The 57671-nt window shown below is 35.6% G+C and carries 55 protein-coding genes and 1 tRNA gene (2 of these 56 running past the window's edge); 32 read left to right on the top strand and 24 right to left on the bottom strand.

Annotated elements, in window-relative coordinates; all coding sequences use genetic code 11:
• Positions 1-69: the 5' end (the start) of a glycosyltransferase family 4 protein gene (locus G9H60_RS01540; RefSeq protein ID WP_223142351.1), read on the bottom strand. Its footprint begins 1014 nt before the window's first position; the window shows 69 of its 1083 coding nt (coding positions 1-69); it begins with the start codon at positions 67-69; its stop codon lies beyond the left edge, outside the window.
• 89 nt (positions 70-158) lie between these two features.
• Here G9H60_RS01540 and pheA point away from each other — a divergent pair, with 89 nt between their 5' ends.
• Positions 159-1238, top strand: coding sequence for a prephenate dehydratase (gene pheA / locus G9H60_RS01545; protein ID WP_223142352.1), 1080 nt, complete (start codon positions 159-161; stop codon positions 1236-1238).
• On the opposite strand, the gene G9H60_RS01550 is transcribed toward pheA, so the two are convergent.
• Genes G9H60_RS01550 through G9H60_RS01585 form a run of 8 tightly spaced genes read right to left on the bottom strand, consistent with a single transcriptional unit; the run spans position 1212 to position 7026 of the window.
• Positions 1212-2159, bottom strand: coding sequence for a bifunctional riboflavin kinase/FAD synthetase (locus G9H60_RS01550; protein WP_223142353.1), 948 nt, complete (start codon positions 2157-2159; stop codon positions 1212-1214). The genes pheA and G9H60_RS01550 overlap by 27 nt on opposite strands.
• Positions 2143-2832 (bottom strand): tRNA pseudouridine(55) synthase TruB, encoded by a 690-nt coding sequence (truB, locus tag G9H60_RS01555; RefSeq protein WP_223142354.1) that lies wholly within the window; start codon positions 2830-2832, stop codon positions 2143-2145. The genes G9H60_RS01550 and truB overlap by 17 nt, the downstream gene beginning before the upstream one ends.
• A complete protein-coding gene (locus G9H60_RS01560; protein WP_223142355.1) occupies positions 2820-3608 on the bottom strand; it encodes an undecaprenyl-diphosphate phosphatase in 789 nt (262 codons plus the stop codon). The genes truB and G9H60_RS01560 overlap by 13 nt, the downstream gene beginning before the upstream one ends.
• Positions 3608-3820 (bottom strand): DUF3098 domain-containing protein, encoded by a 213-nt coding sequence (locus G9H60_RS01565; protein ID WP_223142356.1) that lies wholly within the window; start codon positions 3818-3820, stop codon positions 3608-3610. Before G9H60_RS01565 ends, G9H60_RS01560 begins: the two co-directional genes overlap by 1 nt.
• A 1-nt stretch (position 3821) precedes the next feature.
• Positions 3822-4706 (bottom strand): cell division protein FtsX, encoded by an 885-nt coding sequence (locus G9H60_RS01570; RefSeq protein WP_223142357.1) that lies wholly within the window; start codon positions 4704-4706, stop codon positions 3822-3824.
• Positions 4703-5293: a bifunctional nuclease family protein gene (locus tag G9H60_RS01575; protein ID WP_223142358.1), complete on the bottom strand. Its 591-nt coding sequence runs from the start codon at positions 5291-5293 to the stop codon at positions 4703-4705. Before G9H60_RS01575 ends, G9H60_RS01570 begins: the two co-directional genes overlap by 4 nt.
• A 43-nt stretch (positions 5294-5336) precedes the next feature.
• Entirely contained in the window at positions 5337-6293 is a 957-nt protein-coding gene (locus G9H60_RS01580) for an electron transfer flavoprotein subunit alpha/FixB family protein (RefSeq protein WP_223142359.1), read from the bottom strand.
• Between the two features lies 1 nt (position 6294).
• A complete protein-coding gene (locus tag G9H60_RS01585; RefSeq protein ID WP_223142360.1) occupies positions 6295-7026 on the bottom strand; it encodes an electron transfer flavoprotein subunit beta/FixA family protein in 732 nt (243 codons plus the stop codon).
• 56 nt (positions 7027-7082) lie between these two features.
• Here G9H60_RS01585 and G9H60_RS01590 point away from each other — a divergent pair, with 56 nt between their 5' ends.
• Positions 7083-7391: a tetratricopeptide repeat protein gene (locus tag G9H60_RS01590; protein ID WP_223142361.1), complete on the top strand. Its 309-nt coding sequence runs from the start codon at positions 7083-7085 to the stop codon at positions 7389-7391.
• Here G9H60_RS01590 and G9H60_RS01595 read toward each other — a convergent pair.
• Entirely contained in the window at positions 7388-9268 is a 1881-nt protein-coding gene (locus tag G9H60_RS01595) for a DNA topoisomerase IV subunit B (RefSeq protein WP_394369767.1), read from the bottom strand. The two genes, G9H60_RS01590 and G9H60_RS01595, sit on opposite strands and share 4 nt — an antisense overlap.
• 122 nt (positions 9269-9390) lie before the next feature.
• Here G9H60_RS01595 and G9H60_RS01600 point away from each other — a divergent pair, with 122 nt between their 5' ends.
• Genes G9H60_RS01600 through G9H60_RS01625 form a run of 6 tightly spaced genes read left to right on the top strand, consistent with a single transcriptional unit; the run spans position 9391 to position 18194 of the window.
• Positions 9391-12003, top strand: coding sequence for an SLBB domain-containing protein (locus G9H60_RS01600; protein ID WP_223142362.1), 2613 nt, complete (start codon positions 9391-9393; stop codon positions 12001-12003).
• Positions 12004-12007: 4 nt separating this feature from the next.
• Positions 12008-13066, top strand: a complete 1059-nt coding sequence (locus G9H60_RS01605) for a hypothetical protein (protein ID WP_223142363.1) — start codon at positions 12008-12010, stop codon at positions 13064-13066.
• Positions 13067-13071: 5 nt separating this feature from the next.
• Positions 13072-13875 carry an ABC transporter permease gene (locus G9H60_RS01610; protein ID WP_223142364.1) on the top strand — a complete coding sequence of 268 codons (804 nt, stop codon included), beginning with the start codon at positions 13072-13074 and terminating at the stop codon, positions 13873-13875.
• Positions 13876-13880: 5 nt separating this feature from the next.
• Complete coding sequence (locus G9H60_RS01615) at positions 13881-15101, top strand: ABC transporter ATP-binding protein (protein ID WP_223142365.1); 1221 nt, start codon at positions 13881-13883, stop codon at positions 15099-15101.
• A gap of 2 nt (positions 15102-15103) precedes the next feature.
• Entirely contained in the window at positions 15104-16174 is a 1071-nt protein-coding gene (locus tag G9H60_RS01620) for a DegT/DnrJ/EryC1/StrS family aminotransferase (RefSeq protein ID WP_223142366.1), read from the top strand.
• Positions 16175-16181: 7 nt separating this feature from the next.
• Complete coding sequence (locus tag G9H60_RS01625) at positions 16182-18194, top strand: hypothetical protein (protein WP_223142367.1); 2013 nt, start codon at positions 16182-16184, stop codon at positions 18192-18194.
• Here G9H60_RS01625 and G9H60_RS01630 read toward each other — a convergent pair.
• Complete coding sequence (locus G9H60_RS01630) at positions 18191-19462, bottom strand: asparagine synthetase B (protein ID WP_223142368.1); 1272 nt, start codon at positions 19460-19462, stop codon at positions 18191-18193. The two genes, G9H60_RS01625 and G9H60_RS01630, sit on opposite strands and share 4 nt — an antisense overlap.
• Before the next feature lie 65 nt (positions 19463-19527).
• Here G9H60_RS01630 and G9H60_RS01635 point away from each other — a divergent pair, with 65 nt between their 5' ends.
• A complete protein-coding gene (locus tag G9H60_RS01635) occupies positions 19528-20766 on the top strand; it encodes an ABC transporter permease (RefSeq protein WP_223142369.1) in 1239 nt (412 codons plus the stop codon).
• Positions 20767-20837: 71 nt separating this feature from the next.
• Positions 20838-20921 (top strand) — tRNA-Leu (locus G9H60_RS01640).
• Positions 20922-20955: 34 nt separating this feature from the next.
• On the opposite strand, the gene G9H60_RS01645 is transcribed toward G9H60_RS01640, so the two are convergent.
• Positions 20956-22431, bottom strand: coding sequence for a xylulokinase (locus tag G9H60_RS01645; RefSeq protein ID WP_223142370.1), 1476 nt, complete (start codon positions 22429-22431; stop codon positions 20956-20958).
• A 14-nt stretch (positions 22432-22445) separates the two neighbouring features.
• On the opposite strand from G9H60_RS01645, the gene G9H60_RS01650 reads away from it, so the two are divergent.
• The gene (locus G9H60_RS01650; RefSeq protein WP_223142371.1) at positions 22446-23195 is read left to right on the top strand and encodes an ATP-binding cassette domain-containing protein; all 750 of its coding nucleotides are present in this window, start codon (positions 22446-22448) and stop codon (positions 23193-23195) included.
• Here the strand turns inward: G9H60_RS01650 and G9H60_RS01655 are convergent.
• Both G9H60_RS01655 and G9H60_RS01660 read right to left on the bottom strand, forming a co-directional pair.
• Positions 23181-23954 carry a TatD family hydrolase gene (locus G9H60_RS01655; RefSeq protein WP_223142372.1) on the bottom strand — a complete coding sequence of 258 codons (774 nt, stop codon included), beginning with the start codon at positions 23952-23954 and terminating at the stop codon, positions 23181-23183. The two genes, G9H60_RS01650 and G9H60_RS01655, sit on opposite strands and share 15 nt — an antisense overlap.
• Positions 23951-24580: a polysaccharide deacetylase family protein gene (locus G9H60_RS01660; protein WP_223142373.1), complete on the bottom strand. Its 630-nt coding sequence runs from the start codon at positions 24578-24580 to the stop codon at positions 23951-23953. The genes G9H60_RS01655 and G9H60_RS01660 overlap by 4 nt, the downstream gene beginning before the upstream one ends.
• 20 nt (positions 24581-24600) lie before the next feature.
• On the opposite strand from G9H60_RS01660, the gene ruvC reads away from it, so the two are divergent.
• Positions 24601-25173 carry a crossover junction endodeoxyribonuclease RuvC gene (gene ruvC / locus G9H60_RS01665; RefSeq protein ID WP_223142374.1) on the top strand — a complete coding sequence of 191 codons (573 nt, stop codon included), beginning with the start codon at positions 24601-24603 and terminating at the stop codon, positions 25171-25173.
• Here the strand turns inward: ruvC and G9H60_RS01670 are convergent.
• Positions 25166-27115 (bottom strand): thioredoxin domain-containing protein, encoded by a 1950-nt coding sequence (locus G9H60_RS01670; protein ID WP_223142375.1) that lies wholly within the window; start codon positions 27113-27115, stop codon positions 25166-25168. The genes ruvC and G9H60_RS01670 overlap by 8 nt on opposite strands.
• A gap of 40 nt (positions 27116-27155) precedes the next feature.
• On the opposite strand from G9H60_RS01670, the gene G9H60_RS01675 reads away from it, so the two are divergent.
• The 4 genes from G9H60_RS01675 to G9H60_RS01690 are packed head-to-tail and all read left to right on the top strand — an operon-like array spanning position 27156 to position 33343.
• Complete coding sequence (locus G9H60_RS01675) at positions 27156-28715, top strand: NAD(P)/FAD-dependent oxidoreductase (RefSeq protein ID WP_223142376.1); 1560 nt, start codon at positions 27156-27158, stop codon at positions 28713-28715.
• 9 nt (positions 28716-28724) lie between these two features.
• Entirely contained in the window at positions 28725-29300 is a 576-nt protein-coding gene (locus G9H60_RS01680; protein ID WP_223142377.1) for an NUDIX hydrolase, read from the top strand.
• Positions 29301-29309: 9 nt separating this feature from the next.
• A complete protein-coding gene (locus tag G9H60_RS01685) occupies positions 29310-32027 on the top strand; it encodes a DNA gyrase/topoisomerase IV subunit A (RefSeq protein WP_223142378.1) in 2718 nt (905 codons plus the stop codon).
• Positions 32028-32029: 2 nt separating this feature from the next.
• Positions 32030-33343, top strand: a complete 1314-nt coding sequence (locus G9H60_RS01690) for an MFS transporter (protein ID WP_223142379.1) — start codon at positions 32030-32032, stop codon at positions 33341-33343.
• On the opposite strand, the gene G9H60_RS01695 is transcribed toward G9H60_RS01690, so the two are convergent.
• A complete protein-coding gene (locus tag G9H60_RS01695) occupies positions 33330-34250 on the bottom strand; it encodes a hydrogen peroxide-inducible genes activator (protein WP_223142380.1) in 921 nt (306 codons plus the stop codon). The two genes, G9H60_RS01690 and G9H60_RS01695, sit on opposite strands and share 14 nt — an antisense overlap.
• Positions 34251-34365: 115 nt before the next feature.
• On the opposite strand from G9H60_RS01695, the gene G9H60_RS01700 reads away from it, so the two are divergent.
• Together G9H60_RS01700 and G9H60_RS01705 are read left to right on the top strand one after the other, a co-directional pair.
• Positions 34366-34914 carry a peroxiredoxin gene (locus G9H60_RS01700; RefSeq protein WP_166374045.1) on the top strand — a complete coding sequence of 183 codons (549 nt, stop codon included), beginning with the start codon at positions 34366-34368 and terminating at the stop codon, positions 34912-34914.
• 46 nt (positions 34915-34960) lie between these two features.
• Positions 34961-35533 (top strand): carboxymuconolactone decarboxylase family protein, encoded by a 573-nt coding sequence (locus G9H60_RS01705; protein ID WP_223142381.1) that lies wholly within the window; start codon positions 34961-34963, stop codon positions 35531-35533.
• Positions 35534-35540: 7 nt separating this feature from the next.
• On the opposite strand, the gene G9H60_RS01710 is transcribed toward G9H60_RS01705, so the two are convergent.
• The 5 genes from G9H60_RS01710 to rpe are packed head-to-tail and all read right to left on the bottom strand — an operon-like array spanning position 35541 to position 41499.
• Complete coding sequence (locus tag G9H60_RS01710; protein WP_223142382.1) at positions 35541-36932, bottom strand: protoporphyrinogen/coproporphyrinogen oxidase; 1392 nt, start codon at positions 36930-36932, stop codon at positions 35541-35543.
• On the bottom strand, positions 36929-37678 hold the full coding sequence (locus tag G9H60_RS01715; protein ID WP_223142383.1) for a glycosyltransferase family 2 protein: 750 nt from the start codon (positions 37676-37678) through the stop codon (positions 36929-36931). The genes G9H60_RS01710 and G9H60_RS01715 overlap by 4 nt, the downstream gene beginning before the upstream one ends.
• A gap of 1 nt (position 37679) precedes the next feature.
• The gene (locus G9H60_RS01720; protein ID WP_223142384.1) at positions 37680-38804 is read right to left on the bottom strand and encodes an acyltransferase family protein; all 1125 of its coding nucleotides are present in this window, start codon (positions 38802-38804) and stop codon (positions 37680-37682) included.
• Positions 38804-40831, bottom strand: a complete 2028-nt coding sequence (locus G9H60_RS01725) for an OmpA family protein (protein WP_223142385.1) — start codon at positions 40829-40831, stop codon at positions 38804-38806. The genes G9H60_RS01720 and G9H60_RS01725 overlap by 1 nt, the downstream gene beginning before the upstream one ends.
• A gap of 5 nt (positions 40832-40836) precedes the next feature.
• The gene (gene rpe / locus G9H60_RS01730; protein WP_223142386.1) at positions 40837-41499 is read right to left on the bottom strand and encodes a ribulose-phosphate 3-epimerase; all 663 of its coding nucleotides are present in this window, start codon (positions 41497-41499) and stop codon (positions 40837-40839) included.
• Positions 41500-41580: 81 nt separating this feature from the next.
• Here rpe and ligA point away from each other — a divergent pair, with 81 nt between their 5' ends.
• The 4 genes from ligA to G9H60_RS01750 are packed head-to-tail and all read left to right on the top strand — an operon-like array spanning position 41581 to position 45215.
• Positions 41581-43581 (top strand): NAD-dependent DNA ligase LigA, encoded by a 2001-nt coding sequence (gene ligA, locus G9H60_RS01735; RefSeq protein ID WP_223142387.1) that lies wholly within the window; start codon positions 41581-41583, stop codon positions 43579-43581.
• Between the two features lie 3 nt (positions 43582-43584).
• The gene (gene dapA, locus G9H60_RS01740) at positions 43585-44478 is read left to right on the top strand and encodes a 4-hydroxy-tetrahydrodipicolinate synthase (protein ID WP_223142388.1); all 894 of its coding nucleotides are present in this window, start codon (positions 43585-43587) and stop codon (positions 44476-44478) included.
• Between the two features lie 4 nt (positions 44479-44482).
• Positions 44483-44785, top strand: a complete 303-nt coding sequence (locus G9H60_RS01745) for a Dabb family protein (protein WP_223142389.1) — start codon at positions 44483-44485, stop codon at positions 44783-44785.
• Complete coding sequence (locus tag G9H60_RS01750) at positions 44766-45215, top strand: hypothetical protein (RefSeq protein ID WP_223142390.1); 450 nt, start codon at positions 44766-44768, stop codon at positions 45213-45215. The genes G9H60_RS01745 and G9H60_RS01750 overlap by 20 nt, the downstream gene beginning before the upstream one ends.
• On the opposite strand, the gene G9H60_RS01755 is transcribed toward G9H60_RS01750, so the two are convergent.
• Complete coding sequence (locus G9H60_RS01755; RefSeq protein ID WP_223142391.1) at positions 45181-46617, bottom strand: alpha-L-fucosidase; 1437 nt, start codon at positions 46615-46617, stop codon at positions 45181-45183. The genes G9H60_RS01750 and G9H60_RS01755 overlap by 35 nt on opposite strands.
• Before the next feature lie 221 nt (positions 46618-46838).
• On the opposite strand from G9H60_RS01755, the gene fucP reads away from it, so the two are divergent.
• Genes fucP through G9H60_RS01805 form a run of 10 tightly spaced genes read left to right on the top strand, consistent with a single transcriptional unit; the run spans position 46839 to position 56294 of the window.
• Positions 46839-48182: an L-fucose:H+ symporter permease gene (fucP, locus tag G9H60_RS01760; protein ID WP_223142392.1), complete on the top strand. Its 1344-nt coding sequence runs from the start codon at positions 46839-46841 to the stop codon at positions 48180-48182.
• Between the two features lie 4 nt (positions 48183-48186).
• Entirely contained in the window at positions 48187-48516 is a 330-nt protein-coding gene (locus G9H60_RS01765) for an L-rhamnose mutarotase (protein WP_223142393.1), read from the top strand.
• Positions 48517-48531: 15 nt separating this feature from the next.
• Entirely contained in the window at positions 48532-50187 is a 1656-nt protein-coding gene (locus tag G9H60_RS01770; protein ID WP_223142394.1) for a UxaA family hydrolase, read from the top strand.
• 9 nt (positions 50188-50196) lie between these two features.
• A complete protein-coding gene (locus tag G9H60_RS01775) occupies positions 50197-50964 on the top strand; it encodes an SDR family NAD(P)-dependent oxidoreductase (RefSeq protein WP_223142395.1) in 768 nt (255 codons plus the stop codon).
• Between the two features lie 8 nt (positions 50965-50972).
• Complete coding sequence (locus G9H60_RS01780; protein WP_223142396.1) at positions 50973-51650, top strand: SGNH/GDSL hydrolase family protein; 678 nt, start codon at positions 50973-50975, stop codon at positions 51648-51650.
• A 19-nt stretch (positions 51651-51669) separates the two neighbouring features.
• Positions 51670-52518, top strand: a complete 849-nt coding sequence (locus tag G9H60_RS01785; protein WP_223142397.1) for a fumarylacetoacetate hydrolase family protein — start codon at positions 51670-51672, stop codon at positions 52516-52518.
• 1 nt (position 52519) lies between these two features.
• Positions 52520-53350, top strand: a complete 831-nt coding sequence (locus G9H60_RS01790) for an amidohydrolase family protein (protein WP_223142398.1) — start codon at positions 52520-52522, stop codon at positions 53348-53350.
• A complete protein-coding gene (locus G9H60_RS01795; RefSeq protein WP_223142399.1) occupies positions 53350-54132 on the top strand; it encodes an L-fucose dehydrogenase in 783 nt (260 codons plus the stop codon). Before G9H60_RS01790 ends, G9H60_RS01795 begins: the two co-directional genes overlap by 1 nt.
• A gap of 1 nt (position 54133) precedes the next feature.
• Positions 54134-55225, top strand: coding sequence for a D-TA family PLP-dependent enzyme (locus G9H60_RS01800; protein WP_223142400.1), 1092 nt, complete (start codon positions 54134-54136; stop codon positions 55223-55225).
• 1 nt (position 55226) lies between these two features.
• Positions 55227-56294, top strand: coding sequence for a dipeptidase (locus G9H60_RS01805; protein ID WP_223142401.1), 1068 nt, complete (start codon positions 55227-55229; stop codon positions 56292-56294).
• An 82-nt stretch (positions 56295-56376) separates the two neighbouring features.
• Here G9H60_RS01805 and G9H60_RS01810 read toward each other — a convergent pair whose 3' ends face one another.
• A complete protein-coding gene (locus tag G9H60_RS01810; protein ID WP_223142402.1) occupies positions 56377-57126 on the bottom strand; it encodes an SDR family NAD(P)-dependent oxidoreductase in 750 nt (249 codons plus the stop codon).
• 57 nt (positions 57127-57183) lie between these two features.
• Positions 57184-57671: the 3' portion of an IlvD/Edd family dehydratase gene (locus G9H60_RS01815; RefSeq protein WP_223142403.1), read on the bottom strand. It continues 1228 nt past the right edge of the window; only the last 488 of its 1716 coding nucleotides appear in the window; its start codon lies off the right edge, out of view — the gene reads right to left on this strand; it ends in the stop codon at positions 57184-57186.

Raw genomic sequence — 57671 nt, forward strand, 5'->3', positions numbered from 1 at the left:
AAATAAGACAATCTCTGCGCCAGTACGATGTAGATTACTAGAGAAGAATAATATTTTCTTTTTTGACATTAAACAAAATTAAAATGAGCTATTAGGAAGAAAAACTTCGACTACTGATCAAAATTAGTAATTTTGGGTTGCATTGAAAATTATCCCGAATGAAAAGCATACAACAATTAAGAGAAAACATAGATACCATTGATGATTCTATATTAAAACTGCTCGTGGAGCGAATGGAATTTGTTGAAGAAATTGGTCGATTGAAAAGAGAAAATAATACCGTTATTTATCATCCTGATAGAGAAAAGGAAATTGTTGATCGCTTGGCATCTAAATACACAGGGAAATTAAGCAAAGCAGCCATAGAAGCAATATTTTTAGAAATATTTGGCGTATCTAGAAATTTAGAACTACCGGAAATTATCTCATATTTAGGTCCAGAAGGAAGCTTTACGCATCAAGCAGCAGAAAGTAGATTCGGAGCAGTTGCAGATTATATTTCACTACCTTCCATTAAATCGGTATTTGATTCCGTAGAAACAGGTCGTGCTAAATATGGGGTTGTACCGATTGAGAATAATCAGGAGGGGATGGTGAAAGAAACAATGGATTTATTAAATGAAAGAAATTTATACATCATTTCAGAAATTATAATCCCAGTAAATTTTTGTTTAGCTTCTAAAGAAAATTCAATTCATCAAATTCAAAAAATCTATTCAAAAGATATCGCTTTCCAGCAATGTAAAGGGTTCCTTCAAGACTATTTTAATCATAAGCCTGAGGATTTCTTTGTTCAAGTAGATTCTACTTCCAAGGCAGCAAAACTGGCTGTTGAGGATACAAAAGCTGCGGCATTATGCTCTCACATAGCTGCAAAGATTTATTCCTTACCTATATTATTTGATAATATTCAAGATAGTGAAGCGAATCAAACTCGTTTCTTTATTATATCTAAAGTAGAAAACTTAAAGAAAACGGATAAAGATAAAACAAGCTTAGCCATTAAATTAAAGCATGATGATAAGCCGGGTGCGCTATTATCGCTATTGAAAGACTTTGAAGATGTACAAATTAATCTTTTAAAGATTGAATCAAGGCCTCAGAAAGACACCCATGAGTTTAAATTCTGGTTCTTTATCGATATTGAGGGTAACAAATTGGATGAGAATGTTCAGCAAATACTAACTAAAAGAAAAGATGAAATTATCTTTTTAGGAAGTTATATGAATCTTTGCTAATTGGGACTTAGCAAATTGAACATCGGATGATATTTGCGAGATTAATTCTTGAAGAGAATTAAATTTTTTCTCTTCTCGAATTTTATCAACTAAATATAACTCAACCTCTTTTCCATAGATATCTTCTTGGAAATCAAATAGATGCGTTTCTATAGAAATATAGGCATCTTGAGTTAATGTGGGTCTTTTTCCAATGTTGGTAAGCCCTGAAACAAGTTGATCATTTACTTTCAATATACTGATGTAAACCCCTAAACCCGGTATCAATTTATCCGTATCATTTAATTCAATATTGGCAGTTGGAAAACCTAATTCCCTTCCTTTATGATTTCCATGAATCACCTTACCTTGCAAGGAATATGACCTTCCAAGCATGGTATTAGCTTTGGAGATATTTCCTTGTATGACATATTCTTTAATAGTAGAAGAACTTATAATTTCTTCATCTAATTTGGCTACCTCTATAGAATATGCTTGAATCTTCGAAGAATAATGCTCATTAACAAAATCAACAGAGCCTTTTCTTTGAAAGCCAAAGTGATTGTCATAGCCTAATACTAAATCACTTATTCCAAATTTGGTTAAAAGTATATCCTCAATAAAGCTTTCAGCTGGTAAATGGGCAATATAATGATCAAACGGAATCATAAATAGGTAATCAATTCCTAATTTCTCAATCCATTCAATTTTTTCTATATCTGGACTTAATAAACTATTTTTTGAATCGTACTTGGGATTAAAATAGGAGGAAGGGTGATTGCTGAAAGAAATTACAATGGAGGCAATACCTTTCAATTTGGCAATTTTAACACATTCTGTCAATACTTTAGCATGTCCTAAATGCACTCCATCGAACATTCCAATGGTAATTACGGAATGATAGATAAAAGGTAATTCAGGAAAATTATAAAAGTATTTCATATTGTTCTGCACTAAATTTCTCAATGGATTGCGCTTTATCAAGTGAGTAATCTCCAATTTTACTCCGCACTAATTCTTTTAAATAGGCTCCTGAATTTAAGAAATATCCAAAATCTCTAACCATACTGCGAATGTAGGTTCCTTTTGAACATGAAATACTAAACTTAATTTCTGGAAATGAACTTGAGTCGATATCAAATTCGTAGACAGAGGCTTGCCTAATTTTGATTTCTACATCCTTTTCGGTTAATCCTTTTCTTGCCTGAACATATAATCGCTGTCCATTCTGTTTAATTGCTGAGTAAATAGGAGGGACCTGCTCAATATCTCCGAAAAGGGAAAGTCTTGCTTCTTCTAATAATTCAGGTGTAATATGTTCTATTGGAAATTCTGCGTCAAAATCCGTTTCCAAGTCAATAGAGGGCGTTGTTTTACCCAACACGAAAGAACCTGTATATGTCTTTGGTAAAGATTGAAAGTATTCTATCTTTTTGGTGTATTTACCAACACAAATAATCAATAAACCCGTAGCTAATGGATCAAGTGTACCTGCATGCCCAATTTTTTTGAACTTACCTAGGTTTCTAATCTTTCGAACAGCATCAAAAGAAGTCCAGGTTTTGGGCTTATCGATCAAATAAAATTTATCTTCTACGGGAGTTAATTCAACCACAAGTATATTGCTAAAAAGATACCAGCCAAAACTCGATAATATCCAAAGAATTTAAAGCCAAATTGATTCACCAAATCCACCATCCATCGAATAGTTAATAGGGCAATGATAAAACTGATAAATGCTCCCAAAAGGAGAGCCATGCTATTGGAAGGATTTAAAATGACATCTAGATCATGTCGGTAATCCAATAATTTTTTAGCACAAGCACCTAGTATGGTAGGGATTCCCAATAAAAATGAAAATTCGACGGCAGCACGATGATTTAAACCTACCAATCGCCCTCCTATGATGGAAGCTCCCGAACGAGATACTCCTGGTATCATAGCTAGACATTGATATAAACCAATTTTAATAGACTGAGGGATTGACATATTGTCAATGTTATCATGTTGATGATCTTGATCTTTGACCCAATCATCAATTTTTATTAACAATAATCCACCAACAAACCAGGATGCTGCTATAAACCAATAACCTTGAAATAATGATTCCAATAAATCATCCAATAAGACACCAAAAATGGCTGCAGGAATAAAAGAGGCAATGATGTATTTATAAACCTTAAATGATTGAAATAAACGTTTGAAATATAAAAATGGTACAGCTGCAATAGCCCCTAATTGAATAAAAACAGTGAAAAAATTTAGGTACTTGGAGGATTCTATTCCTAATAATTTTTCAGTAACTATAATGTGGGCAGTAGAAGAAATAGGTAAAAATTCACTTAATCCCTCCACAATCCCCAACACAATGGCTTCAAAAAATTGATTCATTATTTCTTTATTTTAAATAAGGAAAAAATGGGAAGAATAACTCCTATTAATACTAAAATAGGGCCTAATGTAATCCCCAAAAATCCGAAACCAAAAGGCTCTTTATCTAAGGTCATTACAAAAAAACCAATCATCATGATACATAATCCTGCTATTAAAATCATGATATCTTTTCTGTCCAAGGGAAAATTGGAATTATTCGGATTTGCCATATTAAAATAAGTTTGTGTGCTGAATCTTTAAATAACGATTCAATGAGAAATAAGTAGAAATAACACTAAATAGGGAAGAACTAATAACTGCCAACGCGAATAATTTAAATTGATTATTCACATCAAAGAACAAGAAACTCGTTTCCGGAAGACTTTGAATGAAATAATAAAATACCCCATTTGAAATTAAATAGCCAAGACCTCCGCCTAATAAACCTAAAACCAATGAATTCAATAAATATGGTTTTCTAATAAAAGCATTGGTAGATCCAAGTAATTGCATCGTCTTAATCAAAACTCGATTACTATGAATATTTAAACGAATGTAATTGGACAATTGTAGGTAGATAAATGCACTTAATAAAACAATAAATACTAAAATTATCCATCCTACATGCTTGATTTTTGATAAAAAGGAATCCAAAAATGCATTTGGATAAGTTATTTCATAAACCCCTGGGAATGCTTTTAATTCTTCGGCGATTTTTTCAAAGGATTTACCCGATTTATGCTCATCACTGATGCTTAATACGAACAGATTTTTAAATGGATTATCTTCACCTAAAAGATCTTGATAATTTTCATGACTAGACTTTAAAAAATCGGCAGCTATTTTATCTTTAGAGACAAAGGATATTTCTTTTTTTGTTCCTAAGGTCTGTATATAAGGCTTTTTGCTAAGTAGTTTATACGATTCGATTAATTGCTGACTTGTCAAAGAGTCCTCCATGTAGACATACATTTTCATCTGAGATTTAATGTCGTCACCCCATGACTTTATTCCAACAAACAATTGAAAGAATACGCAAATAATAAAGGCCAAACTAGAAATGGAGAAAATCAACAAAACGTTGGTTGAACTCGGCTTAGCTTTTGAATATTTCATTTTTGTTTATTTAATACTTCTATTTGATCTCTTAATCTGGCAGCTTCTTCATAATTCTCTTCCAAAAGTGCTTTTTGAAGCAAATCTTCTAATTCTGGCAGGGTTATGGTACTTGGTTGATAAACAGGAATATCCACAGAAAAAGACAAATCATCCTCTGCTTCTTCCTCTTCTTCATCTGGAATACAAATTGACTTCAATAAGCTTTCCTTGATATAGATGTTTTTTTGAGCCCTTAGTGCTAATGCAATGGAATCACTGGGTCTAGCATCCATTTCAATCACAGCTCCATCCTGAAAAAATTCGATTTTGGCATAAAATATGCCTTCTTTGAAATCGGTAATTAACACACGATTTAAATCCAAATTAGATTTTTCGATTACTTGAATAAATAAATCGTGTGTTAAAGGTCTACTTGTTTGAATTTGCTCCAAATAGACAGATATAGCTTGAGCTTCTTGATTTCCAATAACTATAGGAAACCTAAGGTTAGGATGATCTTCTGATTGCAATAGGAGAATAAAAGAACTTGCTCCAACCGAACTAGGAGATACAGAAACTATACTTAATTTTAAATAATCGTTCAAGGCTACATTTTAAAAAACAAATGTATCAAAAAATGGCCTAAAATTAATGGCTTTTAAGCTTATTTAACAATCGAGGAAGCACATCAAATACATCTCCAACAATTCCATAATCAGCATGTTTGAAGAATGGGGCTTCTGGGTCATTATTAATCACAACAATTTTTCTAGACCCATTTACACCTGCTAAATGTTGTATTGCACCAGAAATACCACAAGCGATATACAATTTAGGAGCAATTTTTACACCCGTTTGACCAACATGTTCGTGGTGAGGTCTCCAATTTAAATCCGAAACTGGTTTAGAACAAGCTGTTGCAGCACCAATTTCTTTTGCTAAATCTTCTACTATTCCCCAATTTGAAGGATCTTTAAATCCTCTACCCGCCCCAACGACAATAGCTGCATCTGGTAATGGAATCGAACCTGTTAATGGATGATTCTCAATCAATTTGTTTTGACTATCTATACCTAAAGTAATTTCAGATTGTGAAACGGAAGAATTACTCGTATTATTGGTAAAATCAATGGCAAAAGACTTACTAAAAGCCCCAATAAATGCATCTCCTTTAATTTCTGTTGTTAACGTAGCTTTTCCAGAAAATATTGACTTAGTAAAATGAACGGCTGAGTCAGCACTTTCTATTTTTAGTACATTCGCTATTAGAGGAAGTGACAATTTATTCGCAATAAATGAGGCAATGGTATCCATTAAAAGCGATTTCACATAAAAGAATTGACTAATTTCTTTTTGTTGAATATCAGCCAACAAAGAACTAAATACTTGACTATGATTCGCTAAATCAGGAATCTTAATGTGGGTATATTGGACTACGGAAGCATATTCTTTCAATTGCTCAGAATTGACTGGTTCAAAACCAAAGACATACATATTGTCTAAGTTATTTTTACTGAGCCAGTTAGTCGCCAATACTAATAAGCGCTGAGAACTTTCTGAGATTTGACCACTTTTACCATCAATAAATACAGCTATATTTTTCATCTTAGATCAGGTTTTCACTTTTCAAAATATCAATTAAAGATTCAGCGTTTTCAACGGGAATCATTTTTTGTAAACGTTCTGTTTCCACCACGTGAGCCGTGATTTGACTTTCAAATTTTTCCTTGCTAGGAGCAATCACAGCAATTTCTTTCGTTCTCGCCGTCATGATACCACGCATAGAAGGAATTTTCCATTCTGCAATGGGTTCTTGACAACCTAATACAGCGGGTAGGGTAGAACTTACTTTTGATTTACCTAAATCCGTTTCAATTTCTAGGATTAATTTGCCTCCATCATAATCAGCATGCATCACTGGAGAAAAATGATTAAATCCTAAACCATGAGCAACAAGTGCATGTACAATTCCACTATTGTAATCAATAGCTTCTTTTCCCATCATGATTAAATCAAAGGACTTATCATATGCATATTGAATAATCTCTTGAGCAACTTGGTAGGAATCAACGGCTACAGTATCAATTCGAACAGCACTATCTGCACCTAATGCCAAACATTTCCTAATCAATGCTTCAGAATCAGCTGTTCCAACGTGCAAAACCACCAATTCTGCCTGAGTTTGTTCTTTAATTTCAATTGCTCTGGATAAAGCATAGTCGTCATAGGGCCCAACAATAAATGTTAGTCCTTCTGAATTTATACGGGTATTTGATGAATCTAGTGTAATTTTGGATGTCGTATCGGGTACTACCGATATGCAAACTAAGATTTTCATAGGCGATTAAATAAAAATGTATGCAAGCATACTAATTTGTTTTTAAAATTACAAAAATGGAGCGTAAAGAATTTATAAAAAACGAAATAAAGCAGGAGCCAGAGAATCCTTTTAACTATTATTTATTAGCTCTTGAATTAAAGAAAGAGGGTGATGTAGATAGTTCGATAGAAACATTCAATCTGTTAGTCGTTAACTTTCCGAATTATATAGCCACGTATTATAGCTTTGCCGACTATCTATTAGAATTAGGAAAAGACGACAAAGCGAAAGAAATCTTGGATACAGGAATAGAAAGAGCAGAAGCTTCAGGTTCGACTAAAGCTCTCCATGAATTAAAACAATTATTGGAATTAAATTTTTAGTTGAGTAATACTTCTTCTAAGTCTTTCTCAATAATCAAGTTTTCGATAATGAACTTTTGTCTCTCTGGGGTATTTTTACCCATGTAGTAAGTTAACAACTGTGGGATAGTAAATTCTTTTTCCAGAATAACTGGTTCTAACTTGATGTTTTCTCCAATAAACGTACCAAATTCTTCAGGCGAAATTTCTCCTAAACCTTTAAATCGAGTAATTTCTGGTTTCGGGCTTAATTTTTCGATGGCATTGCGTCTTTCTTCGTCAGAATAACAATAAATCGTTTCTTTTTTATTTCGAACTCGAAATAAAGGTGTTTCCAAGATGTACAAGTGACCATTACGCACTAAATCAGGGAAAAACTGTAGGAAGAAAGTCAAAATTAGTAAACGAATGTGCATACCGTCAACGTCGGCATCGGTGGCAATGACAATTTTATTATAGCGAAGATTATCTAGGGTGTCTTCAATATCTAAAGCATGTTGCAGCAAGTTAAACTCCTCATTTTCGTATACGATTTTCTTAGTTAGGCCAAAGCAATTTAATGGCTTTCCACGTAAACTAAATACAGCTTGAGTCTGTACATCTCTTGATTTTGTGATCGAACCACTCGCTGAATCACCCTCTGTGATAAACAATATTGTATCATGACGTGAATCAGATTTTTCATCAGGTAAATGCACGCGACAATCTCTTAGTTTTTTATTATGAAGATTAGCCTTTTTAGCTCTTTCATTGGCTAATTTCTTTATACCTGCTATATCCTTTCTTTCTCGTTCTGATTGCAGAATTCTTTTTAAAATAGCATCAGCTGTACTGGGATTCTTATGCAAGAAATTATCTAATTCTGTTTTCACAAAGTCACCGATAAATGACCGAATGGAAGTAGAATTTGAATCTGGAGAGATGGTGGTGGAACCTAATTTTGTTTTCGTTTGGGATTCAAATACGGGCTCTTGAACACGTATGGCAATAGCACCCACAATACTCGCACGAACATCTGAAGGATCAAAGTCCTTTTTGTAAAACTCTCTTACCGTGCGCACAATAGCTTCTCTAAAAGCAGCTAGGTGAGTACCCCCTTGTGTAGTATTTTGACCATTAACAAAAGAATAATATTCTTCACCATATTGATTATTATGAGTGATCGCTAATTCAATATCATTTCCTTTCAAATGAATGATCGGATATCTATTTTCTTCAGCGTTGGTCTTTTTAGAAAGTAAATCCAATAAACCATTTTGAGAAAAATATTTCTCTCCATTAAAATTAATGGATAAACCCGCATTTAAATAGGCATAATTCCAAAATAAGGAATCAAGATATTGAGGAATGAAATGGTAATTTTTAAAAATGGTATTGTCTGGTTCAAAGCAAACATGAGTTCCGCTTTTGCCATTGGAAGCTTCAAATCCATCGGATTCTGCAGTTAATTCACCTTTACAAAATTCTGCCCATTTGGTTTGACCATCCCGGTAGGATTGAACTTTGAAATATTGCGATAGGGCATTAGTGGCTTTGGTACCGACTCCATTTAAACCTACTGACTTTTGAAATGCCCCAGAATCATATTTACCACCGGTATTTATTTTGGAAACGCAATCAATAACTTTCCCTAAAGGAATACCCCGACCAAAATCTCTGATTTCAACTTTATGATCAGAAATTTTCACCTCAATAACTTTACCATTACCCATCATGTGCTCATCAATGGAGTTATCCATGATTTCTTTGACCAACACATAAATACCGTCATCTACTGAAGAACCATCTCCTAATTTACCGATATACATACCGGGTCTTAATCGGATATGCTCTTTCCAATCTAAGGAGCGGATACTATCATCATTATAAATCGGGGGGGTACTGTTAATTTCTTCCACTAGATAATTTTTGTCAAAATTAATACGTTAAGCTCTATACTTGAAACTGCAATTAGCTTTAAAGTTAGCATTAAATCATGTTTTTTCTTTAATTTGCAGTCAAATTAGAAATAAAAGACTTTATGAACAAAAAGTTTTCTTTTGTCTTAATGGCATTCTTGTTGTTAAGTACAAAAATGATGAGTCAAACGATTCCATTCGGGGTACAAGGTCAGCTTTTAGACCGAATGAACAATAATCCTTCTAATAGTCAAAACAGAAATCAGCCTCAAAACCAAGCTAATATCGGTCGTAGAACTATTACGACAACTCCCAAACAGAAGCAAAATTACGACAGTTTGATGGCTGAACGCAAAAGAAATGCGGGGGAAATAGCCGATGAGGATACTGCTGTTTTTAATCTAAGAAAAAGAATTTTTGGATATTCCATCTTCAATAATAAAACTGGAACTTTTGAACCAAACTTAAAAATTGCCACTCCGAAATCCTATGTATTGGGGCCAGATGATGAGTTAATCATTGATATTAACGGTTATTCTGAAGAGCATTTTAATTTAACTGTAAGTCCTGATGGATACGTTAAAATCAATCGTATAGGCAATGTTTATGTGGCTGGTTTAACCATTGAAGAGGCTAAAAATAGAATCATTTCAAAGCTTTCTCAAATTTTTGTAGGTCTACGCAGAGAAGGAAGTGGACCTAGTAGTACCAATCTTTATGCATCTATTTCTTTAGGTAGCATCCGTACCGTGAATGTCACAGTACAAGGAGAAGTTTTATTCCCAGGTACTTATTCAGTTCCTTCATTAGCCAGAGTAATGAATGTGCTTTATTTAGCTGGTGGACCTAATCAAAATGGTACATATCGTGAGATTCAACTGATTCGTAATAAGAAAGTCATTGCTACCATAGATTTATATGATTTTTTAACTGCAGGTATTCAAAAAAATGATGTGAATATTCATGATCAGGATATTATTAAAGTAGGTGTATATAAAAATAGAATTGAGGTAAAAGGTAAAGTTAAACGCCCGGCATTGTTCGAAATCATGCCTCAAGAAAATTTAGCTAAAGTAATTCAAGATTTTGCAGGTGGATTTACGGAGGATGCATTTAAGGATTTGGTTAAAATCACCCGTTACACCAATCGCGAAAGAAAATTAATTGATCTTAATGCTGATTTAATGAATTCATTTACTCCTCAAACGGGTGATGTAATTCAGGTTGAATCAGTCAATCAAGACCGCTTTGAAAATAAAATTTCAATCATAGGTGAAGTATTTAGACCTGGACAATTTGCCTTAGAAGGAAGTCCTAGCTTATTGAAATTAATAGATAGAGCAGGAGGTTTAAAGGAAAATGCATTCTTGGATCGTGTATTGATTCAGCGAATTAACCCAGACTTATCCAAAACGAATTTATCTGTTAATTTGAAAGATATTTTAAATAATAAAACTAAGGATATAGCTTTAAGAAGAGAAGATAATGTTTCTATATTCTCCATTTTGGATTTAAAAGAAGGTTATACGGTGACTATTCACGGTGAAATTAATTTGAAACGTGAAAAGAAAAATGATAGCAATACTGAATCGACAACAGAAGCTAGTAAATCCGACAATACAGCTGGTAAAATAACAAGCGCACAAGAAAATAATCGTAACAATCCATTGGATAAAACAGATTCCGATTTAGTACAGATTGAAAGCGAAATTTCTGAAGATTTAAAATCGAATGAAGCTGCTAATCAATTGATTAATCGTCAATTAAAATTAACGCTTCCATTTGTTGAAAAAATGACGGTAGAAGATTTAATCCTACAAGCAGGTGGATTAAGAGAATCTGCTGCTACGGGTGTTGTAGAAATTGTCAGAAGAAAGAAAAATTTAGCCGATAATACACCGGTTAATTCTCAAATTGCAGAAATCATTCGCTTCTCGATTAGTAAAAAATTGCAGTTAGACGAAACTGCTTCGACATTTGAATTACAGCCTTATGATGAGGTCTTCATTCGTTCATCTCCTAATTATGAATTACAGCAATTCATCACAATTCAGGGACAAGTAGTTTATCCTGGAGTTTATGGTTTAGAAAAGAAAGATGAGCGTCTAAGTGAGATTATTTTACGTGCGGGTGGATTAAATAAACAAGCTTATCCGAAAGGAGCTAAGTTGATTCGTAAAATTCAATTAACTGAATTTGAGAAAAACAGAAAGGCTGAGCAGCTGAATGAAATACAAGATAACTTTACGGGTATTTCTACCCAAAGAGATCCTGCGATTGCAACTAAAACTAAGGAAACAATTGGTATTGACTTAGTTAAAGCCCTTAAAAATCCAGGGGGTGAAGATGACTTATATGTTTTAGAAGGTGATATCATCGATATTCCTAAAGAACCACAAACGGTTAAAGTATCAGGCGAAGTACTCTATCCGAATAGTGTCAAGTATTTAGATGGTAAATCATTTTATGATTTTATTTCAGAAGCAGGTGGGTTCACCTCTAGTTCTGCGAGAAAAAGAGCCTATGTTTTGTATTCAAATGGATCAGTAAAACGTACTAAATCATTCTTATTTTTACGTTTTCATCCTAGAATTGAACAAGGCGCAGAAATCATTGTTCCGAAAAAATCTAAGGTGGCAACAGGTCAACAAATTGTATCAGTGGTTTCCATTTTCACAGGAACCCTTACTAGTTTAATTGGTATTATTACCTTGATTAAAGCTACTTCAAACTAATCACATGGCAGAGTTAAGATCTGATCAATTTTCTTTTAAGCGCTTACTATTTAAGTGCTTTTTATTGATTCCTTTTTTTAAGCAGAATCGTAAAAAACTTTTAATCGGTGCGCTGGTAGGGATGGTTCTTGGAATTATCGTTGAGATTATCCGTAGTCAAAATAAAATATATAAAGCCCAAATTGTCTTCGTCATGGATTCAGAGGGATCTGCTGGGGGAGGTTTGGCAGATATTGCTAGTAGTTTAGGATTGGGAGGTTTTACGGCCAGCAATTCTTTATTCAGCGGGGAGAATTTCAAGGAACTTTTAAAGACTAAAGCTTTATTTCGAAAAGCTATGTTAACCAAAGTGAAATTTGGTGATAAAGAAGATTTATTCGCCAACTTCTTTTTGCAAAAAGCAGATTTAAAGAAACACGAATGGAGTGATTTACCAGATGATTTCTTTAATTACCGCTTTAAAATTACCGACCCAAGTAAAGCAAATGAGCAAGATAGAAATATCATGAATGCCATTTATGAATACCTAAAAGGGAATACAGTTATCAGTAATGAAAACCCAAAGTCTTCCTTTTTAACAATGACTGTTGAAACGCGCAATGATACCTTAAGTTATACTTGGTCCAAACTATATTTAAAAACAGTTACTGAATTTTACATTCAAACTAAAACTAAAAAGTCCAAAGAACTTTTAGTTATCATGGATAAAAGGGTAGATTCATTGCGTTCAGCCTTGTATTATACTCAGGGAAAGCTAGCTAACTATAATGATCAAAATCAACAGATCATTTATCAGCGAGCTAGAATTACAGCAGAAAGATTACAAATGAATACGACACAACTTCAAAGTATGTATTTTGAAGCTGTTCGAAATTTTGATAATCTAAAATTCTCGTTGATTAAAGAATCTCCCTTGTTTACAATTATATCTGATTCAGAACTTCCTACTAAAATCGAAGTCTATTTCTGGGGACCCATTACATTAGTTGCTGTAGTCATAGGTATGTTAATTACATCCTTATTGATTTATATGCGTAATGTTTACAAAGAATTAATGGCTTAGTGTACATGAATCTGATACAACAAAAACTCAAGGAGATAGGTAGTGATTGGGAGTTATTGGTCATTCTAGCCAAAAGAGACATTTCTGTTAGATACAAACAAACCATTTTAGGTTTGAGTTGGGCCATTGTCAAACCTGTGGCTACTATGTTGGTGTTTTTATTTGCCTATAAACAAGTCGCAAAAATTCAGGATATATCAGGGTATCCCATTCAATTGGTAATTTTTTCGGGAATTTTATTCTGGAACTACTTTGCCAATTCTCTTCAGGCTATAAGTAATTCTATATTAGTTAATAGTAATTTGATTTCGAAGGTTTATTTCCCTCGATTAATCATTTGTTTTTCATCCATAGCGGTTTCTTTAGTTGATTTTTTGGTTGGTCTGGCAGTCTATCTTATTTTAGCTTTAAGTCTGCATCAAGATATATCGGGCTACATATTTTTATTGCCTGTGGCTTTATTTATTACCAGCCTTTTTGCTTTAGGTTTTGGTTTGATTTTTGCATCTTTTTCGGTGAAATACCGTGATGTTCAGCAAATAATCCCATTGATCGTTCAATATGGTTTTTTTGCTACACCCATTGTATATACCACAAAACAGTTATCAGAAAAGTCGTGGTTTTTATGGTACAATATCTTAAATCCTTTAGCTGGAATGGTGGAAATGTTTCGAGCATGTCTAATTAGCCAATATGATTTATTGACTGCTCAGAACTTAAGTATCAGTGTTTTAGCTAGTGTTTTAGTATTTATACTAGGCATTATCATTTTTGACAAAAGAGAAGATTCCTTCGTGGACTATTTATAATATATATGCACATCATTGAAGTTGATTCCGTTTCTAAGAAGTATGAGCTTTCTGCCAATAAAGGGGCTGTTAGCCTTAAAAATGGTATTAAAAACTTATTGACGAAGGAAGAAAAAGAAATATTCTGGGCAGTGAATGATGTTTCATTTGCTTTGAATCGTGGAGATAAGTTGGGAATTGTGGGAAGTAATGGTGCTGGTAAGTCGACTCTATTAAAAATACTAAGTAAAATCACTAAGCCTACAACAGGAGCAATTCATGTTAGAGGCAAAGTAGCTAGTTTATTGGAAGTGGGAACAGGTTTTCATCCGGAATTAACAGGTCGTGAAAATATATTTTTAAATGGTGCCATTTTAGGTATGACAAAGCATGAAATCAAATCTCAATTTGATGAGATTGTTGATTTTGCTGGGGAACAAATTTCTCGTTTTTTAGATACACCTGTTAAACGGTATTCCTCTGGAATGTACGTTCGTTTAGGTTTTGCTATTTCGGCTCACTTAAACCCAGAAATACTGATAGTTGATGAAGTTTTGGCTGTAGGAGATGCCGATTTCCAAAAGAAATCATTAGGTAAAATGCGTGAAGTCGCAGCCAATGATAAAACTATTTTGTTTGTTAGCCATAATTTAACGGCAGTAGCCAATTTGTGTAATAAAACTTTACATCTAGAAAAGGGTAGGGTTAAACAATTTGGAGAAACAGGAGAGGTATTGTCTAATTACATGGCAGCTCTTCAAACCAATCGATTGGAACAAAGTTTTGATTCATTTGATTCAGCTCCAGGATCACAGCAAATACGCTTAAAAAGGGCTACATTAATCCCAGAATTATTAGAAGGGCAAACCTATTTAGATATTAGGAACAAAATCAATGTAAGTATTGAATTTTGGAATACAGAGCCCAATCAGCAATTGAATGTCAGTTTGCACTTATTTGCTAGCACAGGGGAATGTATTTTTAATGTTGGAACACCTCCAGGTCAATTTGGAGTAGGAGTGGTTCAAGCAACATTGGAAATTCCTGGACATTTTTTAAATGATGGTACCTACCACATTTCTTTCATGGTTGTTAAGGATAAGTCCATTGTCTTATATAACTTCGAAGAAGTATTTAACTTTGAAATTGCTGATTTCAGAGAAGATACTACTTGGTATGGTAAATGGCCAGGCTATGTTAGACCGGTATTTCCTTTCCCTATTCGTCAACTATCTGATTCTATATAATTATGCTACATGTTACCAAATCGTTCTTGCCTGATTTAAAGGAATATGTCAGCTATTTAGAACGTATTTGGGAAAGCAATCATCTAACAAATGATGGTCCTTTGCTGAGAGAATTAGAACAGAAACTTCGTGATTACTTACAAGTTGAACATGTTATTTTTGTCACGAATGGCACTATTGCCTTACAATTGGCCCTGAAAGCCCTTCAAGTCAAAGGAGAAGTAATAACTACTCCGTTTTCTTATTGTGCTACGTCCAATTCCATTCTTTGGGAAGGTTCGACTCCGATATTTGCTGATATTGATCCGCATAGTATGACGGTAGAGTCAGCACAAATTAAATCTAAATTAACTCCTAATACTCAAGCCATTCTAACTACACACGTGTATGGCAATGCAGGAGACTTAGAAAAGCAAGAAGGTTTGGCAGCTGAGAACCACATCCCACTAATTTATGACGGTGCACATGCCTTTGGTGTAAATTATAAGGGTAAATCTATTTTTAACTATGGAACCGTCAGTACATGTAGTTTCCATGCCACTAAAGTATTCCACAGTGTAGAAGGAGGTGCTGTCATGACCAATGACGCCACTTTAGCAGCTAAAATCATCGAGTTACGTAGTTTTGGGCATAAGAATGATGATTATTTTTCCGCTGGAATCAATGGGAAAAATTCTGAATTCCATGCTGCCATGGGCTTGGTTAATTTAGGTCATTTTGACGAAATACGGAATTACAGAAAATGGGCCTGTGAATTATATGATCAACTTTTACAAATTCCAGGAGAAGCCATTCAATTCAATGCTAATATTGTACGTAATTACAGTTATTACCCTGTAATGTTCCCTAATGAAGCTAGTCTTCTAAATGCTGTTTCAGCATTAAATTCAGTACAGATAAATCCGAGAAGGTATTTTTATCCCTCTTTGAACACCTTGAGTTTTGTAGACAAACAATCTTGTCCAGTATCAGAAGATATAGCGCTTCGAGTATTATGTTTGCCTTTAAGTGCCGAAATTAAAGAAGATGAAATCAGATTGATTTCGGAATTAGTGAATCAATCCTTTAATTAAACATAGCATGTATTGGATCGCATTCATTTCATTTATTTTGATGAACTACAAGGTAGCATCTAAGATATCCAATAAAAATTTAGAGGAAATTTTAATCATTGGATTTACTATTTATACTAGTAGCGTCATTCTAACAGGATATGGATTATCTACATTAGATCTCTGGAATAGCCGAATTTTATGGGCAATAGTTCCTTTTTTCATTACCTCTTTAACATATTATTTCTTTCAAAGGCCAGTATTCGCCTTTGAATTAGAGCATGTTTCTGCCTTCAAAGTCATAGGTTCTGCCATCCAAACAACCCACCAAACCTATCAAAAATTAACGGGCATTGAACGTTTTATTTTTGCCTGTTTATTTTGGTCATTTTTAGTTGTTTGTGCCCTTCAGATAACCCTAGTTTTTAATAGTCCTCCGAATGAATGGGATAGTATGACTGGACATTTGAATCGTATTCTGTATTTCTTACAGCAAGGGTCCATGTCGCATTTTATTGGAACAAATTGGAATATAGATACCTATCCTAGGAGCTTTTGCTCTTTACAAGTATATCCTTTTTTAATGAGCGGATATAATGAATATTTATTTAAACTTCCCAATGTAGGTTCTTATTGGATACTCTCTTTTGGAATATATGGAATTCTGAAAAATTTAGGGGTTAGGTTTAAAACTAGATTATTTTTAAGCATCCTTTTTTTGTTTCTACCCAATGTATTAATGCAATCCATAACAACAGAAACGGATATAGTATTAGGGGCTTATTTAAGTTCTATTGTTTATTATTTGGTTGCATATCGAAAACAAGAAAAGACAATTTACTTGTATTTAGCTGGTTTAACATTTGGTTTGGCCCTTAGTCATAAAATCACTTTTGTATTCTCCTTTATCCCTCTATTAATTTTATATGGATATTGTTATTACCCTGCCATTAAGAAAAAAGCTATTTTCGTTTTCAAACATCTTATCATAGCTCATCTTTTGGGAGCTATTTTATATGTTGCTGCTACTGGATATATTTCCAATTTCATTCATTATGGACATCCTATAGGACCACCTACAGCGACACAACATCAATCAGTAGAAAGAGCTGGTAGCCTAGGTAACCTATTCGTACAAGGCAGTAGAAATGTTCTCAGATATGGATTTGATTTGTTCAACCTGGATGGATTAAGAAACATCATGCTTGTTGAGAAATTAAATCATGCCATGAAAGCCCCCTTCCGAGCCTTTGACCAAGGTCTACAATTAGGATTAGAACGTGTTACAGAATTCACTATTATACCATTTACTTTTGATAAGCGATTTGAATTTTATAATGGTAGCCCTATCTATGGAAGTATATTCATCTTCATCATTCTTCCGAGTTTGTTTTTATTTTTTAGGAGGCCAAATTGGATGCAAGGATTATTTTTACTTGCTTTTGCCGTTCACTTTGCTACACTTGCATTTACAGCTGCCTACGATCCTTGGAAAGGGAGGTATATGATCAGTTCAGCAGTTTATTTATTTCCTCTATTGGTATATATTTCCAGTTTCATCTTTGAAAAGAAACAAGCTTGGTTAACAAATCTGATATTGGGGCTTATTGTAGTCATAATCAGCCTTTCTGCCATATTTACCTTGGGACTTAACATTCGGGCATTACCGTTTAATGCCTATGGCAAAAAGTCCATCTTAGAGTTAGACCGTGTATCGGCCTTAACGATTAACCGACCTGATATTACACCAGCCTATCAAAACTTTGAAAAATTAGTCCCAAAAAATGCTGTGGTAGCCTTAGGGACCATTAATGACGACTTTGAATATCCTTTATGGGGACCTAAATTCAGTAGAAAATTAATTCCTTTAAATCCTTTTGAACAGGGTATTCAAGCTATACCAAATAATGCTGATTATTTATTTTTCAGTAAAAGGGTATTTCAGCCACAAGCGGGGGATATACGACTAGGAACAGATACTACGCTAGTTGAAGGAGTACTCGTACGCGGAGAAGATTATTATTTAAGAAAACTACATTAGGTCTTTTGTTTCTTCTTTTTAGCCGAAGGGAACAAAATGTTATTGAGAATTAAGCGATATCCTGCTGAATTTTTATGAAGACTTAAATCAGTATGTTCTTCATTGACAAAGTGTTGATAATCCTCTGGATCGTGCCCTCCTAAAAATGCAAAAAAACCTTTTCCCACTTGTCCATACAGGTATTTCACTTCTTTTATACTTTCATTTTCTGCCAAAATGGTAACTTCAGATTTAACTGTGGAGCTGGCAAAACCTGTAGTTTGTCCCATAAATCCATGGATTACTTGTTGGTGATTTTGGGTCAACATACAGGGAATCATATCTGATTTTGCGGAAAACTCATTTAGTTCAAAAAAATCATTTTCTTCTGCAATAGGTCTTTGTGTATAATTCGGAGCAGAATCAATGGTGGAAAATTCATTTACACGATAATTGAGAATCAAGGAAAAATCTTTAAAAGCGACCGTATTCTTAAAATTTAAATTGTCGGCACTGATATTGGATGAAGTAGCATCACCATCATAAAATGCTGGGACTGCATCCATACCTAATGTAGATAGCGCAATATCAAAAGTATCGGTGGCGGTACACATAGCGAACAAATAGCCACCACCTAACATGAAGTCTTTAATCATGGATGCCACTTTACCTTTCATTTGAGAGACTTTTGCAAAACCATTCTTTTGGGCCATTTGTTGGTCTTCTTGCAATTGCAACTGGTACCAAACTTGATCTTTTTGAGTGAACATTTTGCCCATTTGTCCCGTAAAATCTTCATGATGTAAGTGAACCCAATCGTATTTAGCCAAATTACCGTCTAATACATCTTGATCATAAATAGTTTCAAAGGGAATCTCTGCGTAGGTCAATGCTAATGAAACGGCATCATCCCATGGAGAGGCTGATTTAGGAGAATAAAGGGCAATTTTAGGTACTTTTTGAAGAGTAGCTTGTTCCATATTGGAACTCTCTGAATTGACTTCAGCTAATATTTGGGAGGCTATCTGATCTGATATTATTTGGTAGGATATTCCTCTACTTAAAAGATCCTTGGAAAAGGAAGGATTGTATTCCATTAGAAATGAACCACCTTTGTAGTTTAACAGCCAAGATACTTTGGCATCTTCACCTTGCAAAACTTTATAGGTAAATCCGTAGGCTTTTAAATGGTTCGTTTGACTCTCATCCATAGGAATCAGTAGCTTATTTGCTAGCAAAGAGCTGAAAGAGGAACAAAAAATGATTAATGGAAGAATAAGCCCTTTCATTGGTTTCTTAAGACGTAATTTATCTAATAAATTGCAAGGTAAAATTTAAACGGTAGGAGAACAACATGAATCTTAAGGAAAACGTATTTGAAGGACTAAGATCGATCAAAGGAAATTTACTAAGAACGATTTTAACAGCCTTAATCATTTCACTAGGAATTACTTCTTTAGTTGGAATTTTAACAGCCATTGATGGTATTCAAAGCTCGGTGGATAATTCTTTTTCTGGATTAGGGGCTAATTCATTTGACATCCGAAACCGTCCTGCTATGCAAATTAGACGTGAGGGACAGCGCGAAAAAAGATTTAAAAATATCGATTACCGTCAAGCCACCAAATACAAAGCACTTTTTAGTTCCAAGGGAAAAGTATCCTTAAAAACCAATGTTAATTTCAATGCAATTGCTAAGCATGGTTCCAAAAAGACGAATCCTAATACGAGATTGGTAGGAATTGATGATAATTTCATGGAACTGAAGGGATATAAAGTAGGGATGGGAAGAAATTTTTCAAATCAAGAGTTTCAGCATGCTAATAATGTTTGTCTTTTAGGTGTTGATGTGATAGATCAACTTTTTGAAAAAGAAAATCCGGTGAATTCAGAAATTATAGTTTCTGGTCAAAAGTTAAAAGTTGTAGGGATTTTGGAGAAAAAAGGAAGTATGATGGGAGGGGGAGACGACAGAGTCATTATGGTACCTTTAGAAACAGGAAGAAAAATAGCCGTTGGTAGAAGCTTAACTTTTGATATCACCACATCGTCTACCAAAGTGAAAAATTTAGATGATTTCATGGAAGAAGCTAGAGGAGCCATGCGTCGTGTAAGAATGGATCCTATTGGTTCTGAAGATTCATTTTCCATTGATCGTTCCGATTCCATTGCCAAAAGCTTTGAAAACATCACTTCATCCTTAAGAATTGGAGGTTTTGTTATCGGATTTATTACTTTGTTAGGTGCTGCCATCGCCTTGATGAATATCATGATGGTATCTGTAACCGAAAGAACAAGAGAAATTGGTATTCGTAAATCTTTGGGTGCTACACCTTTTCGAATTCTTCAACAATTTCTTATTGAAGCAATTGTTATTTGTTTACTTGGAGGAATAGGAGGTATCGTTTTAGCCATTCCTATCGGAAATTTAATAGCCCAAGGAATAAGTTCAGGTAGTGCAAGCTTTATTATACCTTGGGTTTGGATGATAACTGGTATCATCGTTTGTATTTTAGTTGGCTTATTTTCAGGAATTTACCCTGCATTTAAAGCCTCGAAATTGGACCCTGTAGATGCTCTACGCTACGAATAATAAAGAAAATATTAATTGGGTACTTGATTAATCAAAGGATTTGAAGTACTTTTGTGTCGCAATTAAGAATTGCCCAGATGGCGGAATTGGTAGACGCGCTGGTCTCAAACACCCGTGGGTGCAAGCCCGTGCCGGTTCGACTCCGGCTCTGGGTACAAGCCTCCTGAATTTCAGGAGGCTTTTACTTTTTTATGCGGGCAAGTAATTTTTCCAATTAGCATATGCTTGAGCTGTTTCGTCCGCATATTTCAAATCAGGTTCTATTGTTCTTTTAATTTTTAACTTAGAGACAGCTTCTTTAGGAGAATTGAAATAACCAATACCAATACCAGCTCCTAAAGCCGCCCCCATGGCACCATCAGATTCCATCAAATCCACTGCTATTTGAGCTGCATTAACGATGCTTTGACTAAATACAGGACTTAAATACATATTAGCCAAACCAGCTTTTAATCTTTGAGGGGTAATGCCTACTTTATCCAATAATTCAATTCCATAAACTAATGAAAAGGCGATTCCTTCTTGCACGGAACGACTAATCTCTGCCGATTGATGACGATTTAAATCCAATTGCTGAAAACTAGCCCCAATGACACGATTCTGAAATATTCTCTCCGCTCCATTTCCAAAAGGCATAACAATTAATCCTTTGGAGCCAATTTCTGCCTGTGATGCTAATTCATTCATTTGTTGGTATGAACTAGTAGGGAAGAAATTTTGCTTCAACCATCGGTTCATAATGCCTGTTCCATTGATGCACATCAAAACCCCAATTCTGCGTAAGCTATCTTGGTAATTTACATGCGCAAATGAATTAACTCGATTACCTTGATCAAATTTTAACTCATCACTTACGCCATAAACGACTCCTGAAGTCCCAGCAGTAGTAGCAATTTCACCAGGTTCTAATACGCCTAAAGAAAGAGCATTATTGGGTTGATCACCTGCTTTGTATGTAACTTTTACAAAATCATTAAAACCTAGACGTTGAGCTATTTTATGTAAAATCTGACCATGATCTGAAAATACGGGTTGAATACTTGGAAATAAATCAGAAGAAAAACCAAAATAATTTAATAACTCAGTTGAAATTTGATTTTGCTTAAAATCCCAAAATATACCTTCTGATAAAGAAGATGGAGTACAAGTTAATTCCCCTGTAAGTTTTGCTCCAATATAATCACCAGGTAAAACTACGTGTTTAATTTTTTCAAATATTTCTGGTTGATTTTCTTTTACCCATGCCAATTTTGCAGCTGTAAAATTACCCGGAGAATTGAGTAAATGGCTTTGACAATATGCCTCTCCCAATACAGAAGCCGCTTTTTCACCTAAACTACCAGCTCTCGAATCACACCAAATAATGGATGGTCTTAGGACTTCCAAATTTTCATCCAAAACAACCAAACCATGCATTTGGTATGAAATTCCAATTGCATGAATGTCCAAGGGATTATATGTACCAGAAGCATTACCTTTCAAAATAGCTTGTTCAGTACAATACCACCAATGAGCGGGATCTTGCTCGGCAAAGCCAGGTTGAGGTGAATAAATTTCATTTTCTGTCTCTGGATAGGAGCAAGAAAAAAGAACTGTTTGCTTAGCAGCATCAACAATACTAACTTTAATCGAAGATGTGCCTACATCAATTCCACACAGTAGCATAAAAAGTCATTTAAATGTTAGAGATTCAAATTAATCACCACCAAGTTACAAGTCATTTTGCTTTAAACCATATACATTTTCAAGTAAAAGCAGGTGAAATATTTGCTCTCATAGGAAAAAGTGGCTCAGGGAAGAGTACCATAGCTAATATCGTGGTTGGACACACTGTTCAACCAGAGGCTTCCATTAAGATTCATGGAAAGGAATTAAATACCCAAATGGATCGTTTGATCAAAGTATTTAAGGAAGTAGGTTATGTGCCTCAAAACCTTCATTTAATGCCACACCATACGGTGGAAGAATACCTTCGTCGATTAGGTCAAAAAATGACATCCTCAGATTTAGAGAAATTCATTCAAAAAAATTTAAAACGTTTTAGATTAAAAACGGTTAAAAACACTAAAATCCAACATCTTTCTGGAGGGGAAAGGCAAAAATTAGCCTTATTGGAAGCAATCAGCAAACCTATTGAATTATTGGTCTTAGATGAACCCTTTAGTCAACTAGATACCGAACAAAAATTGGAATTTTCAGAAATTTTCAAACAGGTTGTTGAAGAAGAAAATATACCTTGCTTGTTAATCAGTCATGATTTGGTTGACATTTTAAGCTTAAGCCAACAAGTGGGTATTTTACATCAGGGCAAACTTATTTTCAAAGGAGATTGGGGGCATTTCAAAAAATCCAAAAACAAACAGGTACTTGCTTTACAACAAGCCATGTTTGCCTGGAAAGAAAAAATAGATAGTTTATTCAAAGTCTGAGTATGCTTTCAAGGCACGCGCATTTTGATTCGTAATATCTACTAATTCAAGAAGCGATATCTCTCGATAATCGGCTAATTTTTGAGCTATGAAACCAAGGTAAGCTGGACTATTGGGTTTACCTCGATATGGCACTGGGCTTAAATAGGGGGCATCTGTTTCCAAAACCAATTGTGACAGTGGAACATCTTGTATATCTTGGTGGAGATTGGCATTTTTATAAGTTAAAACACCTCCAATTCCCAAGGTATATCCTAAATCCACCAAAGTTTTGGCTTCACGAGCATCGCCAGAGAAACAGTGAATTATCCCCGTTAAATCTTTGAATTCCTTCTTTTTAAGGATAGCTAACAAATCGGCATATGCTTTTCTGCAATGCACATCAATCCATAAATGATGTTCAAGTGCCCAATGACATTGAGCTTCAAAAGCGGCAATTTGTTGTTCCTTAAAACTGACATCCCAATAGTAATCTAGGCCAATTTCACCTATGGCTAATACTTTTTTATTAGCTAATTCTTTTTCAAAAAAAGCTAATTGTAGAAGATAATCTTCCTTGACATAAGTGGGATGCAAACCAATCATGGGTTTACAAAATGAAGTATTCCCTTGATATAAATTCCATAATGCAGCCCAAGATTCTTGATCACAATTGGGTAGCCAAACCTCCTCAATACCTGCCTGTTTTATTTCAGCATAGGCATGTTCCCATTGCTGAGTAAAATGTTCATCGTATAAATGTGCGTGAGTATCAATCATAAGGCGGATAATTGAAAGCCCTTGTCGTGACAATAAGCTAAAAATTGAGGTAAAATAACTTTTAAATGAGGAAAGGCTTTTTGACTATCATGAAAAACTACAATAGATCCAGCATGTATATTTTTAAGGCAATGATCAATAATAGATGAATGAGATAAATCTGAATTATAATCACCTGTCAACAAAGACCACATATAAATGGGCCCTATTTCAGAGGATTTTTTAATTAACGCACGATTTACTCGACCATAGGGGGGTCTAAATCCAATACTAGGTATGTTTAATTCTGAGAAAACTAAATCACAAGCCATTTTATTAGCGATATAATCTTCATGAGACACTTTCCATGCATTGACATGATTCATAGTATGATTTCCAAGACTATGACCGGCTACATGAATAGATTGAGCAATTTCAGGATACTGGCGCATATTCTTTCCTATGCAAAAAAAAGTAGCTTTTGCTTGAAATTTATCTAACTCATCTAAAACAAAATTGGTAATTTCAGGACTAGGTCCATCGTCAAAAGTGAAATACACTTGATTTTCCTTCGCATCAGCTTTTTTATCCCAAATCAAACTAGGAAAAATGCTGGGTACAAAGGATGGTAAGCGATGAATGAACATAGTATTCAGATTCAATATTCATGCAAATTACGAGTTCAGGTGCAGAAAAAATAATTTTAGGGATAGACCCTGGAACACGATTTTTGGGATATGGATTATTAAAAATAGATAAAGCCAAAGTCACAGTATTACAGTACGGTGTTTTAAACCTAACTAAATACACGACACAAGGGGCAAAATTTTTAAAAATACATGAACGAATTTTGGGAATCATTGAAGAATTCTTACCTGATGAAATTGCTATAGAATCCCCATTTTTTGGTAAAAATATTCAATCCATGTTGAAATTAGGCCGTGTCCAAGGCATGGTAATGTCTTTGGCCTTCTCCAAGGGTATACCCATTGTGGAATATGAACCTAAAAAAATCAAACAATCTGTCACTGGTAACGGAAATGCGTCAAAAGAGCAAGTAGCCAAAATGGTTGAAGTGATAGCAGGTATCAAATTGGATGCTAAATTGTTTGATGCTACTGACGCGTTAGGTATTGCTATTTGCCATCACTTTCATCAAAACAATATTTCTTCTTCTGTCAAAGGCACAAAAAAAGGTTGGGGCGCCTTTGTTTCCGAAAACCCTGACCGACTTAAATAAGCTCCTTCCATTGAGTTTCTAATTCATCCCACGTGCTGACAGGTGCTAAACAATGATTTCCCACGCAAACTAAAAAATGCTTGTTTTCAGGCAAATTCTCCACAGGAATCAAAGTACTTTTTAATGCACGCAGGGAATCCATCAATCCTTGGTTTTCCACATAGGTAAGATTGAATTTGATCATTGCTTGAGGATTTTCAAACCATTGAGAATATATGCGAAGCCAGTTGGAAAAATAGGCAGGATTAGACTGTGCTTTAGACATCACAGTCTCCAACATTTGTTGAGCTCGCATGCTACATTCAACCTTGGATTGAATCAATCCTAACCATAATAAGGACTCACAAATCATGGAATTAGAAGAAGGACATACCGAATCAGTAAATTCAACTTTATCTGCAATCAATTCATTATTTTTATTCTGTGCATAAAGGTATAGAGCGAAATTATCTTCTTTTGATTCAAATAATTCCGTTGCTTTTTCCACAAGTTGATTGGCTAAATCCAGGTGTTTTTTATCAAATGATACTAAATACAATTGGATAAATGCTAAGGCTGTAGCAGCATAATCATCTAAAAATCCATCAATCGGACTTCCAGAATAAGAGGCTTGATGCAAACAAGAACCATCTGAATTCAATAAATGATTCTCAATAGCCTCTGCTAAGTACAAAGCATCTTGTTTAATTTCAGCCGAATAAAGTGCCTGGTAGGCAGCAGTCAATCCTGAAAGAACATATGCATTCCACGCCAAAATTTGTTTGGTATCCGTTTCTGGTCTAATCCGACCTTTTCTAATTCCTTTTAATAAGTCAATTTCGTTTTTAAAAGTATAATTGCGCAGCGCGTCTTTTTTAAATAGAATATTTCTTCCTCCTTCCCAATTGCCATTGGGTAAAATCTGGTAGGTTTTATAAAATTCAGGGTTGGTTGAATAGGGGATAAATTCATTTATTTCTTCAAAAGTCCAAGTATAAAACAAACCTTCTTCCCCTTCGCTGTCGGCATCAAGAGAAGCATAATAGAGCCCATTTTCAGCTAATAATTCCGACTTCAAAAAATGAATAGTTTGAAGTATTACTTCTGAAAATATAGGATTACTAGCTCTTTGAATTGCGATAGAATAGACTTCCAATAATTGTCCATTATCATATAACATTTTTTCAAAATGCGGAGCAAACCATTCTGAATCAACTGAATACCTAGAAAATCCGCCTTCTATTTGATCAAAAATACCTCCTTGAGCCATACGACTTAATTGAAGATCAGAGGCATGAAAAGCTTGTGTTTCTTTTCCTAATTTAGAAGGTACAGATTCTAAATACTTCAATAAGGATGGTAAAGGAAACTTGGGTGCTTTATTCATGCCACCAAATACAGGATCCATGTTTCCAACAATAATTTTAAGACTCAAAGGAATGATAATTGGGCTATTTTCTAAATCCACCCATTGAAATAAAGATGCATGATCGGAAATAGCCTTGGCAAAACCCTCAGCTGATTCCTCCAATTCTGCACGGTGTTCCACAAATGCATTTTGAACTGACGACAAAATATTCATCCATTTTGCTTTGGGGAAATACGTTCCTCCATAAAAAGGTTTTAGGGATGGCATTAAAAACACATTCAATGGCCAACCTCCTGATAATCCCATTTGTTGGATAGCATCCATATAAATCATATCTACATCAGGTCTTTCTTCGCGATCCACTTTGATATTAATGAAATATTTGTTCATCAAATCAGCAACTTCCTGATTCTCAAAACATTCTTTCTCCATAACATGGCACCAATGACAGGCTGCGTATCCTATACTGACCAAAATCAACTTATCCTCATCCTTTGCTTGTTGTAATGCTTCTGGACCCCATGGTTGCCAATGAACAGGATTATGTTGATGTTGCAATAAATAGGGGCTAACTTGATGTTGAAGCTTGTTCATTAAAAGAGAGGATTTTCGTAAATTCGTACAAATTTATACGATGTTAGAACTAAAAGATTTTGTAGTCAGTCCAGAAATCGCTCATTCTCCTGAATTGCTCCGAGCATTTCTAATTTCTGAATTAGGCACAAATCTATTAAATAGCTGTCAATATCGAATCGAGAAAAAATCAATCGATGCAAGAAGTCGCCAAATAAAAGTCAATCTTCGAATAGGCTTCTATGAAAAATCACATGATTTTTCTTTACAAAATCAAGCAAAATTAAATCCACTTAAACCCAATGCAAACCAAGTAATCATTGTTGGAAGCGGCCCAGCGGGTTTATTTGCAGCTATTCGACTTATTCAATTGGGAATTAAACCCGTAGTATTGGAAAGGGGTAAGGATGTTCGGGAAAGGAGAAGAGATTTAGCAGCCATAAATCGATTTAACATAGTAGATGCTGATAGTAATTATTGTTTTGGAGAAGGTGGAGCAGGTACTTATTCGGATGGAAAATTATATACAAGAAGTACCAAAAGAGGGGATATCAAATCTGTTTTAGAAACTTTTGTGGCCCATGGAGCTGATGCGAACATTTTATTTGAAGCTCATCCACATATTGGAACCAATAAACTTCCAGCCATCATTGCCTCCATGCGAGATGCCATAATTGAAGCAGGTGGGGAGGTTCATTTTCATCAACGAGTAACGGATTTCATCCTTCAAAACAATCAGATTAAAGGAGTCATTACGGCAAATAATGAAGAATTTACTGCTGACAAAATGCTATTAGCTACTGGCCATTCTGCACGTGATATTTTCGAATTATTAAGGCAAAAAAATATATTAATAGAATCTAAGGGATTTGCCATTGGCGTTCGAATTGAACATCGACAAGCCTTGATCGATACCTGCCAATACAAAACGAAACAGCGACCTGAGTATTTACCACCGGCTAGTTTTAGTTTAGTAAGTCAAACTAAATACCAAGGTTTACAAAGAGGGGTGTTTTCTTTTTGTATGTGTCCAGGAGGTTTTATTGTACCATCTGCAACAAGTCAAAATCAAGTAGTGGTAAATGGTATGTCACCATCAAGAAGAGATTCCCAATATGCAAATTCAGGTATAGTAGTCAGTTTATTAGATCAAGATTTAGCTGAATTCAAATCAGAAGGAGCCTTGGCCGGAATGTATTTGCAAGAATCTTTAGAACAAAAAGCTCATCAATTATCAGGTGAAACACAAAAGGCCATTTCACAACTGACCTTGGATTTTATTCAAAAGAAACCTAGTAAATCTTCGCATGAAACATCCTATGTCCCTGGTTTAATTCCAGGCGAAATGAGAGATTTTTTGCCAGATTTTATTGCTGAACCTTTAGCTTTAGGCTTGAGTGACTTTAACAAAAAGATTCCAAATTTTTCAAGCAATATTGGCCAAATCATAGGCTTAGAGAGCAGAACATCATCACCTGTAAAAATTCCGAGAGATCAGGAAAGTCTAGAACATCCTCAAATCAAAGGATTATATCCCTGTGGAGAAGGAGCTGGATATGCGGGTGGAATTATGTCAGCGGCATTGGATGGAATTCGCTGTGCTGAAGCTATGGCAAAATAAAAGAAAGAGATGAAAGAAATGTTTGAGCCTATTTTTAATCTTCACCAGACTTTCATGCAAATGGAGTCTGTGAAAGAAAATGCTCGACATGCTGCAGTGGTGGCCATTATCCATAAAAATGCGGTGCAGAATACCATTATATTGATTAAAAGAAATGAATATGATGGGGCACATTCTGGACAGATGGCATTTCCGGGAGGAAAGCAGGAACTATCAGATTCTGATTTAAAAGTTACAGCCATTAGGGAAGTAAAGGAAGAAATTGGGATTGATGTACCTTATGATGCCTTAAAGGCATTAGAACCCGTCTGGGTTATGGTCTCCAATTATTGGGTTCAACCATATTTTGTAGTCCTAGAAGAAAAGCAAAATTACGTTTTAGATAAACGAGAAATTAATCGTATTTTTGAAATACCTGTGTCGCATTTCCAAGATAGCTCGCAATTAAAAGCACATCAATTAAAGATTCAAAATGAGACCTATTGGGCCCCACAATTTGAATTTGAAGGAGAAGTTATTTGGGGGGCAACAGCTTTGTTTTTATACCAATTATTCCACTTAAAAATAGGGGAGTTAACACTATAGTTCGATTATATGGATGAATCATTGGATGGCAGTTTGCAAAATCAGATTGCCGTGGCAGGAATGTACGAAAATTGGTTTTTAGAATATGCCTCTTACGTAATTCTTGAGCGCGCTGTTCCAGCCGTTGCTGATGGATTAAAACCAGTTCAAAGAAGGATTCTTCATGCTTTACGTGAAATGGATGATGGTCGCTTTAATAAAGTGGCCAATGTGGTTGGGCAAACCATGCAATATCACCCACATGGGGATGCTTCCATTACGGATGCCATGGTTAACCTTGGTCAAAAAGAATTATTATTCGATTGTCAAGGTAACTGGGGTGATATGCGCACAGGAGATAGTGCGGCAGCTGCTCGTTACATCGAAGTAAGGTTATCAAAATTTGCCAATGATGTTGTTTTTAATAACCAAACAACGAAATGGCAATTGTCATACGATGGGCGTAAAAAAGAACCCATCACATTACCCATTAAATTCCCTTTACTATTAGCTCAAGGTGTTGAAGGTATTGCCGTTGGTTTAGCCACCAAAATCATGCCTCATAATTTCTGTGAAATTTTACAGGCTTCCATCGATTTATTGAATAATAAAAAGGTGGAATTGTTACCTGATTTTCTTACAGGAGGTTTATTGGATGCTTCCAATTACAATGATGGCTTACGTGGCGGAAAAATACGTATTCGAGCGAAGATTGAAGAAGCTGACAAGAAGACATTGGTAATCAAGGACATACCTTATTCCACTACAACCACTTCATTGATAGATTCAATCATCAAAGCCAATGATACAGGTAAAATCAAGATTAAAAAAGTAATTGACAATACCGCTAAGGACGTAGAAATTCAAATTCAATTAGCACCAGGTATTTCGCCAGATGTGACCATTGATGCCTTATATGCTTTTACTGATTGTGAGATTTCGATTTCACCAAATGCTTGTGTGATTATTGATGAAAAGCCTCATTTTGTAGGAATTTCTGAAATTTTGAAAGTGAGTACAAATCAAACTGTTGATTTGTTAAAACAAGAATTAGAAATCAGGAGAGCGGAACTCATGGAACGCATCCTTTTTAGTTCATTAGAAAAAATATTCATTGAAAATCGTATTTACCGAGACATTGAAGAATGTGAAACCTTTGAATCGGTAATCGAAATGGTTGATAAGGGTTTAGAGCCTTATAAGAAGGATTTTTACCGTGAAATCGTAGAAGAAGATATCCTTCGTTTATTAGAAATACGAATCAAACGTATCTCTAAATTTGATGCATTCAAGGCAGATGAAGCCATGAAACGTTTAGAAGAAGAATTGGGAGAAGTAGAGCATCACTTAGCTAATTTGATCACTTATGCCATCAATTACTTTAAAAACCTACTTCAAAAATACGGAAAGGGTAGAGAGCGTAAAACAGAAATCCAGAACTTTAACACCATTTCAGCAACGGTGGTCGCAGCAGCCAACCAAAAACTCTATGTAAATAGGGAAGATGGTTTCATCGGTTATGGATTAAAAAAAGACGAATATGTCATGGATTGCTCAGACATCGATGATATCATCGTCTTTCGTCAAAATGGAACCTGTGTGGTGACCAAAGTACAAGAGAAAGTTTTCGTAGGCAAGGATATATTATACTGTTCCGTATTTAAGAAAAATGACGACCGAAAAGTATATAATTTGGTTTATTTTGATGGTAAAAACGGAATTTCCTATGTCAAGCGATTTAAAGTGACTTCAGTTACTAGAGACCGAGAATATAAATTAGTCAGCGATAACGCTAAATCGAAAATTACCTATTTCTCTGCCAATGAAAATGGGGAGGCAGAAATCATTCAAATCAATTTAACGGCTAATTGTACAGCAAAAATTAAACAATTTGATTACGATTTTGCCAAATTGGCCATTAAAGGACGTGAATCATTGGGTAATGTGTTAACCAAATACCCTGTTAGAAAAATAGTTCAGAAATCCGCTGGGGTATCCACATTGGGTGGGGTTGATATCTGGTATGATGCCACAGTAGGTCGATTAAACCGAGATGAGCATGGCCAATTTATTGGAAATTTTGAACCCAAAGACAGTATTTTAGTCTTGTACAAATCGGGAAATTATGAATTAACTAATTTCGAATTAACCAACCGATATACAGCTGATGAGATTTTATATTTGAAAAAATATGAAGCTAACAGTATCATTTCGGCAGCCTATTTAGACGGTGCCAGTAAAAATCATTTCATTAAGCGATTCAAATTAGAAACGACAACCATCGATAAGAAATTCTTGTTTATCTCTGATCACAAGGCTTCTAGATTGATAGCGGCAACAGATAATTATGCACCCAATGTGCAGATTAAACACAAGCCAGATGGTAAAACGAATCAGGTAGAATTGTTACCCATTTCTGAATTAGGCGACGTTAGAGGTTGGAAAGCCATTGGAAATAAATTGAACTATCCCAAATTAACCGATTTACAATTCATCGACACTGAAGAAAAAGCACCGGTGCAACATGAGGAAGAAAGCCCTGTTGTAGATGGAGACGATGAGCCCGAATTTATCATTAAGAACCTAGAAGGTGATTTTGAGAACATTGAATCGGAAAGCGAGGAAAATACAGAAATAGAAAAACCAGAAGTTGAATCAAAAGAAGTAGATGATATTCCTTTTGAGATTAAGAATTTACCACCTGATCACAAAGACCTAGGAACGGGAGAACAACTAGGCCTATTTTAATTATGGAACAATCGTTGAACAATAAAAAAACCATGAATGCTTGGGCCTTTTATGATTGGGCTAATTCAGTACATTCATTAACGATTGTTTCAGCCATATTTCCCATTTATTTCCCGGTAGCTGCCATTGTAATGGGTAGTAAGCATCCTGAATTAATTGAAATAGCAGGTTTCTCTCTCCAAAACACGGTTGTTTATTCTTATATCATATCCTTTGCCTACTTGATTCTAGCTGTTTTCATGCCTTTTTTATCAGGTATTGCGGATTATACTGGAAGTAAGAAGAGTTTCATGCGTTTCTTCTGTTACTTAGGAGCATTCAGCTGTATGCTTTTGTATTTATTCACCAAAGGACACTACATCATTGGCTCTTTGGGCTTTCTATTTTCAATCATTGGATGGGGAGGAAGTTTGGTATTCTATAATTCCTTTTTACCTGAAATAGCTAGTCCAGACCGATATGACCAATTAAGTGCCAAAGGTTTTTCATTGGGTTATATAGGAAGTGTTATTTTATTACTGCAAAATTTGAGTATGATTTTAATGCCCGATTTATATGGAGGTATTTCGGTAGAAATGGCATCTAGAATTTCATTTTTAACAGTAGGGGTTTGGTGGTTTATTTTTGCCCAAATTCCATTTTATTACCTACCCAAGTCAGTTCAAAAAGAAAAAAAACATCCAAGATGGTGGCTAGGTGGTTTTAAAGAAATAAAAAAGGTGTATCATGAAATAACCCATATACCATCCATTAAAAACTTTTTAATAGGTTTTTTCTTGTATAACATGGGTTCTCAAACTGTCATGCTTTTAGGAGCTCTTTTTGGAAGTCAAGAATTACATCTACCTTCAGAGTCGCTCATCATTACCATTTTGCTTATTCAATTGGTAGCTATTCCCGGTGCCTATGTATGTGCACATTTGTCAAAAAAAATAGGCAATGTGAATGCCATACGCGTCATCATTCTATTTTGGATATTAGTTTGTTGCTCTGCTTATTTCGTCCACGAAACTTTTCATTTCTATTTATTAGCTACAGCTATAGGATTCGTCATGGGAGGAATCCAGTCGAACTCTAGAGCTACTTATGCTAAATTATGTCCTGATAATGAACATGATACAGCCTCATACTTCAGTTTTTTTGATGTTTGTGATCGAGCATCGACCGTTATAGGTACCTTTATTTTTGGTCTATTGATACAGTTAACTGGGAATATGCGCTTAGGCATTTTGGTGTTGGCCTTCGTATTTATGTTAAGCTTAATTTACATGGCCAGATTACATAAAATTAATCCTGAAGTACTTAGATCGGAATAATGTTTCTTTCATTCAATTCTCGCCATGATTCAGGAACTACCGATAAAATTTCTTCATATAAGGCATGAATGATGCCTTTTCTAGCATAGCTGGGGGAATACACCAAGGAAACCTCACGTACAGGCTTAGGAAAAGGTAAAGGGAAAACGTGCTCTTGCTTGTTGGAATCTAAAAAATCGTATAACATTTCAGGGATAATTGTCTGACCACCAGCATCCTCAGCTATTCGAACTATCGTTTCTAAACTACCTGTTTGGTAAGTAATTCTTGGACTTAATGTTTGACCCGATTTCAAGTTGCAGATTGAATTAATTTGACTACTTAAACAGTGTCCCTCTTCCAATAACCATAATTTCTCAGGTTCTACTTCTTGGCCAATTTTACCTGTAGGTAAACGTAGATTGGAATAAAGATATAATTCTTCATAATATAAATGCTTTTCAATCAATTGATCTGCCAATGGAGTAACTAAAATACCAATATCCAATTTCCCCTCTTTAATTTCCTTCACAATATTGGACGTAGTCGTTTCGGAAATATTGATGTGTAAATCAGGAAATTTCTGTTGAAAGCCCGATAAGAACCGAGGCATTAAATAGGGGGCTATCGTGGGAATAACTCCAATACTTACATTACCAGATACTTGATTACTCCAGCCTTTAGATAAGTCCTTCAATGTAGCGGTTTCTTTTAAAATTACTCGAGCTTGACGAATTATTTCCTGGCCTTGAAGTGTCGCTTTTAAAGGTTTATCCTTTCGATTAAAAAGTACCATATTTAATTCAGATTCTAGCTTTTGAATTTGCATACTTAGGCTAGGTTGTGTCACGCAACAAAAATCCGCGGCTTTTGAAAAACTTTTTAAATCATCTAAGGCAACAATATATTCTAACTGTGTGATAGTCATAATGTATAGTTTAAAACTATACAAATATAGTAAATATAGATTTGTTTGATAGGATTATCTTCACGAAATTTGCATCACAATAAATCGAACAATTTTAAACGAAACAATAAATATTATGTCTACACACATGTTAGGATTGGGAAGTAAGTTTCCAGCATTTGAGAAAAAAGCAGTAGTATCATTAGAAAAAGATAAGGAGTTTGCAACAATTACTGCAGAAGACCATAAAAAAGATGGTAAATGGATGGTGATGTTCTGGTGGCCAAAAGATTTCACTTTTGTATGTCCAACTGAAATCGCTGAATTCAACCGTCGTGCTGGTGATTTTTCTGACCGTGATGCTGTATTAATTGGTGCTTCTACTGATTCTGAGTTTGTTCATGCTGCATGGAGAAGAGATCATGATGATTTACGTGGTTTGAAATTCCCTATGTTAGCTGATACTTCTAAAAGTTTAGCTGAAGAATTAGGTATTTTGACAGAAGATGAGAAAGTAGCTTACCGTGTTACTTACATCGCTGATCAAGATGGTATCATTCGTTGGGTTTCTGCTAATGATTTATCAGTAGGACGTAACGTAGATGAGGTTTTACGTGTATTAGATGCTTTGCAAACAGATGAGCTTTGCCCATGTAACTGGAAAGCTGGGGAAGCAACCTTATAATATCAACTAAAGCCCCATTTATTTGGGGCTTTTTAACAACAAGATCATGAGTGAAACTAGAGATAATCTATTAGCCGAAATTAATTTACCTGCCACTAGTCAATTTCCTTTATTGGACCAATTAGATGCCACGGATAATCGTTATATCAAAGATTTAAAGATCAACGTTTCCAATGCATTGAAGTATGCAACATTGACAGAGAAAGAAGCCTTATTGTTGGCCTTAGCTGTTTCTGTGAATCAAAAGCATGAAATCACGATTAATTCATTGACAGAATTAGCTAAAACAAAAGGAGCTACGGATGCTGAAATCAATGAAATTCATGCATTAACCTCTTTATTGAATGCGAATAACGTTTTTTATCGTTTTAAGCATTTTGTAGGCAAAGAATTTTACAACACTGCTCCAGCCGGAATCAGAATGTCCATCATGATGAATCCTGTTTTGGGTAAGGAATTCTTTGAATTAGCGAGTTTAACTGTTTCAGCCATCAATGGCTGCGAAATGTGTGTAAAATCGCACGAACAATCAGTAATTAATCACGGCGCAACGGAAGCTCGCATCATGGATGCTATCCGCTTAACAGCGATTTTCAAAAGCCTAATCGTTTTATTGTAGGGTAAACTTATTTACCCCACATTGCATTAGCCGTGTTCGGGAAAGGAAGGGTCAATTCAGGTACTTGATGTACCATGCGATTGGCCCATTCTACTCCTTGCATCATGGAGTGATCCTGATTTGACACTTCATACTTCCAAGCTCCAAATCGACCTCTACTGTACACATCTTGTTGCTCTAAAACAGGTAAAACTTGTTTTAGAATACCATCGCGCTCAATAGAAGGTGTTGGATATCCGTATGCAGTTGAAAAATAGAATTTGGAAATAACTTGGTCTTCTGATTCAATTAGACCATCTTCTAACATTGCTTTAATGGTATCTTCCACTAAGGTAGTGCGATTTACAGGCTTCATGTCAGACTCACTTACCTCTGCCATTAATGACCATTGATTAGAAGGATCTGGAACGTTATCTGGACTATAATTGGAAAATACAGTAACACGGTAATAAGGACTATTGTCCTCTGGAAAATACATCCAACATTTTTTGGCTAATTGTTCTACTGGTTTACCTTTTAAACCAATTCCAATTACGTGCGTACTACTATGTTTTAAACCCTGCGCTGTTTCAGTCACTTCCTTTGGTAAATCTGTACATTTCTGTGTGAATATATCCAAAGGAATCGTACTCATTACTTGATCATATTCAATCTGAGTACCGTCTTCTAAGGTAATTTGGTGTCCCTGTAAATTAACTGCCTTAACAGTTGAATTCAATCGAAAATACTGTTCACCAATCAATTGACCAACAGCTTTCCAAATTGAACCTGTACCACCCGATTTTGGGAATTGGAATAGGTTGTTAGGTCCCCAAGAAAGATCATCTTTTTCGAAAATAATATTCTCTACAATTCTACCAAGATCACTTACTGCAACACGTTCACCCACCCAATTGGCATTCATCATTTCGGGAGGGTAGGCCCATACCTTGAAATTATACGGGAACATAAATACATCCGCAATTCCTTGTCCACAGGTATTTAAAATCCAATCTCTAAAATTAGCTAACTTCGTAGAAGGCCCTTTCTTATATAACTCGATTAAACCTTGCAAACATTGCCACTGCTCTTCTTTGGGTAAATACCCTAAATTATTTTGGAAAGGATAAGGGACAAAACGATCTCTAATCCAAACCCATGATTCTCTTTGATGTGTATACCAACCATCCTCACCTAAAGCCAGTTTCATCAAATCATCAAAATATTGATAATGTGAAAATTGAACGTGCCCGCCGACATCCCATGTAAAACCCTTTTCATCCACAAAACTGGTAGCTAATCCACCTACAAAGTTTTCTTTTTCGAGAACAATAAAATCAGTTATTCCTAATTCCTTTAATCGATAAGCAGCACCTAGACCAGTGGGTCCTCCACCTAGGATGACATATTTATATTTCATTTTCCTTGGGTAATTTCTTTAACTAAACTGTTTAAATGTACTCGAAAGGCTAATAATTCCTTGAAACTTTGCCAACACACTTTTAGCAATTTAAAGTGACGAATAGACACTTCTCCTGTTTCTCTTTCTCTATGAATTACCGGTATATTAAATAAATTTTGTCCTGATTTTTTAGCTAAAACAGCTAAAAAGATATTAGGAGCAAAAGGGGTACGCGCCGGTAAAGCATGTAACAACTTCTTCAAGAAACTTGTTTTGAATAAACGAAAAGGAATATTAGCATCATCAATGTATGTTCCGTAAATGAACAATAATGAGAATTTTAATATTCGAGTAATGACCAAACGGAAAGGATCATCGTGACGCACTTTGCGATATCCTAAAATGAATTCCGACTGGTTTCTTTTCTCCCAAAAATTACCAAAATCCTTCACATCAAACTGGTCATCAGAATCGGTTTGGAACACATAGGTTGGATTCATTTCAACGGCCATACGATAGCCATTCACCACTGCATTACCATGTCCACCATTTAATTGATGTTTCGCAATAAGGTTTGGATATATCCCAGAAATCTCATCTAAAATAGCCCCAGTTCGATCTTTCGAGCCATCGTTAATAATGAGTAATTTAAATTTATCTGGACTCACAAAGGTAGAAATTCCATTAATCCAATGGGCTACTACTTGCTGAATACATTCCTCTTCATTGTAGGCGGGTATTACTACCACTAATTCCAAACTCATATTATTTTAATTTATCCTTGAAACTATTTATTGGTTTCTCAATTACAAACCAGGAGATACTGGCAACAAATAGTAATAAAATTAGATTGATGAAAAATTTTGACCATATAAAATTAAGGAAATTTGTTTGAAATAGGGGCATATATTTAGAAATAGCCCACAATAAAGTATTTCCTTCTTGATGGTAATAATTATAAATAAAATTATGATACAAATATAAACCGTAGGATATCTTACCAAGGTAATCAACCCACGACAGGGATAAGAATCGACCAAAAATATGTTGCCGTTCTGATACTGCTTCGGCAATTAAAAAAAAGGAAAAAATAGCAGCTACACTACGTTCAATAACAATAAACCAGATATTATCATAGGTATATTCAGCCAAATGTGAAAACCAGAGAACTAGAAAAAAAGAAGCTAGAGTTATAGGTAGAATATACTTGATCTCACTGATGCGTTTGAATGTAGCCTGACGATAATGATAGAAATAGGCCAATAATCCCCCTAAACCAAAACTATCGATGGCACTAAAAGGATTGACATAAGACCACATCCAGGATGTCTCTTTAAAGTCGTGGCTAGTAAGCAGATAAAAAAATAGGCGAGAACAAAAGCCTAATGCAATCATCCAAGGAAATAGTTTTCCGAAGTATTTACGGGGTAGAAATAGAATAAAATAGGGGAAAATTAAATAGTACTGTTCTTCCACAGCCAATGACCACAAATGATCCCAAACACCAATCCACTGTCGGTGAATCATGATGTAAAAATCAGGCATATAAAAAACTAACCATTTCCAAACTTCAGAAAAAGGTTCAATGCCTAAATATCCTCCAATAAACAAAATAAGAAAGTAAATGGGGAAAATCCGTAAAGAACGACGTAATATAAAAGTTTTGATTTTTTTCCAAGGAGAATGGCCTTTGTCTGCCACATCATCAGCATTTTGAAATAAAATTCGGGTAATCAAAAAACCACTTAGAACAAAAAATATAACCACACCTAAATGACCTAGAGGAAAGGGGATAGTGGGGACTAACCAATGGTCCATTAAAACTAAAAATACCGCCAAAAAGCGAATACCATTTAATTGCGTGAAATATACTGCGTGTTTATCGCTCATTAATCTCCTTGAAGGGTAAACTCCACTCTACGGTTTAATTTTCTTCTTTCTTCACTCATATTACTGGCCATCGGCTTGGTTCCTCCCCATCCTTTTACTCGTACACGATTAGGACTAATCCCTTTTGAAACGATATAAGCTTTTACATTTTCAACCCGTTCTAAGGATAGTTTCATATTCTCATTCCAGTCGCCTTGGTTATCTGTATGACCTTCCAAAAGTATTTTAAAACTGGTATTATCCTTTAGTATCTTAACAATTTTATCTAATTCCTCATAGGAACTTGGAATTAATTCAGCCTTACTTTGGTCAAAGTTAATGTTAGGAATTTGATATTGTTTGTTCAACTGAATGGGAATTATCAAAAGGTTCCTTTGCAAGGTTTTAAAGCTCCGTTCTGAGGTATAATCAAACTTCTCTACTCGACAGATATAGCCATCTTTAACTACTTGCATAGTAAATGCTTTTTTAGCTGGCCACATGAAACTATAATCACCTAAATAAGGATCATAATCTACCCAAAGTGAATCTGTTCCTGCAACTGATTTGACCAAAATTTTAGCGGCTACTGCTTCCTGTGAATCCTGATTCAGCACCTGACCGGCCATTTGTATCAAAGTCAAAGGCTTTGCTTTTTCAGGTATCTTGATACGGTAAATATCTTCGGCTCCCAGCGAGTTCTCTACTGAACTAAAATAAGCGTAGTCCCCTTGAGCCGCAACAGAAAAATATCCATCCCACTGTGCTGTATTCACAATAGGACCTAGATTTTCTGGTTCCGACCAATTTAACCAAGTATCATCTAATCGGCGAGTTAAAAAGATGTCATTGTTACCATATCCCACATGACCGCTAGATGAAAAATACATCGTGACACCATCTGGAGCAATAAAGGGTGTTGATTCTGATTCTCCTGTATTAACCACCTGGCCTATATTTCTAGGTTCCGTCCAGCTATCATCATTTTTCCAAAATGAAACATAAATATCTTTGCCGCCATAAGAATCTTTCATCTCTGTGGTCATCACTAAAATCTTACCATTGGGAGCAAGGGAATATTCGGAGAACTCTGATTTATTTTTAAAATTCAAAATTTTCAATGCTTTTGGAAAACTCCAATCACCTGTTCGTAATAAAAAGGACATGGAAACACCCTTTTCCATTTGTCCATCATTCCGATACACATTGTTCAAAAGCATGGTTTTACCATTGGGAGAAATACCACAAACAGCATTATTCTCATCGTTATTGATGGGTTCAGAAAATAATTCGGCTTTTGACCAGGTTTTTGTGTCGGTTTGCCAATTGGAAACCCAGATATCTTGATTCTTATTTTTACCCATATTGGATGGATGTTTCCATCGAGTAAAATAAAGCTTTTTGCCATCTGGACTGATTACTGGACAAATTTCATTATATGGCGAATTAATATCCTTGCCTAGGTTTTCCTTAAAAGAATAAGCATTGGCATCTTTATTCAATTTCAAACTTTCTTCAATGGGTACATCTGAATCTGAAATTCCAATGGCATCGAGTTGGGAATAACCTTTAACCCGCTCAGAATTCATAGAAACCTTAATTGCTCGTAAAGGAACTGTGGCTGTTGGTAAAATGATACTCGTTACTTGAGCGGATTTAAGCGCATACCCTGGACTGAATTCCTTCAATAAAATTAATTTATTATTCTCGTCTAATCCATCAACACGGACAATAGAACCCGCACCAAAATTCTCAAAAATAGCCACTTGTTTCACTTTGGATAAACTATCAAAAGACACAATGATGTATTCTCCTGCTGGATTATCAGGCGTTAGAGATTGCCAAGCGCTGGGACTATTACTAAAAGTGGGGTATTTACTGGGTTTACCAAGAATGTGTAAAGATCGATACTCTAAACCTAAAAGCGGATCAGAATATTCACTTGAAACAGATATAACTTTATTAGCCCAGCGAACACGCTGTGCAGGCAAGCTAAAAACAAGCAAACAACAGAAAATTCCAAAAATTAAGCGGATTTTCAAATTCATGAATGTTAGTTACCTAGTTTCACCAAATTGGCAATTGTATCTATGGGATTTGGAGAAGAAAACACAAAATTACCGGCAACTAACACATTGGCACCTGCATGAATAAGATCTGGTGCATTGGAAATAGACACACCACCATCAATTTCAATTTTAAGTTTAGTTACACCTTTTGAAGCAGCTAGCTCAGCTACTTCTTTTGTCTTTTTAATGGCATTGGGGATAAATTTTTGACCACCAAATCCTGGATTTACTGACATAATCAATACCAAATTAAGATCTGAAATAATATCTTCTAATACATGTACTGGGGTAGAAGGATTTAATGCAACACCGGCTAAACAACCTAAATCCTTAATTTGTTGCACTGTTCGGTGCAAATGAGGACAAGTTTCATAATGTACAGTCAAAACTTGTGCGCCTGCTTTTGCAAAAGCTTCGAGGTATCTTTCAGGCTTTTCAATCATCAAATGTACATCCAACACCTTGTTAGCTCTTTTATTAACTGCTTCTAAAACGGGAAAACCAAAAGAAATATTGGGCACAAACATTCCATCCATGACATCTACATGTATCCACTCAGCCTGAGAGGCATTTAACATATCGATTTCGGAACCAAGTTCTGCAAAATTTGCAGCTAAAATTGAAGGGGCGATGATTAAACTTTCCATCTTGCAAAGGTATGAAAATTATTGGCTATGGTTTATTTCTTAGTGCTTTCCATTTAACTTTAGGTTGTTAAAAATTGATACATGGATGTGAAAATGAGGATGGAAGAATTAATCCATCAAATTAATCGTTACAATGAAGCCTATTACCAGCAACATGAAAGCCTCATTTCTGATCAGGAATTCGATGTATTATTAGCTGAACTCCAGAAATTAGAAAACGAAAATCCGCTATTCGCTTTACCAGATAGTCCAACCCAACGAGTAGGAGGCACCATTACAAAACAATTCAAAAGTGTAACTCATCGTTTCCCCATGCTTTCATTGGGGAATACCTATAATGAACAAGATTTAAGAGATTTTGACGAACGGGTGTCCAAGGGATTAGAAGGAGAAAGGTATGAATACATCTGTGAACTTAAATTTGACGGAGTTGCTCTATCTTTTTGGTATGAAAATGGTAAACTAATCAAGGGGGTTACGCGTGGAGATGGAACTAGGGGAGATGATATAACCAATAACGTTAAGACAATCAAAGATTTACCTCTCCGACTCAATTCTCCCATATTTCCAAAGGAATTTGAATTAAGAGGAGAAGGATACATGCCTTTATCTTCCTTTGAAACAATCAATGAACAAAAGATTAGTCGGGGAGAAGCTCCTTTAGCCAATCCAAGAAATGCGGCTTCGGGAACTTTTAAAATGCAAGATTCAGCCGAAGTAGCCAGAAGAAATATGGCTTGTTATATTTATGCCATGGTTGGAAATGAAAATCCATTTCAAACACATGAAGAAAGTATTGTAGCCTTATCTAATGCCAAATTTCCTGTTTCTCCTACTTGGAAAAAATGTCAAACGATGGATGAAGTATTAACCTACATTCACGAATGGCAGGATAAGCGACATGATTTACCCTTAAATACGGATGGAATAGTCATTAAAATCAATGATTATGCCCAACAAGAGCGATTAGGATTTACGGCCAAATCACCAAGGTGGGCCATTGCTTACAAATACCCATCTGAAATTGCAGAAACAGAAATTGAAAGTATCAGTTATCAAGTAGGTAGAACAGGAAATGTAACTCCTGTGGCTAATCTAAAACCTGTGTATTTGGCGGGAACTGTAATCAAAAGAGCCTCTGTGCATAATGCCAATGAAATGGAGCGATTGGATCTAAGAGAAAATGATACTGTATTTATAGAAAAGGGGGGTGAGATCATTCCCAAAATCACCTCAGTGAATGTCGCTAAACGAAAATTTGACTCACCAAAATTCCAGTTTCCAAACGAATGCCCAGCCTGTGGAACTCTTTTGGTGCGCCAAGAGGGCGAAGCAAACCACTATTGCCTAAATGATAAGCATTGTCCACCTCAAATCAAGGGTAAAATAGAACATTTCATCCAAAGAAAAGCCCTGAACATAGAAAACCTAGGAGTTGAAACAATCGATTTGTTAGTAGAAAAAGGCATCATACATTACTTAGCCGATTTATATGATTTACAAACAAGTCATTTTGATGGCTTGGAAGGATTTCAAAGTAAATCAATCAACAATATTTTACAATCGATTGAAAAGTCAAAAACAATTCCATTTAGACAAGTACTTTTTGGATTAGGTATTCGGCATGTGGGAGCAACGATTGCTGAAAAATTAGTCAGGCAATTTCATTCAATGGAGAACCTCGCTCAAGCGACTTTAGAAGAATTAATTGCTGTTCCTGAAATTGGTGAAAGAATAGCTAGAAGTTTAAAAGAATATTTGGATGATTCAGATAATATTCATCAAATTGAACGTTTAAGGCAGGCCGGAGTGCAGTTATCAGAAGAAATTCAAGAAATAGTTTTGGAGGGAGAAGCCTTGGTCGGAAAAAGTTTTGTAATTTCGGGAGTGTTTAAAAACTTCGAAAGAGAAGAATTAAAAGACAAAATTATTGCCAATGGAGGTAAGGTTGTATCCAGCATTTCAGCGAAACTAGATTATTTAGTAGCAGGTGAAAATATGGGACCAGCCAAATTAGAAAAGGCAAATTCATTATCCATAAAAATTATCACAGAGGATGAGTTTTTAGCTCTCCTACACTAGCTCATGCATACATTACCTAAATTTCACGGGGTAGCACCAGCCCTAATAACACCTATGCAATCCGATCGAACGATTGATTGGAAGGCTTTAGGAAACCTTGTTCAGTACGTTATTACTGGGGGAGTTGATTATTTAGTGGTACAAGGAACCACAGGTGAATCTGTAACAACCAGTGCTGATGAAAAAAAGAAAATCATAGCCACTGTTCAAGAAGCTAATTCTAAAAACCTACCCATTGTCTATGGCTTAGGTGGAAATCATACAGAAAGTTTAATTGCCCAAATTAAGCAAACTTTATTTGATGGCATTGACGCCATATTATCTGTTTGTCCATATTATAATAAACCTAGTGCACGTGGAGTCATCCAGCATTACCGTGCCGTGGCGGATGCAAGTCCGGTGCCAGTGATACTTTACAACATTCCAGGTAGGACTGGAATTAATTTATCGCCTGAAACCATTTTGACCTTAGCTGAACATCCTAATATCATAGGTGTTAAAGAAGCTTCATGTATAATTGAACAATGCATGGAAATTGCCGTGCATAAACCTGCAGATTTTCTTCTAATTTCAGGAGATGATGTTCAAGCTGTACCAATTATTTCCATAGGTGGAGTTGGAGTTATGTCTGTCATTGCCAACGCTTTTCCTCATCAATTCTCTCAAATGATTCATGCAGCATTAGCAGGAGATTTCGCTGAAGCTAGAAAATCATTAGGAAGTTTCTTAGCCATTGATCCATATTTATATGAAGAGGGAAATCCTGTAGGAGTGAAGAAGATATTAGCATTAAAAGGTATGATTCAAGCGCAAGTTAGAATGCCTTTGGCTGAAGCATCTGAGGAATTGGGAGTAAAATTGAACCGAATTATTCAACAAGAAAACTTATCTAATTAATATCATGTTTGTTCACGTAGTAAATTTTTGGTTAAAGAAAGGCCTAAGCGAAGAAGAAATTCAACAATTTGAAGCAGGCGTTTTAAGCCTAGGAAAAGTAGAAACCGTCAAAGATTTCAATGTAGGAAAACCGGCCAATACAGATCGACCTGTTATTGATCGTTCTTATGATTACTGTTTATTAACCACTTTTGGAGATGAAGCTGGTCATGATTATTATCAAACTGCTCCTATCCATTTAGAATTCATCAAAAACTGTGCTCAGTATTGGGACAGAGTATTAATTTATGACTCAGAAAGCATTTAAAGTACTAAGTTTCGGAATTGTTATATTGTTGGCTTCATGTTCAAAAAACGTAAAACCATCTACGTATTACTCTCCCAACTTTAAAGATGGGGGAGTGGATCGCCATGATGGTTTAGGATTTGAAATTCCTGTAAAATACGCCATTGATGTATTTTATTTCAATGAAAGTCCGAAGCAATCTTATGAGGTCATAGAAAGCATCAGCATTTCAGGTGAAGTTCCATTAGAAAACAATCAAACGGTCAATGGCAAAATGCTCAACCGTGGTAACCATCAAACCAAGAAACAAGAAATTTTGAGCCAATTGGTAGAAAAAGCTACCGAAATGGGGGCTAGTGCTTTGATGGACGTTAAATACCAAGTTTACAGTACACAATACGCTAATGGCTACACTTTTAGTGGTAAAGCGATTCGTTACGTGTTGAAATAATTCGATATAGGGCTACATTGGTAATCAAAGGTTGAGCTCGATATTCCTCCAAAATAATACGAATATGCTTTACCTTTCTTTCTGGGAAGGTAAGCATTCGTTTATTTCCAATGGTCTTAGCCTTAATTAGCCATTTCTCTCCATTTTCTGCCTCAATCTCTACTGAAAAGGACTTAATCCTTTGACCTAAAGCAATAGGTTCTTGCAACATCAAGGTATTAGAAAGTACTGACTGAGTAAAATTAATGTGTATAATGGGCTTGGAATCATTCACTTGTGGCGCCCAAGCACTTGAAACATCCTGATCGCTTAAATTCTTAACGGTATATGTTGAATTAAACGTTGAACTTACTTGTATCTTACTTGAACTAGGTTTCAACAAATTGAATAAACTTTTCTTTCTCAATTCTGCAAAACCCATCATAGATGCGGAATCATTGGGATGAATTAATCCACGCGTATCTACAGGAATATTCAGCAATAAATTAGCATTACGGCCAACAGAAGCCACATAAATCTTCATTAGAGAATCAGGACTTTTCACTTTATTATCTTCTTTGGGATGGTAATACCAACCCGGACGAATGGATACATCAACTTCAGGTGCTACCCAATGGCTTCCATTCTCTTGACCATTTTTATATCGATCAAACTGTGGATACCCTGGATAAATTTCGTCGCGGTTGATTGGACTCCAGGAAGTTTCATAATTGTAACCACGTTCATTGCCTACCCAACGAATATCTGGTCCATTATCAGAAAACTGAACAGCATTAGCTTGGTATTTATTGACCATCGAATGAAATAATGGCCAATCATATACCTGTTTCTTTCCATTGGGACCTTCTCCATTAGCGCCATCGTACCAAAACTCAAATATCGGACCATATTGAGTTAATAATTCCTTTTGCATTTCAGCATAAATTTTGTTGTAATCATCGGTCCCATAAGCTGGGTGAAAACGATCCCAAGGAGAAAGATAAATCCCCAATTTCAAGCCATATTCTCGGCATGCTTGTGCCAATTCTTTCACCACATCCCCTTTACCATTTTTCCAGGGCGACTTAGCCACCGAATGAGTTGTAAACTTCGAAGGATATAATGCAAAACCATCATGATGCTTTGCCGTTAAAATCAGGCCTTTCATGCCAGCAGCTTTAGCAATACGTGCCCATTGCCGACAATCTAATGCAGTGGGATTGAAATTGGAAGGCGATTCCTTTCCTTCTCCCCATTCAACATTGGTAAACGTATTCATGTTAAAATGGACAAATCCATAATATTCTAAGGCTTGCCATTGAATTTGTTTTTTTGAGGGTAAAGGAGAAATAGGGGATATTTGTTGAGAAAATGCAACAAAAAAGGAACACACATAAACTGCAGAAAGTAAAATAATACGCATGAAAGTATTTTTAAATATGAACGCGAATAACAAATCTATTGATTACTCTATTTATAATTCTGATACAATAATTAACAATCAAAAACTGAAATTCAGGATTTTTTGAATTTAGATTGAACTATTTTAACATTTAACATAAGAATAATGAGTAAAAAACTAAAATTAATAAAAAAAAGCAGGTAAATTAAAGCTGCTAAACTCTTTTAACATAAAGTCTGTGTATGGCCCTACCAATAAACTCTGAAGATCAATTAGAACTAAGTCAAAGCAAAGACAATACTAATTATTTACTTCCTTTTATTTTAGTTACTAGTTTATTTTTTCTTTGGGGCTTGGCCAATAGTTTGAATGGCACTTTGGTTAAACAATTTCAAATAGCTTTAGATTTACAACGCTGGCAAGCTAATATCGTAGAAACTGCTTTTTATATGGGTTATTTTGTCATGGCCATTCCAGCTGGAATGGTTATGAGAAAATTAGGATATAAAATGGGGATTTTAATGGGCCTAATTTTATATTCCGCTGGAGCATTTTTATTTTATCCTGCAGCCGCAGTCAGACAATATAGTTTTTTCTTAGGAGCATTATTCCTCATTGCAAGTGGAATTGCATTTTTAGAAACTGCAGCCAACCTATATGTAACCGTACTTGGAGATCCGAAAAAAGGGGATTTTCGACTAAATTTGGCACAATCGTTTAATGGAATCAGTACTATTTTAGGACCAGTAATTGGAGGAATATTCATTTTTTCTGATCGGGAATATACACGTGACATGATTCAGGCTTTACCGGCGGCAGAAGCAGAAGCCATTCGCGTAAGTCAGGCAGAATCAGTTCAGGGGCCTTATTTAATTATTGGTCTAATTGTAGCTATTGTAGCTATTTTATTCGCTGTTACTAAAATGCCTGAGGTGAAAGCTGCTGGAGAAAGCAAATCGAGTAATAGCCAAATTACCATTACTAGTTTACTTAAAAACAAGCATTTACGGCTTGGTGTCATTGCCCAATTTTGCAATATTGGAGCACAAGTTTCTCTTTGGGGAAATTTTGTTGATTTTAAATTAGACTTTGCGCGTGATTCCAATTTATGGATAGTAGAACAAATATACCAAACAACAGAAAGCATGACTGCGACTCAAATAGCCAGTTTTCATGCTTCTTTTGCCTTTATTTTATTTATGGTGGGTCGATTCATTGGTACCTATTTTATGGGTAAATATGAATCAAATCGGGTCTTGGGTGTTTATGCCGTTGGTTCGGTAATTTCCATTGTCATTGCGATGTTGGGTGGAGGAATCTTAGCAGTTATTGCATTAATGATGGTATATTTTTTCCAATCCATTATGTTTCCTACTATCTTTGCATTGGCATGTAAAGATTTGGGAGAAGGTTCAAAATTAGCCTCATCATTAATTATCATGTCCATAGTTGGAGGAGCTATTATTCCTCCTTTTACGGCATATCTATTTAAAATAGGGCCTTCATTGGCATTGGGCATTCCTTTAGTCTGCTTTGTGTTTATTGTATATTACGCGTACCAAGGATTTAAAATCCAAAAAGTCTAGAGCTATGCAACGATTTATGCTAATGCTGGACTTGAAAAATGAATCTAAACTTATTCAAACCTATGAAAACTATCATCAAAACATCCCCGCAGATATTGCGGAGAGCATTCGCGCATCTGGAATTGAATCCATGGAAATTTATCGTTTTGAAAACCGATTAGTCATGGAAATTGTCGCCCATGACAATTTCAGTTTTGAGGAAAAAAGTAACATGGACGCCTCTAACGAAAAAGTTCAAGCATGGGAACAACTCATGAGTCAATTTCAGCAAGTAATACCTGGAACTCCGGAGGGAGATAAATGGGTATTAACTAAACAAATATTTAAACTATAATTTAAAACTATTTTAATGTCCCGTTCTTATTTACAAATACACCCCTTAGATAATTTACTCGTTGCCCTAAAAGATTTAAAAGCAGGTACTACAATCCAACATCAAGGAGAAGAAATTATTTTAAAGGACGATATAGCGGCTAAACACAAATTTAGTACTGTGGATATTCCAAAGGGGGATACAGCTACCATGTATGGAGTATTAGTAGGTGTAGCTACTCAAGATATTCCTAAAGGTGGCCTAATTCATACCTTTAATTTACATCATGCTTCTCAAGATTTTTTGGGCAAGCAAAAAGAGTATACTTGGGAGGCTCCCAATGTTGACCGTTGGAAAAATCTAACATTCAAGGGTTATCAAAGACCAGATGGTCAAGTAGGAACTCAAAATTATTGGCTAGTAATCCCTCTAGTCTTTTGTGAAAATCGAAATATTGAATTGCTTAAAAATGCATTTATCAAAGGTTTAGGATTTCAAAAAAATGACCCATTTACTGATCAAGTGATTGAATTAAAAAAACAATTAGAAAGCGGTAAAGAATTAAAGGCCAATGAAATAAGAGGAACTTTTAAGGGCGAATTACTTCAGAAATCAGACTCATTTCCTAATGTTGATGGAATTAAGTTTTTACGTCATGAAAGTGGATGTGGAGAAAGCAAAGATGATTCTGATATGTTATGTGCTTTATTGGCCGGCTATTGTGTCAACCCTAATGTAGGAGGGATTTCCATATTAAGTTTAGGCTGTCAACATTCGCAAATTGAAACATTTAAAAATAGTCTGAAAGCTATAGATCCCAATTTTTCTAAACCCATACATTTCTTTGAGCAGCAGCAAGATGAAGGTAGCGGGGTTGAAAATTTATTGAGTGAAGTGATTTTAAAAACTTTTCAGGGGCTGGTTGAAATCAATAAAATAAGTAGAACAGATGCACCACTTTCTAAATTACGTTTAGGAGTTAAATGTGGCGGTTCTGATGGATTCTCAGGAATTTCTGCTAACCCAGCCATTGGACATACTGCTGACTTATTGGTGGCTTTAGGCGGTACTGTCATGATTGCTGAGTTTCCAGAATTATGTGGAGTGGAGCAAGAATTGCAAAATAGATCCATCAATGCTACAGTGGCAGATAATTTTGGAAAATTAATGCGTGAATATGCCAGTAGAGCAGAAGCTGTTGGGGCGGGATTTGATATGAATCCATCACCTGGAAACATAAAAGATGGATTAATAACCGATGCAATTAAATCAGCTGGAGCTGCTAAAAAAGCAGGTACTTCTCCTATAGTAGATGCCCTAGGTTATGGTCAATATGCCCAAAAGCATGGCTTAAATCTAGTTTGTACTCCAGGAAATGATGTTTTGGCTACCACAGGTATGGCTGGTGCTGGTGCTACAGTTCAGTTATTTACAACAGGCTTGGGTACACCAACAGGAAATCCAATCAGCCCCATGGTTAAATTGTCTACCAATACAAGATTGGCTGAAAAATTACCTGAAATCATTGATATTGATTGTGGACCCATCATTTCAGGTGAAAAAACGGTAGAAGAAATGGGCGAAGAAATATTGGATTATGTAATTCGTTTGGCATCTGGAGAGATTAATACCAAAGCCATGGAGCTTGGACAAGATGATTTCATGTTCTGGAGAAGGGGAGTATCTTTATAAATTGTACTTATGTTATTTTCATTAAAAAATAAGAAAGCTGTCATAACAGGTGGAGGTTCTGGAATCGGAAAAGCCATATCATTACTTTTCGCTCAGCAAGGTGCAGAAGTACACATGATTGATTTAGAAAATGTGAGTTCCCGACAAACTGAAAAAGAATTAACAAGTATTTCACCTCAATCTAAGTTGCATATAGTAAATATTACCCAAATAGATGAAGTTAAAAAACTAGCTTCACAATTAGGGAATGTTGACATCTTGATTAATAATGCTGGGATTGCACAAATAGGAAATATTGAAAATACCAGCTCTGAGGGATTCCAATCCATTTTTGATGTCAATGTTAAAGGGGCATTCCACTGTATGCAAGCCTTTATTCCGGGAATGTTACAACAGGGCTCAGGAGTAATTGTCAATATGGCATCGGTAGCAGCATCTGTTGGAATTCCTGATCGTTTTGGATATTCCATGACAAAAGGAGCCATTCGTTCTATGACACAATCGGTTGCCAAAGATTATGTACAACAGGGAATTAGGTGCAATTGCATCTCTCCAGGTAGAGTTCATACTCCTTTCGTAGATGGATTTATCGTTAAAAATTATCCTGACAAAAAAGAGGAAATGTTTGCCAAATTATCGGCAACACAACCTATTGGTCGCATGGCTCAACCCATAGAAATTGCTCATTTAGCCTTATATTTATGTTCAAATGAAGCATCCTTTATTACAGGATGTGATTATCCTATCGACGGTGGTTTTACCTATTTAAACAATTAAAATATCCCATGAAAAGTAAGTTATTTCTTTGCATTGCCCTTGTATTGGCTTCATTGAGTTCTTTTTCTCCAGCTAATCCCATCAAGATTGTATTCTTTGGAGATTCCATTACTCAAGCAGGAGTTTCACCTACTGGCTATATTACCCAAATGCGCAACATGCTGACTACTCAAGGCATAGCAGACAAATATGAATTGATAGGAGCAGGAATAGGTGGAAATAAAATTTATGATTTATATCTACGTCATGAAGATGATTTATTGGCCAAGAAACCCAACATTACGGTCATTTACATTGGAATAAACGATGTTTGGCATAAAACATCCTCTAGAACAGGAACAGATGCTGATAAATTTGAACGTTTTTATAATGCTTTAATTAAAAAAGTTCAAGCTGCTGGAAGTCAAGTTGTTATTTGTACACCTACAGTTATTGGTGAACGATTTGACGCAAGCAATGAAAATGATGGTGATTTAAACCGTTATTCTGAAATCATTCGTCGAATAGCGAAAAACAATAATTGTACTTTAATCGATTTGAGAAAAGCTTTTATAAGCTATGAACAGAACAATAATCCTGAAAATAAAGAATCAGGCATTCTAACTAGTGACCGGGTACATTTGAATGAAGCAGGAAATAAATTTTTGGCTGAAACGATGTGGTCAGTATTAAAAGACATCAAATAATATTCTTACAATTCAAATCATGAAATTAGTTCGTCTAGGAGACCTAAATAAAGAAAAACCTGCTGTTTTAATCGATGGAAAATACTTCGATGTTAGTGCGTATTTTCAAGATTTCAATGAAGCCTTTTTTGAAGAGGGCGGAATTGAAAAATTGGCAGATATTGTCAAAAACGAAATATTAGAAGAAATTAGTCACCCTCAAAGAATTGGTTCTTGCGTAGCCCGACCTTCAAAAATCATATGTGTAGGATTAAATTACGCTGATCATGCCAAAGAAACAGGTGCGGCTATACCAACAGAACCCATTTTATTCTTCAAAAGCACTTCGGCTTTAAGCGGCCCATATGATGATGTCATCATTCCCAAAAACTCAGTAAAGACTGATTGGGAAGTTGAATTTGCCATTGTTATTGGTAAAAAAGCATCTTATGTAAGTGAAGAAACAGCTTATGATTATGTAGCTGGATATTGTTTGCACAATGATGTATCTGAAAGAGAGTTTCAATTAGAAAGAGGTGGAAACTGGTCAAAAGGTAAAGGCTGCGATACATTTGCTCCATTAGGGCCATTTTTAGCTACTAAAGATGAAATCCAAGATGTGCATAACTTAAATATGTGGTTGGATATCAACGGAAAACGTTTTCAAACCAGCAATACCAAACAGTTGATTTTCAATGTACCTCAAATTGTTTCATACATCTCACAATTCATGACCCTACTACCTGGAGATGTCATTTCCACGGGAACGCCACATGGGGTAGGTCTTGGTTTAAATCCTCCAGTATTTTTAAAGCCTGGTGATGTTATGACCTTAGGAATGGATGGTTTAGGTGAGCAAAAACAAAAGGCCATTGCCTATTCTGCATAGTATGATTGATGCGCATCAACATTTTTGGAATTATCAACCTGAGCGAGATACTTGGATAACGGATGATATGTCCAAAATTCAAACTGATTTTTACCCCAATGAAAGTCAGGTGTTGTTTACAAAAAATGGAATCAATGGTTGTATTGCGGTACAAGCAGATTCATCGGAAGAGGAGACTCTATTTTTGTTAGCCTTGGCGGAACAAAACGACTTTATCAAAGGGGTTGTTGGTTGGACTGACCTACAGAATGATTACCTAGAAAGTCGCTTAGAATATTTTTCTCATTTCGAAAAATGTGTTGGTTTTCGACATGTCATTCAAGGAGAAAAAGACCCGCTCTTCTTTCAAAGGCCTAATTTTATTCAAGGAGTCAAACAATTAGCTGCTTTTGATTATACCTATGATATTTTAATATATCCACATCAATTAAAAGAAAGTGTAGCCTTTGCTCAAAAAGTTAATGATCAAAAATTGATTTTAGATCATTTGGCCAAACCTCCTTATAAATCGAAAGATTTGACCCAGTGGAAAAAGGATATACAAGGATATCAAGAACTTGATCATGTATCAGCTAAATTATCTGGATTAGTTACAGAAGCGGATTGGGCTAATTGGACAAAAGATGAAATCAAAGAAACGATTGAAGTCGCATTAGAGGTATTCGGCCCCAAAAGATTATTATTTGGTTCTGACTATCCGGTAGTTTTAGTGGCATCTACACTAGAAAAATGGTTGGAAGTATTTCAAGAGAGTATTTCCAGTTTATCTGCATCTGAACAAGCAGATATCAAATTGAATAATTGTTTAGCTTTTTATCAAGTAGAACTATAATGAACCTAGGACTTAAAGAAAAGGTCATCATCGTAACCGGTGGTGCCAAAGGGATTGGAGAAGGCATCAGTCAATCATTGGCTTTGGAATCAGCTATGGTGGCAATCGTGGGTAGAAATAAAGAAGATAATGAAAAGGCCATTGCTAAGATTCAAGCCACGGGTGGACAAGCATTTTCTTTTGTAGCCGAACTTAGTCGTCCCGAAGAATGTGAACGCGTGGTTAATGAAGTGTATCAATTTTTTGGGAAAATTGATGGATTGGTTAACAATGCTGGTATTAACGATGGAGTAGGTTTAGCCTCTGGAACATATGAAAAATTCATGCAGTCCTTACATTCCAATTTGATTCATTATTACTTAATGGCTAAAGCTTGCTTACCTCATTTAATTCAATCAAAAGGGGCAATTGTTAATATTGGTTCAAAGGTGGCGGAAACTGGCCAAGGTGGTACTTCTGCTTATGCCGCTGCCAATGGTGGAAGAAATGCATTAACCAGAGAATGGGCTGTCGAGTTATTAAAAGAGGGAGTTCGAGTAAATGCAGTAATTGTTGCCGAATGCTATACACCATTGTATGATAGATGGTTAAAAACTCTTCCCAATCCTGAAGAAACGCTTGCTTCCATAACTGAAAAAATCCCTTTGGGAAAAAGAATGACCACACCTGAGGAATTAGGAGATATGGTTACTTTTTTATTGTCAAAAAAATCAAGTCATACTACAGGTCAATTGATCCACGTAGACGGTGGCTATACGCATTTAGATCGTGCTTTAATATAAAATGAAGATTGATTGTACAAATATTCAAAGTCCAGGTTTATTAGTCTTTCCTGATATAGTAAAGGAAAATATTGCTTACGTTTTGAATTTAGTCAATGGAGATCCGAATCGATTGAGGCCTCATATCAAGACCCATAAAACAAAAGAGGTAAACGACTTACTACTTGCTGTCGGAATCAAAAAATTCAAATGTGCTACTATAGCTGAGGCCGAGTTATTAGCTCTTTCCATTGCTCCATCAATCTTGTTGAGCATGCAACCTACTGGGCCTAATATAGAACGATTGGCTACTTTGGTGCGAACATATCCCAAAAGCGAATTTGCTTGTTTAATCGATGATTTTCATGCTGCCCAAGTTATATCTCAGGTTTTTCTAAAACTTGGATTGACGATTCAGGTATTCATAGACATCAATGTAGGTATGAATAGAACAGGTATTGTTCCTGCTAAAACTGAAGCATTGATTCATCAAATAATAAAACTACCCGCAATTGCATTACGTGGATTACATGCCTACGACGGTCACATACGCGATTTGGATTTAGATGAAAGAAAAGCTCATGTTCAACGTGATTTCATCGAATTTAAGGCATTAGTACAGTCCATTTCTTCTGAGTATCCTGACTTAGAATTATGCGTTGGAGGCACACCTAGTTTTCTAGTTCATCACCAAAACCCAGCCTATGTATGTAGTCCAGGTACCTTTGTATTTTTTGATGCGGGATATAGCACTTTGTATCCAGAAGATAGCCTAAAACCGGCTCTTTACATCATCAGTAGAATCGTTTCGAAACCTAGTAAAACAACTATTTGCTTAGATTTGGGCCATAAATCTGTGGCAGCAGAGAACAACATTGACAATCGAGTTCGATTCATCGACCACCCTGAATTTAAATTATTGAGCCAAAGTGAAGAACACGGCATTGTGGAAGTACCTAATTCTGAACTATATGAAATTGGTCAAGAGTTTTATATGATACCTTATCATGTTTGTCCGACTGTGGCCTTGCATGCAAACTTGCAAGTAATTGAAAATGAAATATTTACTGGCATTTGGGAAGTAAAAGCTAGAAACAGAAAAATCAATATATAACATGCTATTATTTGATGCACATTTGGACCTCAGCATGAATGCTTTGGAATGGAATCGTGATTTAAGATCTTCATTACAAGATATAAATGAAAGAGAAAAAGGCATGACAGATAAGCCAGACAGAGGAAATGCTGTTATATCCTTGGATGAATTAAGAAAAGGGAATATTGGCATAGTAGTGGCTACTCAAATAGCTAGGTATGTAGATAAAAGCTCCACTTTGCCAGGTTGGCACTCGCCAGAACAAGCTTGGGCGCAAACTCAGGGACAATTAGCTTATTATAAAGCATTGGAGACACTGGGAGAATTAAGTCCTATCAGAAATTGGGAAGAATTACAAACCCATGTCGAATATTGGAATAATAGCCAAGATACCAAAAAGAAGATTGGGTATATTTTAAGTTTAGAAGGTGCTGATTCGATAATCACGGTAGATCATTTAGATATTGCCTACAATTATGGATTAAGAGCATTAGGACCAGCACATTATGGTCCAGGAAGATACGCCCAAGGAACCAATGCCATTGGAGGACTAGGAGAAGCGGGGCGAGCACTTTTAGCGAGAATGCAACAATTGGGCATCATCCTTGATGCCACACATTTATGTGATGATAGTTTTTGGGAAGCCATGGAACATTACGACGGACCCATTTGGGCAAGTCACCATAATTGTCGGGCTTTAGTTAATCATAATCGTCAATTTACGGATGAACAATTTAAAGAATTGATTCGTCGAGGTGCCGTGATTGGAATGCCTCTAGATGCATGGATGATGGTCCCTAATTGGGTTAGAGGCGTTTCCACTCCTCAAAATATGCAGGTAAGCCTGAATACGATGATTGATCATTTAGATCATATATGCCAAATCGCAGGAGATACCAATCATGTCGGTCTTGGAACAGATTTAGACGGAGGATTTGGAACAGAACAATGTCCTTATGACATTCAGTCCATCGCCGATTTACAGAAAATACCTGATTTACTCAGTAAGAGAGGCTATTCCTCCGATGACATTGAAAAGATATGTCATAAAAACTGGATTGGCTTTTTGGAGAAAAACTGGAAATAAAAGGGTATTGGTGAATGGTGAATTGTAAATGGTTAATTGTAAAATATACACCATTCATAAATTATAATTTATAATTTATAATTTATTTCGGTGGTATCCCCACTGAAGTCCAGCCACCATCAATGACTAAAAACTGACCTGTGATGTGCTTGGACAGCGGAGAAAGGAAAAACAAGGCCGCATTGGCTATGTCTTCTACCGTAGCAGGATAACCTAAAGGGGTAATAGCTGACCATTCTTTGATATAATCTTGATCAGAAAGCGTTCTTTCAGTTAAAGTAGCCCCAGGGCTAATTGTGTTGATTCGAATTTTAAAAGGAGAGAGGTCAATCACTAAATTCTTGGCCAATTGATTCAAGGCAGCTTTGGTCATACCATATGCAGCTAAATCGGGATGAGCCTGATGACCCGTCACAGAGGACATCAATAAAATACTTCCTCCATTACCTGCATCTCTCAATTTTTGAGCCACCAATTGTGCCAAAAAGAATGTTCCTTTGATGTTAACTTTCAAAATTTGATCCAACGATTCTTTGGTATATGACCAAAAATCACCGAAAGTAGTAATACCTGCGTTACATACACATCCAGCTAATGTACCAGGAGTTTCATCTAGCACATTAGAAAGAGCATCTAAAAATTCATCCGAACTTGAATCACCGCAAATACTAGTAAATTGGTATAGCCCAAGATGATGCAAGTGAGCCTGAGCTTTTTCTATTTGTTCTTGATTAATATCATTCCAAATGACATAATTACCTTGCAACAAAATAGACTTAACTATCTCGAAACCAATTCCTTGTGCTGCCCCTGTAACAATATACTTTAACATAGAAAGGTGTAAAAAAAAGAGGTCATTTTATTCAAAAAAGACCTCTTCTATTTGAAATTAATGAGAATCTCTCGTTACGATAGAACCCGAACCACCTTTAAGGAAGTCAAAATCTGCCCCTTCGTGTGCTTGAGAAACGCGATCAATAAATAGACCTACATAACCTCGAATATGTGCTTGTGCTTGGAATGGTTGTGCCAACTTACGAGCTTCTAGTTCTTCCTCTGAAACCTCCCAATGAATGGATCTATTATCCAAATCCAAAGCGATATAATCTCCGTTTTGAACCCAATTTAATGGTCCTCCAGCAGCAGATTCAGGAGAAACGTGCAATACTACCGTCCCGAAACCTGTACCACTCATCCGCCCATCCGAAATACGAACCATATCTTTCACGCCTTTTTCTAATAGTTTTTTAGGTATACCCATATTGCCTACCTCAGCCATACCTGGATATCCTTTCGGACCTACATTTTTCAAGACCATGACCGAATTTTCATCAATATCTAAATCGGGATGATCAATTCTAGCGTGATAATCTTCAA

Source organism: Aquirufa aurantiipilula, assembly GCF_019923745.1.
Lineage (GTDB): Bacteria > Bacteroidota > Bacteroidia > Cytophagales > Spirosomataceae > Aquirufa > Aquirufa aurantiipilula.

What these genes read in the sequence shown, in the direction of transcription:
- pheA (WP_223142352.1), top strand. Translation starts at nt 159, where the DNA reads ATGAAAAGCATACAACAATTAAGAGAAAACATAGATACCATTGATGAT.
- G9H60_RS01550 (WP_223142353.1), bottom strand. Translation starts at nt 2,159, where the DNA reads ATGAAATACTTTTATAATTTTCCTGAATTACCTTTTATCTATCATTCC.
- G9H60_RS01560 (WP_223142355.1), bottom strand. Translation starts at nt 3,608, where the DNA reads ATGAATCAATTTTTTGAAGCCATTGTGTTGGGGATTGTGGAGGGATTA.
- G9H60_RS01565 (WP_223142356.1), bottom strand. Translation starts at nt 3,820, where the DNA reads ATGGCAAATCCGAATAATTCCAATTTTCCCTTGGACAGAAAAGATATC.
- G9H60_RS01570 (WP_223142357.1), bottom strand. Translation starts at nt 4,706, where the DNA reads ATGAAATATTCAAAAGCTAAGCCGAGTTCAACCAACGTTTTGTTGATT.
- G9H60_RS01580 (WP_223142359.1), bottom strand. Translation starts at nt 6,293, where the DNA reads ATGAAAAATATAGCTGTATTTATTGATGGTAAAAGTGGTCAAATCTCA.
- G9H60_RS01585 (WP_223142360.1), bottom strand. Translation starts at nt 7,026, where the DNA reads ATGAAAATCTTAGTTTGCATATCGGTAGTACCCGATACGACATCCAAA.
- G9H60_RS01590 (WP_223142361.1), top strand. Translation starts at nt 7,083, where the DNA reads ATGGAGCGTAAAGAATTTATAAAAAACGAAATAAAGCAGGAGCCAGAG.
- G9H60_RS01600 (WP_223142362.1), top strand. Translation starts at nt 9,391, where the DNA reads ATGAACAAAAAGTTTTCTTTTGTCTTAATGGCATTCTTGTTGTTAAGT.
- G9H60_RS01605 (WP_223142363.1), top strand. Translation starts at nt 12,008, where the DNA reads ATGGCAGAGTTAAGATCTGATCAATTTTCTTTTAAGCGCTTACTATTT.
- G9H60_RS01610 (WP_223142364.1), top strand. Translation starts at nt 13,072, where the DNA reads ATGAATCTGATACAACAAAAACTCAAGGAGATAGGTAGTGATTGGGAG.
- G9H60_RS01615 (WP_223142365.1), top strand. Translation starts at nt 13,881, where the DNA reads ATGCACATCATTGAAGTTGATTCCGTTTCTAAGAAGTATGAGCTTTCT.
- G9H60_RS01620 (WP_223142366.1), top strand. Translation starts at nt 15,104, where the DNA reads ATGCTACATGTTACCAAATCGTTCTTGCCTGATTTAAAGGAATATGTC.
- G9H60_RS01625 (WP_223142367.1), top strand. Translation starts at nt 16,182, where the DNA reads ATGTATTGGATCGCATTCATTTCATTTATTTTGATGAACTACAAGGTA.
- G9H60_RS01630 (WP_223142368.1), bottom strand. Translation starts at nt 19,462, where the DNA reads ATGAAAGGGCTTATTCTTCCATTAATCATTTTTTGTTCCTCTTTCAGC.
- G9H60_RS01635 (WP_223142369.1), top strand. Translation starts at nt 19,528, where the DNA reads ATGAATCTTAAGGAAAACGTATTTGAAGGACTAAGATCGATCAAAGGA.
- G9H60_RS01645 (WP_223142370.1), bottom strand. Translation starts at nt 22,431, where the DNA reads ATGCTACTGTGTGGAATTGATGTAGGCACATCTTCGATTAAAGTTAGT.
- G9H60_RS01650 (WP_223142371.1), top strand. Translation starts at nt 22,446, where the DNA reads ATGTTAGAGATTCAAATTAATCACCACCAAGTTACAAGTCATTTTGCT.
- G9H60_RS01655 (WP_223142372.1), bottom strand. Translation starts at nt 23,954, where the DNA reads ATGATTGATACTCACGCACATTTATACGATGAACATTTTACTCAGCAA.
- G9H60_RS01660 (WP_223142373.1), bottom strand. Translation starts at nt 24,580, where the DNA reads ATGTTCATTCATCGCTTACCATCCTTTGTACCCAGCATTTTTCCTAGT.
- ruvC (WP_223142374.1), top strand. Translation starts at nt 24,601, where the DNA reads ATGCAAATTACGAGTTCAGGTGCAGAAAAAATAATTTTAGGGATAGAC.
- G9H60_RS01670 (WP_223142375.1), bottom strand. Translation starts at nt 27,115, where the DNA reads ATGAACAAGCTTCAACATCAAGTTAGCCCCTATTTATTGCAACATCAA.
- G9H60_RS01675 (WP_223142376.1), top strand. Translation starts at nt 27,156, where the DNA reads ATGTTAGAACTAAAAGATTTTGTAGTCAGTCCAGAAATCGCTCATTCT.
- G9H60_RS01680 (WP_223142377.1), top strand. Translation starts at nt 28,725, where the DNA reads ATGAAAGAAATGTTTGAGCCTATTTTTAATCTTCACCAGACTTTCATG.
- G9H60_RS01685 (WP_223142378.1), top strand. Translation starts at nt 29,310, where the DNA reads ATGGATGAATCATTGGATGGCAGTTTGCAAAATCAGATTGCCGTGGCA.
- G9H60_RS01690 (WP_223142379.1), top strand. Translation starts at nt 32,030, where the DNA reads ATGGAACAATCGTTGAACAATAAAAAAACCATGAATGCTTGGGCCTTT.
- G9H60_RS01695 (WP_223142380.1), bottom strand. Translation starts at nt 34,250, where the DNA reads ATGACTATCACACAGTTAGAATATATTGTTGCCTTAGATGATTTAAAA.
- G9H60_RS01700 (WP_166374045.1), top strand. Translation starts at nt 34,366, where the DNA reads ATGTCTACACACATGTTAGGATTGGGAAGTAAGTTTCCAGCATTTGAG.
- G9H60_RS01705 (WP_223142381.1), top strand. Translation starts at nt 34,961, where the DNA reads ATGAGTGAAACTAGAGATAATCTATTAGCCGAAATTAATTTACCTGCC.
- G9H60_RS01710 (WP_223142382.1), bottom strand. Translation starts at nt 36,932, where the DNA reads ATGAAATATAAATATGTCATCCTAGGTGGAGGACCCACTGGTCTAGGT.
- G9H60_RS01715 (WP_223142383.1), bottom strand. Translation starts at nt 37,678, where the DNA reads ATGAGTTTGGAATTAGTGGTAGTAATACCCGCCTACAATGAAGAGGAA.
- G9H60_RS01720 (WP_223142384.1), bottom strand. Translation starts at nt 38,804, where the DNA reads ATGAGCGATAAACACGCAGTATATTTCACGCAATTAAATGGTATTCGC.
- G9H60_RS01725 (WP_223142385.1), bottom strand. Translation starts at nt 40,831, where the DNA reads ATGAATTTGAAAATCCGCTTAATTTTTGGAATTTTCTGTTGTTTGCTT.
- rpe (WP_223142386.1), bottom strand. Translation starts at nt 41,499, where the DNA reads ATGGAAAGTTTAATCATCGCCCCTTCAATTTTAGCTGCAAATTTTGCA.
- ligA (WP_223142387.1), top strand. Translation starts at nt 41,581, where the DNA reads ATGGATGTGAAAATGAGGATGGAAGAATTAATCCATCAAATTAATCGT.
- dapA (WP_223142388.1), top strand. Translation starts at nt 43,585, where the DNA reads ATGCATACATTACCTAAATTTCACGGGGTAGCACCAGCCCTAATAACA.
- G9H60_RS01745 (WP_223142389.1), top strand. Translation starts at nt 44,483, where the DNA reads ATGTTTGTTCACGTAGTAAATTTTTGGTTAAAGAAAGGCCTAAGCGAA.
- G9H60_RS01750 (WP_223142390.1), top strand. Translation starts at nt 44,766, where the DNA reads ATGACTCAGAAAGCATTTAAAGTACTAAGTTTCGGAATTGTTATATTG.
- G9H60_RS01755 (WP_223142391.1), bottom strand. Translation starts at nt 46,617, where the DNA reads ATGCGTATTATTTTACTTTCTGCAGTTTATGTGTGTTCCTTTTTTGTT.
- fucP (WP_223142392.1), top strand. Translation starts at nt 46,839, where the DNA reads ATGGCCCTACCAATAAACTCTGAAGATCAATTAGAACTAAGTCAAAGC.
- G9H60_RS01765 (WP_223142393.1), top strand. Translation starts at nt 48,187, where the DNA reads ATGCAACGATTTATGCTAATGCTGGACTTGAAAAATGAATCTAAACTT.
- G9H60_RS01770 (WP_223142394.1), top strand. Translation starts at nt 48,532, where the DNA reads ATGTCCCGTTCTTATTTACAAATACACCCCTTAGATAATTTACTCGTT.
- G9H60_RS01775 (WP_223142395.1), top strand. Translation starts at nt 50,197, where the DNA reads ATGTTATTTTCATTAAAAAATAAGAAAGCTGTCATAACAGGTGGAGGT.
- G9H60_RS01780 (WP_223142396.1), top strand. Translation starts at nt 50,973, where the DNA reads ATGAAAAGTAAGTTATTTCTTTGCATTGCCCTTGTATTGGCTTCATTG.
- G9H60_RS01785 (WP_223142397.1), top strand. Translation starts at nt 51,670, where the DNA reads ATGAAATTAGTTCGTCTAGGAGACCTAAATAAAGAAAAACCTGCTGTT.
- G9H60_RS01790 (WP_223142398.1), top strand. Translation starts at nt 52,520, where the DNA reads ATGATTGATGCGCATCAACATTTTTGGAATTATCAACCTGAGCGAGAT.
- G9H60_RS01795 (WP_223142399.1), top strand. Translation starts at nt 53,350, where the DNA reads ATGAACCTAGGACTTAAAGAAAAGGTCATCATCGTAACCGGTGGTGCC.
- G9H60_RS01800 (WP_223142400.1), top strand. Translation starts at nt 54,134, where the DNA reads ATGAAGATTGATTGTACAAATATTCAAAGTCCAGGTTTATTAGTCTTT.
- G9H60_RS01805 (WP_223142401.1), top strand. Translation starts at nt 55,227, where the DNA reads ATGCTATTATTTGATGCACATTTGGACCTCAGCATGAATGCTTTGGAA.
- G9H60_RS01810 (WP_223142402.1), bottom strand. Translation starts at nt 57,126, where the DNA reads ATGTTAAAGTATATTGTTACAGGGGCAGCACAAGGAATTGGTTTCGAG.